43 protein-coding genes and 1 pseudogene are annotated in these 48000 nt (G+C 59.7%); 16 read left to right on the top strand and 28 right to left on the bottom strand.

The window, feature by feature from the left end:
• Window positions 1-123: 123 nt before the first annotated feature.
• Window positions 124-462, top strand: a pseudogene (locus tag PHI64_RS14865) (transposase); the annotation flags it as partial.
• A gap of 94 nt (window positions 463-556) precedes the next feature.
• Here the strand turns inward: PHI64_RS14865 and folP are convergent.
• The 3 genes from folP to PHI64_RS14850 form a co-directional block, all read right to left on the bottom strand.
• Window positions 557-1405 carry a dihydropteroate synthase gene (folP, locus tag PHI64_RS14860; RefSeq protein WP_299884168.1) on the bottom strand — a complete coding sequence of 283 codons (849 nt, stop codon included), beginning with the start codon at window positions 1403-1405 and terminating at the stop codon, window positions 557-559.
• A 220-nt stretch (window positions 1406-1625) separates the two neighbouring features.
• Complete coding sequence (gene ftsH / locus PHI64_RS14855) at window positions 1626-3518, bottom strand: ATP-dependent zinc metalloprotease FtsH (protein ID WP_299884154.1); 1893 nt, start codon at window positions 3516-3518, stop codon at window positions 1626-1628.
• Window positions 3519-3635: 117 nt separating this feature from the next.
• Window positions 3636-4256, bottom strand: a complete 621-nt coding sequence (locus PHI64_RS14850; protein WP_299884152.1) for an RlmE family RNA methyltransferase — start codon at window positions 4254-4256, stop codon at window positions 3636-3638.
• A gap of 38 nt (window positions 4257-4294) precedes the next feature.
• On the opposite strand from PHI64_RS14850, the gene PHI64_RS14845 reads away from it, so the two are divergent.
• A complete protein-coding gene (locus tag PHI64_RS14845) occupies window positions 4295-4744 on the top strand; it encodes a YhbY family RNA-binding protein (protein WP_299884150.1) in 450 nt (149 codons plus the stop codon).
• 10 nt (window positions 4745-4754) lie between these two features.
• Here PHI64_RS14845 and PHI64_RS14840 read toward each other — a convergent pair whose 3' ends face one another.
• From PHI64_RS14840 to PHI64_RS14810, 7 genes are all read right to left on the bottom strand, one after another.
• Window positions 4755-5216, bottom strand: a complete 462-nt coding sequence (locus PHI64_RS14840) for a DUF4149 domain-containing protein (protein WP_299884148.1) — start codon at window positions 5214-5216, stop codon at window positions 4755-4757.
• Between the two features lie 10 nt (window positions 5217-5226).
• Window positions 5227-5703, bottom strand: coding sequence for a transcription elongation factor GreA (gene greA, locus PHI64_RS14835; protein WP_296563719.1), 477 nt, complete (start codon window positions 5701-5703; stop codon window positions 5227-5229).
• A complete protein-coding gene (gene carB / locus PHI64_RS14830) occupies window positions 5700-8924 on the bottom strand; it encodes a carbamoyl-phosphate synthase large subunit (protein WP_299884145.1) in 3225 nt (1074 codons plus the stop codon). The genes greA and carB overlap by 4 nt, the downstream gene beginning before the upstream one ends.
• Window positions 8925-8995: 71 nt before the next feature.
• Window positions 8996-10177 (bottom strand): glutamine-hydrolyzing carbamoyl-phosphate synthase small subunit, encoded by a 1182-nt coding sequence (carA, locus tag PHI64_RS14825; RefSeq protein ID WP_366945196.1) that lies wholly within the window; start codon window positions 10175-10177, stop codon window positions 8996-8998.
• Window positions 10178-10309: 132 nt separating this feature from the next.
• Entirely contained in the window at window positions 10310-12907 is a 2598-nt protein-coding gene (locus PHI64_RS14820) for a response regulator (RefSeq protein WP_299884143.1), read from the bottom strand.
• 132 nt (window positions 12908-13039) lie between these two features.
• Window positions 13040-13846 (bottom strand): 4-hydroxy-tetrahydrodipicolinate reductase, encoded by an 807-nt coding sequence (dapB, locus tag PHI64_RS14815; RefSeq protein WP_299884141.1) that lies wholly within the window; start codon window positions 13844-13846, stop codon window positions 13040-13042.
• Between the two features lie 57 nt (window positions 13847-13903).
• The gene (locus PHI64_RS14810; protein ID WP_299884139.1) at window positions 13904-14248 is read right to left on the bottom strand and encodes an outer membrane protein assembly factor BamE; all 345 of its coding nucleotides are present in this window, start codon (window positions 14246-14248) and stop codon (window positions 13904-13906) included.
• 122 nt (window positions 14249-14370) lie between these two features.
• Here PHI64_RS14810 and fur point away from each other — a divergent pair, with 122 nt between their 5' ends.
• Window positions 14371-14808, top strand: a complete 438-nt coding sequence (gene fur / locus PHI64_RS14805) for a ferric iron uptake transcriptional regulator (RefSeq protein ID WP_299884137.1) — start codon at window positions 14371-14373, stop codon at window positions 14806-14808.
• A 72-nt stretch (window positions 14809-14880) separates the two neighbouring features.
• On the opposite strand, the gene recN is transcribed toward fur, so the two are convergent.
• The gene (recN, locus tag PHI64_RS14800; protein ID WP_299884135.1) at window positions 14881-16542 is read right to left on the bottom strand and encodes a DNA repair protein RecN; all 1662 of its coding nucleotides are present in this window, start codon (window positions 16540-16542) and stop codon (window positions 14881-14883) included.
• 33 nt (window positions 16543-16575) lie between these two features.
• The gene (locus PHI64_RS14795; protein WP_299884164.1) at window positions 16576-17460 is read right to left on the bottom strand and encodes an NAD kinase; all 885 of its coding nucleotides are present in this window, start codon (window positions 17458-17460) and stop codon (window positions 16576-16578) included.
• 132 nt (window positions 17461-17592) lie between these two features.
• Here PHI64_RS14795 and hrcA point away from each other — a divergent pair, with 132 nt between their 5' ends.
• Genes hrcA through PHI64_RS14780 form a run of 3 tightly spaced genes read left to right on the top strand, consistent with a single transcriptional unit; the run spans window position 17593 to window position 20118 of the window.
• Entirely contained in the window at window positions 17593-18624 is a 1032-nt protein-coding gene (gene hrcA / locus PHI64_RS14790; RefSeq protein ID WP_299884162.1) for a heat-inducible transcriptional repressor HrcA, read from the top strand.
• 12 nt (window positions 18625-18636) lie between these two features.
• Window positions 18637-19734, top strand: coding sequence for a ferrochelatase (gene hemH, locus PHI64_RS14785; RefSeq protein WP_299884133.1), 1098 nt, complete (start codon window positions 18637-18639; stop codon window positions 19732-19734).
• 39 nt (window positions 19735-19773) lie between these two features.
• Window positions 19774-20118 (top strand): phage holin family protein, encoded by a 345-nt coding sequence (locus tag PHI64_RS14780; RefSeq protein WP_299884131.1) that lies wholly within the window; start codon window positions 19774-19776, stop codon window positions 20116-20118.
• A gap of 10 nt (window positions 20119-20128) precedes the next feature.
• Here the strand turns inward: PHI64_RS14780 and PHI64_RS14775 are convergent, their stop codons facing one another.
• Window positions 20129-20647 carry an AP2 domain-containing protein gene (locus PHI64_RS14775; RefSeq protein ID WP_299884129.1) on the bottom strand — a complete coding sequence of 173 codons (519 nt, stop codon included), beginning with the start codon at window positions 20645-20647 and terminating at the stop codon, window positions 20129-20131.
• Between the two features lie 176 nt (window positions 20648-20823).
• Here PHI64_RS14775 and trxC point away from each other — a divergent pair, with 176 nt between their 5' ends.
• Window positions 20824-21261 carry a thioredoxin TrxC gene (gene trxC / locus PHI64_RS14770; RefSeq protein ID WP_299884127.1) on the top strand — a complete coding sequence of 146 codons (438 nt, stop codon included), beginning with the start codon at window positions 20824-20826 and terminating at the stop codon, window positions 21259-21261.
• Window positions 21262-21285: 24 nt separating this feature from the next.
• On the opposite strand, the gene PHI64_RS14765 is transcribed toward trxC, so the two are convergent.
• Window positions 21286-22647 carry a serine/threonine-protein kinase gene (locus PHI64_RS14765; protein WP_299884125.1) on the bottom strand — a complete coding sequence of 454 codons (1362 nt, stop codon included), beginning with the start codon at window positions 22645-22647 and terminating at the stop codon, window positions 21286-21288.
• 162 nt (window positions 22648-22809) lie between these two features.
• On the opposite strand from PHI64_RS14765, the gene grpE reads away from it, so the two are divergent.
• The 4 genes from grpE to PHI64_RS14745 all read left to right on the top strand — a co-directional run bounded on the left by grpE (window position 22810) and on the right by PHI64_RS14745 (window position 27973).
• Window positions 22810-23400 (top strand): nucleotide exchange factor GrpE, encoded by a 591-nt coding sequence (gene grpE, locus PHI64_RS14760; protein ID WP_299884123.1) that lies wholly within the window; start codon window positions 22810-22812, stop codon window positions 23398-23400.
• A 92-nt stretch (window positions 23401-23492) separates the two neighbouring features.
• Window positions 23493-25424, top strand: a complete 1932-nt coding sequence (gene dnaK, locus PHI64_RS14755; protein ID WP_299884121.1) for a molecular chaperone DnaK — start codon at window positions 23493-23495, stop codon at window positions 25422-25424.
• 115 nt (window positions 25425-25539) lie between these two features.
• Window positions 25540-26673 carry a molecular chaperone DnaJ gene (gene dnaJ, locus PHI64_RS14750; protein ID WP_299884119.1) on the top strand — a complete coding sequence of 378 codons (1134 nt, stop codon included), beginning with the start codon at window positions 25540-25542 and terminating at the stop codon, window positions 26671-26673.
• A gap of 145 nt (window positions 26674-26818) precedes the next feature.
• A complete protein-coding gene (locus PHI64_RS14745) occupies window positions 26819-27973 on the top strand; it encodes an ABC transporter substrate-binding protein (protein ID WP_299884118.1) in 1155 nt (384 codons plus the stop codon).
• 93 nt (window positions 27974-28066) lie between these two features.
• On the opposite strand, the gene cysS is transcribed toward PHI64_RS14745, so the two are convergent.
• A complete protein-coding gene (cysS, locus tag PHI64_RS14740) occupies window positions 28067-29449 on the bottom strand; it encodes a cysteine--tRNA ligase (protein ID WP_299884116.1) in 1383 nt (460 codons plus the stop codon).
• A 218-nt stretch (window positions 29450-29667) separates the two neighbouring features.
• Here cysS and PHI64_RS14735 point away from each other — a divergent pair, with 218 nt between their 5' ends.
• Genes PHI64_RS14735 through PHI64_RS14715 form a run of 5 tightly spaced genes read left to right on the top strand, consistent with a single transcriptional unit; the run spans window position 29668 to window position 33853 of the window.
• On the top strand, window positions 29668-30768 hold the full coding sequence (locus PHI64_RS14735) for a tetratricopeptide repeat protein (protein WP_299884114.1): 1101 nt from the start codon (window positions 29668-29670) through the stop codon (window positions 30766-30768).
• Complete coding sequence (locus PHI64_RS14730) at window positions 30768-31964, top strand: L,D-transpeptidase family protein (RefSeq protein WP_299884112.1); 1197 nt, start codon at window positions 30768-30770, stop codon at window positions 31962-31964. Before PHI64_RS14735 ends, PHI64_RS14730 begins: the two co-directional genes overlap by 1 nt.
• 32 nt (window positions 31965-31996) lie before the next feature.
• Entirely contained in the window at window positions 31997-32566 is a 570-nt protein-coding gene (locus PHI64_RS14725; protein WP_299884110.1) for a peptidylprolyl isomerase, read from the top strand.
• Between the two features lie 28 nt (window positions 32567-32594).
• Window positions 32595-33089 carry a peptidylprolyl isomerase gene (locus PHI64_RS14720; protein WP_299884108.1) on the top strand — a complete coding sequence of 165 codons (495 nt, stop codon included), beginning with the start codon at window positions 32595-32597 and terminating at the stop codon, window positions 33087-33089.
• A gap of 26 nt (window positions 33090-33115) precedes the next feature.
• Window positions 33116-33853, top strand: a complete 738-nt coding sequence (locus PHI64_RS14715; protein ID WP_299884106.1) for a UDP-2,3-diacylglucosamine diphosphatase — start codon at window positions 33116-33118, stop codon at window positions 33851-33853.
• A 6-nt stretch (window positions 33854-33859) separates the two neighbouring features.
• Here PHI64_RS14715 and PHI64_RS14710 read toward each other — a convergent pair whose 3' ends face one another.
• The 13 genes from PHI64_RS14710 to asd form a co-directional block, all read right to left on the bottom strand.
• The gene (locus tag PHI64_RS14710) at window positions 33860-35035 is read right to left on the bottom strand and encodes an O-succinylhomoserine sulfhydrylase (protein WP_299884160.1); all 1176 of its coding nucleotides are present in this window, start codon (window positions 35033-35035) and stop codon (window positions 33860-33862) included.
• An 11-nt stretch (window positions 35036-35046) separates the two neighbouring features.
• Window positions 35047-36576, bottom strand: a complete 1530-nt coding sequence (gene purF / locus PHI64_RS14705; RefSeq protein ID WP_299884104.1) for an amidophosphoribosyltransferase — start codon at window positions 36574-36576, stop codon at window positions 35047-35049.
• Between the two features lie 10 nt (window positions 36577-36586).
• Window positions 36587-37078 (bottom strand): CvpA family protein, encoded by a 492-nt coding sequence (locus PHI64_RS14700; protein ID WP_299884102.1) that lies wholly within the window; start codon window positions 37076-37078, stop codon window positions 36587-36589.
• Between the two features lie 13 nt (window positions 37079-37091).
• Window positions 37092-37883 carry an SPOR domain-containing protein gene (locus PHI64_RS14695; protein WP_299884100.1) on the bottom strand — a complete coding sequence of 264 codons (792 nt, stop codon included), beginning with the start codon at window positions 37881-37883 and terminating at the stop codon, window positions 37092-37094.
• Between the two features lie 16 nt (window positions 37884-37899).
• On the bottom strand, window positions 37900-39171 hold the full coding sequence (gene folC, locus PHI64_RS14690) for a bifunctional tetrahydrofolate synthase/dihydrofolate synthase (protein WP_299884098.1): 1272 nt from the start codon (window positions 39169-39171) through the stop codon (window positions 37900-37902).
• A 1-nt stretch (window position 39172) separates the two neighbouring features.
• Complete coding sequence (gene accD, locus PHI64_RS14685; RefSeq protein ID WP_299884096.1) at window positions 39173-40048, bottom strand: acetyl-CoA carboxylase, carboxyltransferase subunit beta; 876 nt, start codon at window positions 40046-40048, stop codon at window positions 39173-39175.
• Window positions 40045-40857, bottom strand: coding sequence for a tryptophan synthase subunit alpha (gene trpA / locus PHI64_RS14680; RefSeq protein ID WP_299884094.1), 813 nt, complete (start codon window positions 40855-40857; stop codon window positions 40045-40047). Before trpA ends, accD begins: the two co-directional genes overlap by 4 nt.
• Window positions 40858-40913: 56 nt before the next feature.
• Window positions 40914-42125, bottom strand: a complete 1212-nt coding sequence (trpB, locus tag PHI64_RS14675; protein WP_299884092.1) for a tryptophan synthase subunit beta — start codon at window positions 42123-42125, stop codon at window positions 40914-40916.
• Window positions 42112-42735, bottom strand: a complete 624-nt coding sequence (locus PHI64_RS14670; protein ID WP_299884158.1) for a phosphoribosylanthranilate isomerase — start codon at window positions 42733-42735, stop codon at window positions 42112-42114. Before PHI64_RS14670 ends, trpB begins: the two co-directional genes overlap by 14 nt.
• 5 nt (window positions 42736-42740) lie before the next feature.
• On the bottom strand, window positions 42741-43538 hold the full coding sequence (gene truA / locus PHI64_RS14665; protein WP_299884156.1) for a tRNA pseudouridine(38-40) synthase TruA: 798 nt from the start codon (window positions 43536-43538) through the stop codon (window positions 42741-42743).
• Window positions 43532-44134, bottom strand: coding sequence for a CbiQ family ECF transporter T component (locus PHI64_RS14660; RefSeq protein ID WP_299884090.1), 603 nt, complete (start codon window positions 44132-44134; stop codon window positions 43532-43534). The genes truA and PHI64_RS14660 overlap by 7 nt, the downstream gene beginning before the upstream one ends.
• A 30-nt stretch (window positions 44135-44164) precedes the next feature.
• Window positions 44165-47074: a FimV/HubP family polar landmark protein gene (locus tag PHI64_RS14655; RefSeq protein WP_299884088.1), complete on the bottom strand. Its 2910-nt coding sequence runs from the start codon at window positions 47072-47074 to the stop codon at window positions 44165-44167.
• A gap of 134 nt (window positions 47075-47208) precedes the next feature.
• A partial coding sequence (gene asd, locus PHI64_RS14650) for an aspartate-semialdehyde dehydrogenase (RefSeq protein ID WP_299884086.1) occupies window positions 47209-48000 on the bottom strand: 792 nt, incomplete at its 5' end.

Genomic DNA, 48000 nt, shown 5'->3' with positions numbered 1-48000 from the left:
ATCTCCTACGGCTCAATTCGACGGTCAAGGCCGGAATAAAGAACAAGCGCCTGCTCGCCTCCGCTTCCGATGAGTTCCGGGCGGAGGTGCTCGGGTTTATGACGTAACGGTGCGATTGCCCTGCCTGCCGACACCGCGCTCGAACGTCTGGTGGCCGTGACCAAAATGCGTTGGCGCATTGAACGTGACTATCAGGATCTCAAGCAGGAGTTTGGCTTGGCGCATTATGAAGGTCGGGGCTGGCGTGGTTTCCACCATCACGCGACCTTGTGCATCGCAGCCTATGGCTTTCTGGTAGCCGAACGGCTGCGTCACAAAGACACCAAAAAAAACGCCTTATTCGGCCCGCAACCTGCCTTACCCGGAAATTACATGCCGCGGGGCAGCTCGACGCACCCAGCGGCACGTTCCCAATTCGATCTCGACATTACGGTGGATCATCGCTCAGACGCTGGCCAATAGCCTTCAGCGATGCCCATGCTGCGCACAGAAAAGAGCGGGAAATTGACTTTCTATTTTAGTGACACAGTAAGACTAAGACATATCTAATACACCGTCATCCTGGAGAAACCTCGCCACCCGCAGCCTCAAGGGCCAGCCAGATACGGACTGCATCACGTGTCGCCGCAACATCGTGGGTTCTGACTATTCGCGCACCGTTTTGAATGGCCAGCATGGCAACGAGCGCCCCCGCTACAACACGGTCTGCAATATTCCGCCCGGTAGCTACACCAAGCATGGACTTTCTGGACATTCCGACGAGCATGGGGTAGCCAAGCCCATCAAGTTGGCGCAACCCGCCGAGAAGAGAAAAGTTGTGTTCGACGGTCTTGCCGAAACCAAACCCCGGGTCAACAAGGATTCTGTCTTCAGACACCCCAGCCTCAATGAGTGACTGCACTCTGGCAGCCAAAAAGACCTCCACCTCAGACAGCACCCTATCGTATCGAGGAGCAAGCTGCATTGTCTCCGGGATCCCCTTCATGTGCATGACGCACAAGGCTGCATCGGAATCTTTGACTGCATCCACGGCCCCGTCCGCCTGAAACGCAGCAATATCGTTGATGATATCAGCCCCTACGCCAATCGACTCACGCATCACCGCAGGCTTTACCGTATCGACCGAAAGCGGCACTCCGAACTGGGCGAGCGCTTCAACCACCGGCACAACGCGATCGATTTCCTCCTGCACTCCCACAGCCTGAGCTCCGGGCCTTGAGGACTCACCTCCAATATCCAGTATTTCAGCCCCCTCCGCAATCAAGGACTCCGCCGCCCGTAAAGCCGCATCAAGGCTGGCGCACCCGTCTCCAGAAAATGAGTCTGGCGTTACGTTTATGATCGCCATGATCTTTGGCACAGATAGATCCAGACGAAATCGACCACAACTCAACAAAGGAGGCATCTTTTCAAACTCGAATTGAGAATCACAGAAACCCAAGCCGGAACTCACGTCCAGCACACACCCGACGCCGTTCCGCTCTGGATATGCTCTGAGACAGACAAGTCGGGCCAACAACACTCAACACCGGCAAACAGTCGCTCCATAGGCCGGCACACTTACTCAACCGACATAACAAGAAAGGCCGGTCACAAGGACCGGCCCAAATACAATCATGAGGACATCAAGCTGCAGGAACTGTTGCGGTTGGCTCCGCGCCCGGCGTGTCATCTCCCGAACGTCGCGGCACGATTGAAGACGGCTTTGGGGGCCTAGGGGCCTTGCCTGCCATAATGTCGTTGATCTGATCGGCATCAATAGTCTCAAGCTCAAGGAGTGCCGCGGTCATCGCCTCGACTTTATCCCGATTGTCTTCAAGGAGACGTCGAGCAAGTGCGTACTGCTGATCAAGGATTCTGCGAATTTCCGCATCCACCTTTTGAAGCGTCGCTTCAGACATGTTCTTGTGAGTCGTCACCGACCGCCCCAAAAACACCTCACCCTCTTCCTCGCCGTAAACCATCGGCCCTAAATTGTCTGACATGCCCCACTGAGTCACCATTCGCCGAGCAAGGTCCGTAGCCCTCTGAAAATCATTCGAGGCCCCTGTCGTCATCTGATTCATGAACACCTCCTCAGCGATCCGTCCCCCAAAAAGGACCGCAATCGTTTGAAGGAGACGCTCTCTATCCTGACTATACCTATCCTGCTCAGGCAACTGCATCGTCACCCCAAGCGCCCTGCCCCGAGGAATGATAGTCACTTTGTGAACAGGATCCGTCTTGCTCAGGCATTTAGCCACTACTGCATGACCAGACTCATGGTACGCAGTATTCCGGCGCTCCTCCTCAGGCATGACCATCGAGCGCCGTTCCGCGCCCATCATGATCTTGTCCTTGGCCCGCTCGAAGTCATCCATATCGACCAGTCGCTTGTTGCCGCGCGCCGCAAACAACGCCGCTTCGTTAACCAGGTTGGCCAGATCAGCGCCAGCAAACCCAGGGCAACCACGGGCAAGAATCATTGCGTCAACATCGGGAGCAATCGGCACCTTGCGCATATGCACGCGCAGGATCTGCTCCCGACCACGAATATCAGGCAATGGAACAACGACCTGCCGATCGAACCGGCCAGGGCGCAAGAGCGCGGGATCAAGCACATCGGGCCGGTTAGTGGCCGCAATCACGATAACCCCCGATACCCCCTCGAACCCGTCCATTTCGACAAGCAGTTGGTTGAGGGTTTGCTCACGCTCATCATTCCCCCCCCCAAGACCCGCGCCACGCTGCCGACCAACCGCATCGATTTCGTCGATGAAAATGATGCAGGGCGCCTGCTTCTTCGCTTGCTCGAACATATCCCGAACACGGGCTGCACCGACACCAACGAACATCTCGACAAAATCAGAACCCGAGATAGAGAAGAAAGGCACCTTGGCTTCGCCGGCAATGGCCTTGGCCAGCAAAGTCTTACCGGTACCAGGGGAGCCAACCATCAACACCCCCTTCGGAATGTGTCCGCCCAGCTTTTGAAACTTGGAAGGATCTCTCAGGAACTCCACAAGCTCACTGACCTCTTCCTTCGCCTCATCACAGCCCGCCACGTCTGCGAAGGTGACCGTATTGGCCGACTCGTCGAGCATCTTTGCCTTCGACTTGCCAAAAGAGAACGCACCTCCGCGCCCACCGCCCTGCATCTGCCGCATGAAGAACACCCATACGCCGATCAACAGGATCATCGGGAACCACGACACGAAAATATTCATGAGGAAGGACTGTTCCTCCTCAGGCTTTGCGGCAGTAACCTTCACGCCATAGCGCATCAGGTCGCCAACCATCCAGATATCCTGGACGCCAGGCGTATAAACCGTAACCTGCCGCCCATCCTGCGTGGTCGCACGCACAGTACGCCCGTCCACGATCGCCTTAGCGATCTTGCCCTGTTTCGCGTCCTCCATAAACTGCGAGTACTCAACGGAGTTCTGCGCAGCTTGGCGGTTGTTGAACTGGTTGAAAACGGTCATCAGCACGACGCCGATCACGAGCCAGATCGCGAGATTCTTGAATAGATTGTTCAAAACGATTCCTTGAGGGCCCGACAGGGGCCACAGCCTAGTGGACTGATTCTATGTCTGATCGTTCGCTGGATCAAATTATGATCGCCATACCGAAAAACGATCAGCAACGACAGCAGACTAACCCTTCAACCCCGCACCGATCAGATAGACCTCCGAACTACGCCCTCTTGAGGCCTGCGGCTTGCGAACCAGAACCGACTTGAACGCTGCCTCCATGGCTTTACGAAACTCGTCGAACCCCTGCCCCTGGAACACCTTGACCACGAATTTTCCCGTCGACGCAAGGTGCTGACCGGCAAAATCCAGGGCAAGCTCTGCGAGATAAATCGAACGCGCCTGATCGCTTGTCGGGATTCCGGAGATATTGGGGGCGATATCTGACATTACAAGGTCTACCGACCTGCCTCCAAGCAACACTTCGAATTCGGCCACAAACGCTTCGTCATGAAAGTCCCCCTGCATGAACTCCACACCCTTGATGGGGTCCATAGGCAGAAGATCGAGGGCAAAGACTTGCCCCCCCGCTCCTACCCTTGAGATTGCCACCTGGCTCCATGAGCCGGGCGCCGCCCCCAAATCGACAACAACCATACCTGGGCGGATCAAACGATCCCTGTCATCAATCTCCATGAGCTTGTAAGCGGCGCGGGCGCGGAAACCCTCGGTCTTTGCACGCTGGACGAAGGGATCATTGACATGTTCCGTCATCCAGGATTTGCTAGTCTTGGTGCGCTTCATCGCGGTACAATATCGCCCTTTTTTCAAAGAGTTGTAAAATGATTGAACTCACGCCCACACAGCGGCGAGCGTTTCGTGCGCAAGCCCATCATCTGCACCCCGTGGTGAGCGTGGCCGGCAATGGTCTGACGCCTGCCGTGCTCAAGGAGATCGACAACGCGCTCCAGTCCCATGAACTCATCAAGATCAGGGTTTATGGTGAGGATCGTGCGCAGCGCGAGCAGATTCTGACAACAGTATGCAGCGAACTTGGCGCAGCCTCAGTTCAGCATATCGGGAAAACGCTGATCGTATGGCGGGAAAAAGCTCAACCTGAAACAAACGCCACCGGCACTCCGGCAGAAAGACCGAAGCGGGCTGCAGCAAAGGCAAAATCTGCCAAGTTGCTGTCTGCCCGTCGCGGCATTTCCTCACTGAACAAGGCTGCAGACAAGAAACCTCGCTGGTTTCCTGCCCCACCCAAGCCTTCCCGCGGATCGGACCGCTGACCCACCCAATTCAGCGCAGGCCGCGCCCCTGCAGGGTTACCAGCAGGATGCCAAGGACGCTCTGAATCAGGTAAACCACGCTGGAAACGCCATGCCAGACCATGAAACGGTCACGCAGGGCGCTTTCCATCACTTCACGCGGCAGAGAATCCATCTTCATCTGAGCCAGAATCGGCTGGACACCAAACTGCCCGGCTACCGTTAGCAACAGCATGAAAAAAACCAGCCAGAAGACGCTGCTCTTGAAAGCAGCGCCGTTTTTTCGCAATGCAAGGAAGACTAATAGATAGGCTGCAACTGCGATCCCCAACCACCCCACGTAGGCAAACATCTCACCCGCAACCCGCCCCGCAAGCGTCCGGTCACCCAAGACATGAAACAGGGTGGGTGCGGCAAGATAGCCTATAGCCCAAAGGGCGCCAACCCACAGCGATATAAGAATCGAGTAAAGATGTTCGGCAAAACGATGCATCTGACAGAAATCAAACGTAACGAACGTCAATCAACTCCAACTCGCGCACCCCGCCAGGCGCTTGCACCTCGGCGACGTCACCCGCAAATTTCCCGATGAGGGCACGAGCGATCGGTGAGCTGATTGCAATCTTCCCATCTTTGATATCGGCCTCGTCATCCCCGACGATTTGATACGTCACCGTATCTCCGGTATCCAGATCCTCAAGCTCGACAGTCGCACCAAAAACGCAACGGCCATCGGCATCAAGCAGCTTGGGGTCGATGATCTGACCATTGGACAGCTTGCCTTCAACCTCCCGGATACGCCCCTCGATAAAGCCCTGACGCTCCTTGGCAGCATCGTATTCTGCATTCTCGGAGAGATCTCCGTGGGAGCGGGCCTCAGCAATTGCAGCGATCACATTGGGGCGCTCCACAGTCTTTAGGCGATGAAGCTCCTGCTTCAGCTTTTCGGCGCCAGCGACGGTAAGTGGAACCTTGCTCATGCCTTCACCAGCTCGCCGTGGAGACCCTGCAGGGAATATGCCTCAAGACCAGAAAGATGGCGCATACCCATGCAGGCCGCACGCGCACCTTCGATGGTCGTATAGACAGTCACCTTTGCAGCCAGGGCACTGGTGCGGATAGAGCGCGAGTCGGTCACGGCCTGGCGCTTCTCTTCAACGGTATTGATGACCAGACTGATTTCATTGTTCTTGATCATGTCAACAATGTGAGGACGCCCCTCATTGACCTTATTCACCGCCGAAACCGGCAACCCCGCGGCAGCGATAGCACCCGCAGTACCCCGGGTAGCAACGACCGAAAACCCGAGTTCGACCAACTCGCGGGCCACTTCGATAGCCTTCGGACGATCTGCATGCTTAACGCTGATGAAGGCCTTACCCGAAGTCGGAAGACGAACGCCGGCGCCGAGCTGACTCTTCACGAAGGCTTCGGCAAAAGTGCGCCCAACACCCATCACTTCGCCAGTGGACTTCATCTCGGGCCCGAGGATCGTATCAACACCGGGGAACTTGACGAAGGGGAAGACGGCTTCCTTGACCGAGTAATACGGCGGCACGACTTCACCGGCAACCCCTTGATCGTCAAGGCTGCGACCTGCCATGCAGCGAGCAGCAATCTTTGCCAGCGGCAGGCTGCATGCCTTGGACACGAACGGAACCGTACGCGACGCCCGAGGATTAACCTCGAGCACATAAACCACGGCGTCGTCGCCCTCACCCTGAATGGCAAACTGGACATTCATGAGGCCGCAGACATTGAGTGCTCGCGCCATTGCTTCGGTCTGGCGGCGCAACTCGTCCTGCAGCTTCGGCGACAGGGTGTAAGGAGGCAGGGAACAGGCCGAATCACCGGAGTGCACGCCAGCCTGCTCGATATGCTCCATGATCCCGCCGATCATCACGCGCTTGCCATCCGATAGCGCATCCACATCCACCTCGGTGGCATCGTTGAGGAAACGGTCGAGAAGCACAGGCGAATCGTTGGAAACCTTGACGGCTTCGCGCATGTAGCGCTCGAGATCCTTCTGCTCGTGGACGATTTCCATTGCGCGCCCACCCAACACGTAGCTGGGACGCACAACCAGCGGGTAACCGATTTCGGCGGCCAGTCGAACGGCATCCTCAGGGGTACGTGCCGTGCGGTTGGGCGGCTGCTTCAGGCCCAGTTCGAACAACAACTTCTGGAAACGCTCACGGTCTTCAGCAGCATCGATCATGTCCGGACTGGTGCCAATAATCGGCACGCCGTTGGCTTCCAGCTCCCGCGCCCTTTTCAGCGGGGTCTGCCCGCCAAACTGGACGATGACACCGACAGGCCGCTCTACAGCAACGATCTCGAGGATGTCTTCCAGGGTCAGCGGCTCGAAGTACAAACGATCAGAGGTATCGTAGTCGGTGGAAACGGTCTCAGGATTGCAATTGACCATGATGGTCTCGAAACCGTCTTCACGCAGGGCGAGCGCCGCATGGACACAACAATAATCGAACTCGATACCCTGGCCGATCCGGTTTGGACCACCACCCAACACCATGATCTTCTTGTTACCGGTCGGCAGCGCCTCGCATTCATCCTCGTAGGAAGAATAAAGATAGGCGGTGGAGGTCGCAAATTCCGCCGCACAGGTATCCACGCGCTTGAAGACCGGGCGGACACCCGCCGCATGACGGTGCAGACGAACCGAGGTCTCGTCGGTGTTCAGCAGCTTGGCCAAACGACGATCGGCAAAACCCTTGCGCTTCAACTCCCTTAGCTCGGCGGCAGAGATACCCTTGAGAGAGCGGCCGGTCAGGGACTTCTCGGTCTTGACGATATCCTCGATCTGGATCAGAAACCAGGGATCAATGCGGGTCAGGGCGTGGACCTGATCCAGGCTCATACCTTCACGGAAGGCTTGACCCACATACCAGATTCGCTGCGCACCCGGGTCGCCAAGCTCACGCTCGAGATCATCCTGATCTGCCTCCACCTCATCCAGGCCATAGGCACCGGTTTCAAGCCCGCGCAGCGCCTTCTGGAAAGACTCCTGAAAAGTACGCCCCATGGCCATGACTTCACCCACGGATTTCATCTGGGTGGTCAGACGGTCATTGGCCTGCGGAAACTTCTCGAACGCAAAACGCGGGATCTTGGTTACCACGTAGTCGATCGACGGTTCGAAGGAGGCCGGCGTCGACCCCCCCGTGATGTCGTTCTTCAGCTCATCAAGGGTAAACCCCACGGCCAGCTTGGCTGCAATCTTGGCGATCGGGAAGCCCGTCGCCTTCGACGCCAGCGCAGACGAACGGGACACACGCGGGTTCATCTCGATGACGATCATCCGACCATCCTTCGGATTGATCGCGAACTGTACGTTCGAACCACCGGTATCCACACCAATCTCGCGCAGCACGGCGATCGAGGCATTGCGGAGAATTTGGTATTCCTTGTCGGTCAGGGTCTGGGCCGGAGCGACGGTAATCGAGTCACCCGTGTGCACGCCCATGGGATCGAGGTTCTCGATGGAACACACGATGATGCAGTTGTCGGCCGTATCGCGGACAACCTCCATCTCGTATTCCTTCCAGCCGATCAGCGACTCCTCGATCAGGAGTTCGTTGGTCGGACTGGCTTCGAGACCGCGCTTGCAGATCTCGACAAACTCTTCCGGGTTGTAGGCAATGCCGCCACCCGTTCCGCCCAGCGTGAAGGACGGACGGATGATGACCGGGAAGCCAATCTCGGCCTGGACCTGATGCGCCTCATCAAGGGTGTGCGCAACACCGGAACGCGCCGAACCAAGACCGATCTTGGTCATCGCATCCTTGAACTTCATGCGGTCTTCGGCCTTGTCGATGGCCTCTTCCTTGGCGCCGATCAACTCCACGCCATACTTGGCGAGAACGCCGTGCTTGGCGAGATCCAGGGCGCAGTTGAGGGCCGTCTGACCACCCATGGTCGGCAGCACCGCGTCAGGACGTTCCTTCTCGATGATCCGCTCGACTACCTGCCAGGTGATGGGCTCGATGTAGGTGACATCCGCAGTACCCGGATCCGTCATGATGGTTGCCGGATTGGAGTTCACCAGCACAACCTTGTAACCCTCTTCGCGCAGGGCCTTGCAGGCCTGGGCACCGGAGTAGTCGAATTCACAGGCCTGGCCGATGATGATCGGGCCGGCACCGATGATGAGAATGGTCTTGATATCTGTACGTTTGGGCATGGTTCTTCAGAGACTGGAAAGCTGACGGTTCAGGGGTGGCACCTCGACGGATGCCCTCACAGCTATCGGCTTCAGCCCCTCGCCTCCATCAGCGAAATGAATCGATCGAACAGGTAGGCCACATCGTGGGGACCGGGGCTCGCTTCAGGGTGACCCTGAAAACAGAAGGCCGGGACATCGGTCCGAGCAAGGCCCTGCAGACTGCCATCGAAGAGAGACACATGGGTTGCCCGGAGATTGGCCGGCAAGCTTGCCGCATCGACGGCAAAACCATGATTCTGACTGGTGATCAGGACCTGACCGGAATCGAGATCCTTGACTGGATGGTTGGCACCATGATGACCAAACTTCATCTTCATGGTTTTGGCGCCAGACGCGAGAGCCAGGAGCTGATGCCCCAGACAGATACCGAAAGTCGGAACGCCCTTGGCGAGAATCGCGCGAATCGCTTCAATCGCGTAATCACACGGCTCGGGATCACCAGGGCCATTGGAGAGGAAGACACCATCGGGGTTGAGCGCAAGCACTTCTGCCGCGGGAGTCTGCGCCGGCACCACGGTGAGACGGCACCCACGCTCGGCAAGCATGCGGAGGATGTTGCGTTTAACACCGTAGTCAAAGGCCACCACATGGAAGCGGGCGCTCTGCTGGGGCACATAGCCCTTGTCGAGCTGCCACTCACCTTCGGTCCACGGATAGGCCACCGAAGCAGATACCACCTTGGCCAAATCCATGCCGGCGAGCCCCGGGAATGCGCGGGCCTGGGCAAGCGCAGCCTCCACATTGAGCTCGGCAGCGCTTGCTGCAGTAAGAATACAGCCGCTCTGCGCGCCCTTCTCCCGGAGGATGCGGGTGAGCTTACGGGTATCGATACCTGCAATGGCGACGATGTTCTCGGACTTGAGGTAGGCATCCAGCGTCTGCTCGCAGCGCCAGTTGGACGCCAACATGGGCAGATCGCGAATGACCAGGCCCGCTGCGTAGACCTTGTCGGCCTCACAATCTTCCCGATTGATACCGGTGTTACCGATGTGCGGATAGGTGAGCGTAACGATCTGACGACAGTAGCTGGGGTCGGTGAGGATTTCCTGATAACCGGACATCGAGGTGTTGAACACCACCTCACCGGTTGTCATCCCTATCGCCCCGATGCCTTTACCGTAAAACACCGTCCCGTCGGCAAGAGCAAGAATGGCGGGCGGGAAAGCTGACACGGTGAACTCCTCGAAATCTTGTGATTGGACGACAGACATGGGCAGCCAAGCTACACATGAAAAACGGGATCAGCCTTGAGTGGCCATCCCGCTGAGAAACTTTCTAATTATAGCCCGTGGTGAGATTTCGGGCAAATCCGACTTCAGAAAACTGACAGGGCGCTGACAAGCTCACCGCCCCCCACGCGCCCGACGCAGCACGCCCGCAAGACTCCCAAGCTCGTTGAGCAGTTCCGGCAACTCCCGACGAACCGCAGCACGATCCTGCTCCTTGCCCGCATTTTCGAGCCGCTGGGCTGCAGCCAAGGCACCTGCTGCATTGAAGACACCCGCCGACCCCTTGATAGAGTGGGCCAGACTGCGGATCGACGCAAAATCAGAGTTGCGCTGAGCGAGCTCCAACGCCTTTCGATTACGCTCAAGATCACTGAAGAACAGGCTGATGAGCTGTTGCAGGGCGGCCTCATCGCCATCAAGCAACTCCCGGGTGGCACCGATGTCGGCGATCGCCGCATCCGCCCCCACATCAATACAGCTCGCCGCCCGGGCGCCGCCCACCTGCGGAGCATCGTCGATATCCCCCATCACCCGATCTATCACTCCATGCAGCTCCACAGGCTTGATCGGCTTAGCGATGTAGTCGTCCATGCCCGCCATCAAGCAGCGATCCCTGTCGCCTTGCATCGCGTGGGCGGTCATTGCCACAATCGGAGTTGACTGCCACTTTCCCCCGGCCGCCCAGCTTCGCCGGGCCTCACGGGCACGGATGGCCTGGGTGGCCTCCAACCCGCCCATCACCGGCATCTGCACATCCATCAGAATGAGGTCGAAGCGCTCCTTGTCGAACAAATCAAGCGCCTCCCGGCCATTGGCAGCAACGATGATGGTGTGCCCCACTTTTTCAAGCATCTTCACAGCAACCGTCTGATTGACCGGATTGTCTTCGACCAACAGAATCTTGAGGCGCTGGCCTGTACGCGATGGGGGCGGCGTACAGGCAAATGTCTGCTCGGCCTCAAAAGCCAGAAAGCGCTCTTCCGCCGCCGTAGCCCCATGAAGCGCCAGACCGAGAGCATCAATCAGATCACTGCGCGAAAAAGGCTTGATCAGACGCGCACCAACCTTGAGACGCTCGCACTTGACCGTATCCCCGCGCTGCGTATTGGCATCAAGCATCATGATGACGCGATCAAGGCGCGGCCAGCCCTGGAACAGCTTCTCCGCCAGCGCGTAGCCGCCAGGCGCAGGCATCGCCGTCTCCATGAGAACCCAGTCATAAGGCGTATTGAGCTTGCTCGCCAAAGCCAGCATCTCCTCCAACGCCTCGCCACTATCAGCTTCCCGTACATCCAGCCCCAGAGACCGCAACTGAGCTCCAACACTACGACGCAGGGCCGAATTACGGACACCCAACAAGGCCCGACGGGCACCCAGCACCGGCACCTCACTCCTTCGCGCCAGCCCCACACCCACATGCACAGAGAAACGGAAGGTGCTCCCCTCTCCGGGCCGACTGCTCAAGGTGATAGCCCCCCCCATGAGCTCTACAATCCGCCGACAGATCGCCAGCCCCAGCCCCGTCCCACCGTATTTCCGGGTCGTGGACTCGTCAGCCTGCGAAAACGCACCGAAAACCGCCTCGTGCTTGTCTTCCGGGATACCCACCCCGGAATCCCGCACAGAGAACTCGAGAACACACTCCCCACCCTCAACCTCACGGGCACTTACCGACACCTCCACCTCGCCCCGCTCAGTGAACTTGATGGCATTCCCGACAAGGTTGGTCAACACTTGGCGCAAGCGGGTTGGGTCTCCCAGCAAGAAACTCGGAACCTCCTGAGCGACCGAATAGAAGCACTCAACCCCTTTCTGATACGAGCGCAAAGCCAAGGACTTCATCGTATCGCCAAGAAGATCCGGAAGCGAAAACTCCACCCGCTCAAGGCTGAGATGCCCCGCCTCGATCTTCGAGAAATCAAGCACATCATTGATAATCCGGAGCAGAGAGTCAGCCGAACTCTTGACCGTGTTCAGGTACTCTCGCTGCTCGTCATCCAGCTGCGTATCCAGAACCAGCTCGGTCATTCCAATGATTCCGTTCATCGGCGTGCGGATCTCGTGACTCATATTGGCCAGGAAATCACTCTTGGCGCGATTGGCAGCCTCAGCCTGCTCCTTGGCATGAAGCAGCTCCAGCTCCGCACACTTGGCCTGGGTGACGTCCCAGTAGGTGCCAACCATCCGCGTCCAGCGCCCATCCTCCCCCCGACCGGAAGCCCTGCCTCGAACCAGCATCCAGCGCCAGCCTCCCGCCTTGGGCGCGACACGAAACTGGGTTTCAAAAAAATCCAGCTCGCCCCGGAGATGCGTTACCAACTGATGGCGGGTAATCAACAGATCGTCCGGATGAAGTAGCGGCAACCACGACGAAAAGTCGCTCGAACATTCGGCTTCATCGTAACCGAGAGCCCGCCTCCAGGAATCATCGAACACGATCCCCCCACCAACGAGATCCCAGTCCCACAATCCGCCGTCCGTGTTCTGCAGCGCCAGCTCAAGGCGCTTCCCCGTCTCCACGGCAGTCCGCTCTGCCCGCTCACGTGCAGCCACTAAACCGCGCACCACCGCCATCAACTCGACCGTCGAGGCATGGACTGCACCCTGCCCCTCAACGAGGCCGTCTGTTGCTGACTGCTCCCGCAGAAAGTCTCTCAGGGCACGCCCGAGATCGGCATCAGCGGCGATGGACTCCAACTCAGGACGATTCACGTAGGCTGCCAGGTATCATGAGGGCACGGCAAAAACAAAGAAGGCGCGCCAGACCAGCCGACACGCCTACCCGGGAATACCTCCTATAACGGCACCCCCCTCCCCATCTTGAGCAGCCCATGCGGGCCTCAGCTACTTCAGACCAAGCACATCCTGCATATCGAACAGACCCGCGTTATGAGCGGCGAGGAAACGCGCTGCGCGCAAACTCCCGGTGGCGTACGGCATGCGACTGGCGGACTTGTGAGTAATTTCTATCCGCTCACCGATCCCGGCAAAAAGAACCGTGTGATCGCCGACGATATCGCCCCCACGCACCGTTGCAAAGCCGATAGTGCGCGCATCCCGCTCGCCCGTCACCCCTTCGCGGCCATAGATGGCACATTCATCCAGATCGCGCCCCAGCGCCTTGGCAACCACCTCCCCCATACGCAGGGCAGTACCCGACGGCGCATCCACCTTCAGACGATGGTGCGCCTCGATGACCTCCACATCGTAGTCCTCATTGAGGATACGCGCCGCCATGTCGAGCAGTTTGAACACGGCATTCACCCCCACCGCCATATTGGGAGCAAAGACCACCGGTATGTCACGCGCCGCGTCGGCAATGGCAGCTTTGCCTTCGGCCGAGAACCCGGTAGTGCCGATCACCATGCCGCACCCGGCAGCTTTCGCCAGAGCCAAGTGCTGCAACGTCGCTTCCGGACGGGTGAAATCGATCAGGCAATCAGCGCGGGCCAAACCCTCGGCCACATCGCTGGTGATAGGCACACCGCACTGCACGCCACCGAACTCTCCTGCGTCCCGGCCGATGAAAGGGCTCTCCGGCCGCTCGAACGCGGCCACCAGCACGGCATCCTCAGCCTTGAGCGTGGTCTCGATCAACATACGTCCCATGCGCCCGGACGCGCCGGCGATCGCAATACGAATCTGGTTCATTTTCTTCCCGGAGTAATACAGTAATGGGGCCCAAAAATCAGGCAGCCCGACGGTGAATCACTGAGCCCCGACCTCCTCGGAACGTACGTCGCCGTCAAGCCGGAGGAGCTTGCCATCCTCGAAAATCACAGTCAGGCGCCGCTCCTGAACTTGCCCCTTGCCCGGCTGAAAACGATAGACATAGTCCCAGCGATCGCTGTGGAAGACATCCATCAGCAACGGTGCACCAAGAACAAAACGCACCTGATCACGACTCATGCCGGGCTTGAGCTGAGCCACCATCTCTTGGGACACAAAGTTTCCCTGGCGGACATCAATCCGATATGGCCGCAAGAAATCAGAAGTGGACGAGCAACCCGAAAGGGCCGCGATCAGAAGTGCAGAAGCAAGCAGTGTGCGCATGGCGTCTCGGAAGGCGGGGGAGAGCGTCGGCGTGGAAGCCGCATTCTCAACGAAGGTCGGAAACTATATCATACGGGGCCGGCTAGGTTTCTGGCCGGCCTCTTCAGTTCTTCGGGGTCTCCATGTCCAACAATTCTCAGAACCTCAAAAACATCGGTCTCAAGGCGACCTTCCCGCGCCTCAAGATCCTTGACCTGTTCCAGAAGGCAGAAAACCGTCACCTCACTGCTGAAGACGTCTATCGCCTACTGATCAGCGAAGATATGGACATCGGCCTGGCCACCGTCTATCGGGTTCTCACGCAGTTTGAGCAGGCCGGCCTGCTTGAGCGTCATTACTTTGAGTCCGGCAAGGCGGTGTTCGAGCTCAACGAAGGTCATCACCATGACCATCTGGTGTGCCTGCAATGCGGCAAGGTCGAGGAGTTCTTTGACCCGGAGATCGAAGAGCGTCAGAACCGCATCGCCGCCGAGAGAGGTTTCGCCGTCAAAGAGCATGCCCTCTATCTGTACGCTGACTGTCAGAAAGCGGCCTGCCCCAACAAGCCCGGCAACAACTGAGCGCAAGGCAGTGGCAGGTCCGGCCACCACGCTCCGGGGACGTGCCCCCTGCCGCTGCCAGCCGATCGCTCCTTAGGCTTGCAGGGAGAGCATCTCCGCAGCATGCCTGCGGGTCGTATCCGTAATATTGACCCCACCCAGCATGCGTGCAATTTCCTCTATCCGGCCGGACGCATCAAGCAAGCGCATTCGAGACAGGGTTTCACCGTTCCGGGTTTCTTTGGAGATATTCCACTGCCAGTCCGCCTGGGCCGCCACCTGAGGGAGATGGGTAACACACAAGACCTGACGATCAACACCCAGCTGATGCAATAGACGGCCGACGATCTCAGCCACCCGCCCCCCGATCCCCACATCCACCTCATCAAAAATAAGGGTTGGCGTTGCGGCGTTACGGCTGGTGATGACCTGAATGGCCAGACCAATACGCGAAAGCTCACCACCCGAGGCCACCTTGGCCATCGAGCGCAAGGGCTGGCTGGCATTCGCCGCCACCAGGAACTCGACGTTCTCGAGACCACAGACTGCCCCCTCCTCCACCTGATGGAGGGCAATTTCAAAGCGAGCCCCGGACATGGCAAGTGACTGCATCGCCTCTGTAACCGCCGACGACAACTCGGCAGCCACCTTGCGGCGCGCCTCCGACAAGGCCTGAGCCGGTACCATGTAGGCTTGGCGAGCCAGCGCTTCGTCCCGGGCCAGCGCCACGGGATCGGACTGACGCCTCAGGCGCTCCAGGCGGCTCACGCTCTCCGCCAGAACCTCCGGCAAGTCTTCCGGTGCCACCCGGTATTTTCGAGCCATTCCAGTGATGGCTTGAATGCGCTGATCAATCTCGCTCAGTCGCAGAGGATCCAGATCAAGCCGATCCCGGTAGCGACGCATCGCATGGATGGCTTCGTCGAGCTGGATGCTGGCACTCCCCAGCAGTTCCTGCACATCGGCCAACTGAGCGTCATGCGCCGCCATCTCGGCAACCCGGCCCAGCAACCGGTCGAGTTGGGGAGCGACTGCGTACTCGCCCTCCACAAGCCCTTCCAGCACTTCGGCACCACCCTCGATCAGACTTGCCGCATGGGCCAGACGGGCTTGCTCCTGATTCAGAGCGCGCCAATCATCGAGATCGAACGCCAACTCGTTCAGCTCACTCACTTGCCAGCCCAGCAACTCACGCTCACGCTCGGAGGACGATGCATCCTCCTCCGCCAGCTCACGAGCACGGCGCAAGGCCGACCAGCTCCGATACAGCTCGGATACCTCCCGGGCTTGCGCCTGCAGGCCGCCGTGGGCATCCACCAGTGCAAGCTGGGCATCCCCACGCAGAAGGGCATGATGGGCATGCTGCCCGTGAATGTCAGCCAGCAACTCCCCTGCCACGCGCAGCTGGCTCAAGACCACCGGCGTGCCATTGAGCCAGGCCTTTGACCGGCCACTGCTCTCGACCACCCTGCGCAGCAACACCGCGTCGTCGTCGCCCCCCAAGGCCTCACCCACCAGCCAACGGTGCAGAGGGCCACCAGCCGGCACATCAAACTCGGCAACGATTTCCGCCTTCATGCAACCTGTTCGCACAACCCCTGCCTCAGCCTTGCCTCCGAGGGCAAGCCCTAGCGCATCAAGAAGAATCGACTTGCCAGCGCCAGTTTCGCCGGTCAGCGCCCCGAAACCAGCGCCAAAATCCAGCTCAAGCTGGTCGACGATGACAAAGTCACGAATGGTGAGATGGCGCAGCATGGGGGGGGAGAAAGAAGAACGAAAAACGAAAAATCAGCTGTGGCGAGGAGTTGAACTCCAGTGCAGCTTCTCACGCAACATCGCGAAGTAGCTGTATCCAACAGGATGAAGCAGACGAACCCTATGGGGCGAGCGGGTGATCCGCACTGAATCACCGGCCCGAGTGTCATATCGGGTTTGCCCATCAAAATGGACCCGCGAGTCATGGGGCGGCAGCAGGACTATCTCGATTTGGCAACGATCGGGCAAGGTAATGGGCCGGGCAGTCAGCGTATGCGGACACATGGGCACAAGCGCGATTCCGTCGACACTCGGGTGAAGGATGGGGCCATTTGCCGACAGGGCGTAGGCCGTGGAACCGGTGGGAGTGGAGATGATCATGCCGTCGGAGCGCTGGGTATAGACAAACTCGCCATCGATGCGCAGATCAAACTCGATCATGCGCCCAAGATCACCCTTGTTAACTACAACATCGTTCAGGGCAACGGTGTGAAACACCCGCTGGCCGTTGCGCAAGATCTCGGCATCCAGCAACACCCGGCTTTCCTCAGTGAAGCGGCCCTCCAGAATTTCACCAACTTTCTCGAGTGCTACCTCGCGGGAAATATCGGTCAGGAATCCAAGCCGCCCCTGATTGACGCCAACCAGGGGCACGTTGTATTCGGCTAACCGGCAGGCACTGTTCAACAGGGAACCATCACCTCCCAGAACGACAGCCAAACAAGCACGGGCACCGATTTCCTCATAGCTGGCCACAGCAAAACCCGCCGTCAACCCGGTTGAACTTGCGGTACCCTGTTCGATCAGAACACTGAGCCCGAGGCCCCTCAAATAACTGGCCAGGCGAAGGACTGCTTCCGCCACTTCCGGGCTCTGATATTTGCCTATCAGCGCTATTGTCTTGAACTCGCAGGTCATGGATTTGATTAAACCACATTCTTCCTCGGCGCCGCAGCCCGCCGCGGTAAAACTCGGGCCACGCCTGCTAACGGTGCTTCTCACGGCCGTCGCCCTTCCTTAGAATCGGGGCGTCCTCAAAAACCCATGACCATGACCAGCCTCGATCAACGCTCGCAAGTCCTGCTCAAGACCCTTGTCGAGCATTACATCACCGACGGACAGCCGGTGGGCTCGCGGGCGCTCTCACGGCACTCCGGACTCAAACTGTCGCCCGCCACCGTGCGCAACGTCATGTCCGACCTCGAAGAGCTGGGCTTCATCGCCAGCCCTCACACGTCGGCTGGCCGGATTCCCACAGCGCGGGGCTACCGCTTTTTCGTCGACAGCCTGCTCACCGTCCAACCCCTCGGGATCGGACAACTGCAAGAAATCAAAGGGCATATCCAGCCGGGAGAACCCCAGCGCGTCATCAACGCAGCCTCCCAGATGCTCTCCGGATTGACGCATTTCGCCGGGGTCGTCATCTCCCCCAAGCAGGATGCGATAAAAATTCGTCAGATCGAGTTTGTCAGCCTTTCGGACACCCGGGTTCTGCTCATTCTAGTCACGACCACCGGAGACGTGCAGAACCGCATCCTGTTCACCAAACGCCCCTATTCGCCTTCCGAGTTGGTAAGCGCTGCCAACTACCTGAACCAGCATTTCGCCGGACTAGCCTTCGAAGAAATACGCACCCGCATTCAGGACGAACTCAAGCAGTTGCGCTCCGACATGACGGAACTCATGAGCGCCGCCGTGGAAGCTGGCAGCGAGGCCCTGGAAGAAACCCGGAGCACCTACGTCATCACAGGGGAGACCAATCTCCTGGATGCAGAAGATCTGTCTTCCAACATGGCGCGCCTGCGGGAACTGTTCAAACTCTTCGAGCAAAAAACGGGGCTGATGCAGCTGATGGACATATCCAACAGGGCCAAAGGTGTGCAGATTTTCATCGGGGGAGAAAGTGGCCTCAGCCCGCTGGATGACTGCAGCGTCGTCACAGCCCCCTATCAGGTTGATGGCCAAGTGGTCGGCTCGGTTGGCGTCATCGGCCCAACCAGAATGGCCTATGAGCGCGTGATCCCCATCGTCGATGTCACCGCCCGACTGCTGACCAGCGCCCTCTCAGGCCAGAACAACTAGAAAGCCTCCTCAATGACCCGATTCTGGCAGGAGCCAGCGTACGTCCACGGCAAGCCGTCGCAGACAGGTATATTGCTGGTCAATCTCGGCACCCCTGCCGCCCCGACTGCAGCAGCACTCCGCCCGTATCTCGCGCAGTTTCTCTCCGACCCCCGTGTCGTCGAGATCCCCCGCCTGATCTGGTGGCCAATTCTCCACGGCATCATCCTGCGCACCCGCCCAGCCAAGTCGGCACAGAAATACGCGAGCGTGTGGACGGATGAAGGCTCCCCCCTCAAGGCCCACACAGAAAAACAGGCCAAGCTGCTGGCCGGTTTCCTGACCAACGCAGGGCAGCGCGACCTGATGATCAGTTGGGCCATGCGTTACGGAGCACCGTCGATCCGCAGCCGCCTGGACGAAATGCGCGCAGCAGGCTGCACCCGGATCCTCGTACTTCCGCTCTACCCCCAGTTCGCGGCAAGCACCACAGCGACAGTCATCGACGAGGTATCCGATTGCCTGCGCCACTGGCGCAACCTCCCAGAAGTCAGATACATCCGCAGCTTCGGCGACGATCCGGGATACATCCAGGCCCTCGCCGCCTCGGTGCGGGCGCATTGGCAACGCAACGGTCAGGCCGAAAAACTGGTCTTGAGCTTCCACGGCATACCGCGGCGTGCTCTTGATCTCGGTGACCCCTATCACTGCGAATGCCACAAGACCGCCCGTCTTCTCGGAGAAGCCTTGCAACTGCCCACCGACCGAATGCTGGTGAGCTTTCAATCGCGCTTCGGCAAAGCCGAGTGGCTACAACCTTATACGCAGCCGAGTCTGGAATCTCTGGCAAAAAAAGGCACTCGATCGGTAGATGTGATGTGCCCCGGCTTCGTGTCCGACTGCCTGGAAACGCTCGAAGAAATCAACATGGAATGCCGCGAGGCTTTCCTTCACGCAGGCGGCGAGCGCTTTGGGTACATTCCCTGCCTGAATGAAGACGACGACTGGATCAGTGCATTGATGACTCTCTCGCTAACCCACCTGGGAAACTGGCTCACCGACCCCCACCCCGACGCAGGTACACTGACACTCCAACGCTCTCGGGCCAGTGCGCTCGGCGCCAACCACTGACATCAGCTCTCACGAGCCTACGCCGGAAACATCACCTCCATGAGACTCATCATCCGCTGGATACTCAATGCTGTGGCATTGATGCTGATTCCCGAAGTGCTGACCAGCATCACCGTTGAGAGTTACACCGCGGCCCTTCTGAGTGCCATGCTCCTGGGGTTTGTGAATGCCATCATCCGGCCACTTCTAATCCTGATCACCCTGCCCATCACCATTCTCACCCTCGGCCTGTTTACCCTGGTGATCAATGCCCTGATGTTCTGGTCGGTGTCAGGGCTGGTGAAAGGTTTCGTTGTGCCAGACTTCTGGACTGCGTTTTGGGGTGCGCTGCTCTACAGCGCACTCACCTGGATGGTCAGCCTTGCCCTGAGCGACAAGGACTGACCGGAGGGTCTCAGCTACCGGCCATCACCTGGGGGCTACGACGGCGAGGGGTTCTGCGCCGGACAGCCCCCGGATCAAAGGCACCGACAAGTTTCCCCAAAGCCGCAGAGCGGGCATCCATGGCCATCCGGAAAGCGCCGTCTTCGCCGTATTTCTTTACCGAAAACTTGACCCGCTTGCGTCGCCCATCCGGCAAGGGCCACGAAGCCACCCAGAACCAGCGCTGCTTTTCCTCAGGCAGATCGCGGGTCTCGGACGCGCAATACCGGCACACACCCACTACACCCGAGCGATTGTTCTTCTTGACGATATTGGAATACTCCTGCATCGACAAAGGAGGGTGCTCAGCGATGATCTGATCCCGATACTCCTTGGCGGCAACAAAGGAGCGCTGCTTTCCGCCGAACACACCGTCGCTGAAGTGCTTGCGATAGATCACGCCACGACGCTGGATGGTTACAAGCCATCCGTGCGTCCGGCTGGTCTCGTTGTCGACACGGCTGATTCCATAAGTGCTGCCTCGGCTCACAAGCCACCTCCTGTCCGATCCGCGAAGATATCGCGGCTTCAGAGGGGATTTCGGCCAGTTTCATGGAAACTTTAGAGCCCGGCTCACACCCCGGTTCATGCATCTGTAGAGATTCAGCTCTTGAAACGGGGCTGCCCCCACCCCACATCAACAACTGGATCTCCAGAGGCACGAAAATGACCGACAGTCTGCTCATCCCCTGCCCTCACTGTGCAGCCATCAACCGCATCCCGGCCACGCGCCTGCACGATCACGGCACCTGCGGACGCTGCAAGAAGGCGCTCTTCGAGGGGCACCCGGTGGAACTGACCACTGCGAACTTTGAGGCGCATGCCATACGCAGCGACCTGCCGTTACTCGTGGACTTCTGGGCCCCTTGGTGCGGGCCGTGCAGAACCATGGGGCCAGCATTCTCCGCGGCAGCCGACACCCTGGAGCCGACGCTTCGACTAGGAAAACTCAACACGGAAGAATTCGGAGAGATCGCGGCGAAATTTGCCATCCGCAGCATTCCGACCCTTGTACTGATTCACCGGGGCCGAGAGCTCGCCAGGCAGTCTGGGGCCATGGGAACTGGCGACATAGTCAGATGGGCGCGCGCCCACTCAGCATGAAGGCGCCTTCCGCCGGAACGAAACTCAGTTGTCAATGAGCTGCAGCTCCATCCCAAAACCGCTCACGGTGATCCTCTCTGCTGGCGGACCGTCCTTCGAGAGCTCCCTGTAAGCCTGCCCCAGGCGGCGTGCCACAATGGTCACGAGCCGAGAGCGAAAGGCTTCCTGACACTCGTCTGTTGCCAGGGACAGGGCTGAGGGATTGACTTCGAGATACACCGTCCCGGTCGTTGCTACCGCGGTAGACGTGTGCCGATGGTCCTGCTGATCCAAATAGGCCAGCTCGCCAAACACCTCTCCATAGGCGAGCTCGCAAACCCGATGCCCATCCACCGACATCTCGACCCGCCCTTCGATGATGATTCCAAAGCGCTGGTCCGAATCCCCCTCTCGGATCAGCAGGGTGTTGGCCTCCACCTTGCGCCACCTCGAGATACGCAGAATTTCCCAGATCTCCACATCCTCAAACTCGGTGAAGAAGGGCATCTTGCGCAGTATTGAATACCGGGTACCGTCCACCGGCGCCGAATTGTCATCCAGGATCTTGTATCTGACCGCTGAAAGATCTTTGGCAAAATCGGCACCGTTCTTGTAACGAGAGTACAGATCCTTCTCGAGGGCGCGGCGGATCACGCCGTCAAGCTGCTCCGGCAGCTCGGAATTGATCTGGGAAACCTGTGGCGGCTCCGCGTTGATGATCTTGTAGATGAGCTGGGCCGGATTTTTTGCCCTAAAGGGAAGACGGCCCGTCAGCATATGAAAAAGAACGACGCCAAGGGAAAACAGGTCAGTCTTCTGGTTAAGCGGATAACCCTTGATCTGCTCGGGGCTCATATAAGCCGGTGAGCCCACGCCCATGATGAAGGTGGAGTCGGATGCGCTTTTCTTGCTGATATTCAGTGCGAGACCAAAATCCGTGATCTTCACGTTATCCTGATCATCCACAAGGATGTTTGCAGGCTTGATATCCCGGTGCACTATCCCTTGCCGATAGGCGTAATCAAGTGCCATGGCGCACTTGAAGATCATTCCTATCACACGATGAAGAGGGAGCAGATTCTGAAATGAACAGTACTGTTCGAGGGTTGTCCCTGGAAAGTACTCCATCACGATATAGGCGTAATCCTTCTCAACCGTGGTGTCGAAGATCTTGATGATATTGGGGTGATCGAGGCGAGTCGACACATCACGCTCGGCGCGGAGGAGCTTCATCAGGCGACGATTCCACTTGGCCTCGTCCTTAGCCTTGTCGTCGAAGCGCACCAGCTTGAGGGCCACGGGTTCGGGGTACTGCGGGTGCTCGGCAAGGTAAACCGTAGCTGTAGCACCTCTACCGACCTCTCGGATCAGCTTGTATTTGCCGATTTTATCAGGTGTATTTTCCATACCCATCCTGCACCGCAGAGGTTTCAACGATGACCGGGCAGCGCCGGGACTCCCGGATTTTACACGCCCGACGGGAACTTTCCCGCTTCAATGCACGCCCCCTCTTGAAATCTTATCCTGCGCCCCCAGCTACTGCGAGTCAAAAAATAGGAGCCATTACCCATGCAAGACCAAGACCCCGCGCTGAGCGCAGAAGACAAGATTGCAGACAAGCTCGCTGAAAACATCGCCGACACGGGCGCTGCGGCTGAAACCACCACCGAGGATACGGCGAGCATCGATACCCAACCCTCCCTCGCCGAGCAGCTTCGCGAAGCCGAACTGAAGGCCCTTGAACACCACGACGCCTGGCTGCGGGCTAAGGCCGAGACGGAAAACGTGCGTCGCCGCGCCCAGGAGGACATCGTCAAGGCAGGCAAATTTGCCGCAGACAAGTTTGCCCAGGCCATGCTGCCAGTCAAGGACAGCCTCGAGGCCGCCCTAGCGACCGACAACGCCACCCTGGATAGCTTCAAGGAAGGCGTCGAGCTCACTCTCAAGCAACTGGTGGCCGCATTCCAGAGCGCCAACGTGACTGAAGTGAACCCGGTTGGTGAGAAGTTCGATCCCAACAAACATCAGGCCATCAGTGCCATCGAAGCTGACGGCGAACCGAACACCGTACTCACCGTACTGCAAAAGGGCTACCTGCTGAACGAGCGCACCATGCGCCCGGCACTGGTCGTGGTTTCAAAAGCCAAATCTGCCGCTTGAAACTCGCGCCTGCATCCCCATATTTGTTAGCAGGCCAAGGGGCAGGACACTTCTGCCCTACTGACAAACAGAATTGAACTGAAGGAAAACTCATGGGCAAGATCATCGGTATCGACCTCGGCACCACCAACAGCTGCGTTTCCGTAATGGAAGGCGGCAAGCCCAAGGTCATCGAAAACTCCGAAGGTGCACGTACCACCCCGTCCGTCGTCGCCTACGCCGACGATGGCGAGATCCTGTGCGGCGCGCCGGCCAAGCGCCAGGCCGTAACCAATGCCAAGAACACCCTGTACGCCATCAAGCGCCTGATCGGCCGCCGCTTCGAAGAGAAGGAAGTGCAGAAGGATATCGACCTTATGCCCTTCACCATCGCCAAAGCCGACAACGGCGACGCCTGGGTTGAAGTGCGCGGCAAGAAGATTGCCCCGCCGCAGGTTTCCGCCGAAGTGCTGCGCAAGATGAAAAAGACCGCTGAAGACTACCTCGGCGAAGAAGTCACCGAAGCGGTCATCACCGTACCGGCCTACTTCAACGACAGCCAGCGCCAGGCCACCAAGGACGCCGGCCGCATCGCCGGTCTGGAGGTCAAGCGCATCATCAACGAACCTACCGCCGCGGCTCTGGCCTTCGGCATGGACAAGAAGCCGGGCGACTCCAAGATCGCCGTGTTCGACCTCGGCGGCGGTACCTTCGACGTGTCCATCATCGAAATCGCCGACATCGACGGCGAGCACCAGTTTGAAGTGCTGGCCACCAACGGCGACACCTTCCTGGGCGGTGAAGACTTCGACCAGCGCATCATCGACTACATCGTCACCGAGTTCAAAAAGGAGCAGGGCGTCGACCTCAAGAACGACGTGCTGGCCCTGCAACGCCTGAAGGAAGCCGCAGAGAAGGCCAAGATCGAGCTGTCCTCCGGCCAGCAGACGGAGATCAACCTGCCCTACATCACGGCAGATGCCACTGGCCCGAAGCACCTGGCACTCAAGATCACCCGCGCCAAGTTCGAGTCCCTGGTGGAAGACCTGGTCGAGCGCACCATCGAGCCCTGCCGTGTCGCCCTCAAGGACGCCGGCGTGAAGGTCTCCGACATCGACGACGTGATCCTGGTCGGCGGCCAGACCCGCATGCCCAAGGTGATCGACAAGGTCAAGGAGTTCTTCGGCAAGGATCCCCGCCGCGACGTGAACCCGGATGAAGCCGTGGCTGTCGGCGCCTCCATCCAGGGTGGCGTGCTGCAGGGCGAAGTCAAGGACGTGCTGCTGCTCGACGTATCCCCCCTGTCCCTCGGTATCGAGACCCTGGGCGGCGTGATGACCAAGCTGATCCAGAAGAACACCACGATCCCCACCAAGGCTTCGCAGGTTTTCTCCACCGCCGACGACAACCAGAACGCGGTCACCATCCACGTGCTGCAGGGCGAGCGCGAGATGGCAGCCGGCAACAAGAGCCTGGGCCAGTTCAACCTGTCCGACATTCCGCCGGCGCCCCGCGGCATGCCGCAGATCGAGGTCACCTTCGACATCGACGCCAACGGCATCCTGCACGTGTCCGCCAAGGACAAGGCCACCGGCAAGGAAAACAAGATCACCATCAAGGCCAACTCCGGCCTATCCGATGACGAGATCCAACGTATGGTGCGTGACGCCGAAGCCCATGCCGAAGAGGATAAGAAGGCTCACGAACTGGTTGATGCACGCAACCAACTCGACACTCTGGTCCACTCGGTGAAGAAGGCCCTGGCCGAGCACGGCGACAAGATTGGCGATGACAAGGCGAAGATCGAGGCAGCGATTGCCGAGGCCGAAGAAGCCATCAAGTCCGGCGACAAGGCCGCCATCGACGCCAAGAGCGAAGCCCTTGGTGCTGTTAGCCAGAAACTCGGCGAGCACATCTACGCCCAAGCCCAAGCCGAAGCCGCTGGTGGTGCTGCAGACAGCCCCAGCGCCTCCGCCGGCGGCAGCAAGGCCAACGACCCGGATGTGGTTGACGCCGAGTTCACCGAGGTGAAAGACAAGAAGTAAGCCTGTCTGGCTGAACGAACTGGTCAGCCGACCCGACAGATCCGGCCGAGCCCCTGCCGGTGCGCCTTGCACCGCTCGGCTCGGCCTTTACGCAAGATAGCCAGAGCACCCAAACATGGCGAAACGGGATTTATACGAGATCCTCGGCGTCAATCGTGACGCCTCCGAGGACGAATTGAAAAAGGCCTACCGCAAGCTGGCCATGAAGTACCACCCGGACCGCAATCCGGACAACAAGGACGCTGAAGACAAGTTCAAGGAGGCCAAGGAGGCCTACGAGATCCTGACCGATGCCAACAAGCGCGCCGCCTACGACCGCTACGGCCACGCCGGAGTGGAACAGTCCATGGGGGGCGGTGGAGGTGGAGGTGGCCAGGGCTTCGATGGCTTTGCCGACGCTTTTGGCGACATCTTCGGCGACATCTTCGGCGGTGGCGGTGGCGGGCGCGGCCGCTCCAACGTCTATCGGGGCGCCGACCTCCGCTACAACCTCGAGATCTCGCTGGAAGAAGCCGCCCGCGGCGCAGAAAAGACCATCCGCATTCCGGCCCTGGAAGAGTGCGACAGCTGCCACGGCAGCGGCGCCAAGCCCGGCACGCAACCCAAAACCTGCCCCACCTGCGGTGGCGCGGGTCAGGTCCGCATCCAGCAGGGCTTCTTCTCCATCCAGCAGACCTGCCCCAAGTGCCATGGCAGCGGGCGCATCATCCCCGAGCCATGCACGGCCTGCGGCGGCGCTGGTCGGGTAAAACGGCAGAAGACACTTGAGGTCAAGATCCCTGCCGGCATCGACGATGGCATGCGTCTGCGTCACGGCGGCCATGGTGAACCCGGCGTCAATGGCGGGCCCGCCGGTGATCTCTACGTGGAGATCCACATCAAGCAGCATCCGGTCTTCCAGCGTGACGGTGACGACCTGCATTGCGAGATGCCAATCAGCTTCACCACGGCAGCCCTGGGCGGCGAGATCGAGATCCCGACCCTCGACGGAGCTGCCAACATCCGTATTCCTGCGGAAACCCAAAGCGCCAAGGTCTTCCGCCTGCGCGGCAAGGGGATACGCAATGTGCGCAGCCACGCGCCGGGTGATCTGATGGTTCACGTGATCGTCGAAACCCCTGTCAAGCTGACTGACCGCCAGAAGGAACTGCTGCGGGAGTTCGACGACATTGCCTCGAGCAACGCAGAGCGCCACAATCCCAAAGCCAAATCCTGGATGGATAAGGTGAAGGATTTCTTCAGCGCCTGAAGCCACGCTAAATTGCTGCATTGCGACACAAATAGTGCTGGCCGCCGCTCCTGGAGCGGCGGCCAGCGTCTTTTACGAAACACTTTCCTTTTTAACCTATACTCGCCTCCGCCAGTCTCCCCATCACTCAAGAACCGCGCCAACCATGCTTATTCACTCCATCAAATCGCTGATCGCCACCGTGAGCACCGGGCTGATGTTTGCCGCCGGCGGAATCGTACAGGCCGCCGACCCGGGTGTCGGCGAGGGTACCGTCACCCTGGGTATGTCTGCCCCCTTCTCCGGCCCCAACGGTGCCTACGGCAAGGAGATGAAGGAAGGCGCGATGGCTTACTTCTCCCAACTCAACGCAGCGGGCGGAATCCATGGCAAGAAGGTGGAGCTTGTCGTATTGGATGATGGATACGAGACCGAGAAGACGGTTGCCAACACCCGCAAGCTCATCAATGAGCAGAAAATCTTTGCTCTGATGGCGTACTACGGCTCCTCCCCCACCACGGAGGCCATGAAAGTTTTCTCTGAAGCGCGAGTTCCGCTCCTCGGCACCATCAGTGGCGCGGGCTCCCTGCGCAGTCCAGTGAATCGTTACATGTTTCACCTGCGCGCCAGCTACGCGGATGAAACGGAAGCCATTGTCAATCACCTGGTTGGCCTCGGCATCACCCAGATCGCCGTGTTCTATCAGAACGACGGGTTCGGCAAATCCGGACTCGACGGTGTTGTCGCCACTCTTGCCCGCCATAAGCTGAAGCCCGTTGCCGTAGGCTCGGTGGAGCGCAACTCCCTTGACGTTGGGGCCGCCGTCACCCAGATCGCAAAGGAAAGCCCCCAGGCAGTCATCATGGCCACGCTCTACAAGCCTACTGTCGAATTTGTCCGCCAGATGCGCAAGGCCGGCCATACCCCCCAGTTCTCCACGCTGTCCCCGATCGGCGCAGACCTGCTCGTCGCGGAGATGGGCGCAAAGGAAGCACATGGGATAGGCATTTCCCAAGTGATGCCCTACCCCTGGAACGACACCACCCCGGTGGTCAAGGAATACCACAAGGCCATTCAGGCCTATGCCAAGCACAGCAATTACAGCTACTACGGCATAGAGGGCTTTCTGAATGCAAAGCTGATGGCCGAAGCCTTGAAAAAGGTGGGTAGAGAGCCCACCCGGGAAAAACTCGTCAACACCCTGGAAGGTAGCAATTTCGATCTTGGCGGCTACCGGGTCGGCTACTCCCCCGCCAGCCACAACGGTTCACGCTTCGTAGACCTGACAGTGCTGGGTCGGGATGGACGCGTACTTCGCTAGCCCAGACGAGGCCCACCGCTGAACGTAAATAAGGCCACACTGGGTGGCCTTATTTACGTTCAGCGGACATGAAGCGCACGCGCTTCGCGAAGATCAGGCGCGGCGCCAGATCGTCCCCTGGGCAGTATCCTCAAGGGCAATCCCCTCAGCGAGCAATTCAGCTCTAATCCGGTCAGCCTCGGCAAAATCACGTGCCTTCTTGGCGGCAATCCGCGCCTCGATCCGGGCTTCAATCGCCGCAGCATCATCACCCGAACTGTCAACGCCGCCCTGCAGAAACGCCGTAGGCACCTGCTCCAGCAAGCCCAACACCTTGCCCAAAGCCTTGAGCAGACCCGCCGCTTCAGCGGACTGGCTCCGATTCACTTCGGCAGCCAGATCAAAAAGAACAGCCAGTGCCTCCGCGGTGTTGAAATCGTCATCCATTGCCAGCTTAAAGCGGGCCGCCATGGGGTCCGACCAATCCACTTCGGACATCGCTGCCGGCGGTACGTTGCGCAAGGCAGTGTAAAGACGGGAAAGCGCATTTCGCGCGTCAACGAGATGAGCATCAGAGTAATTAAGCGGACTTCTGTAGTGCGCGCGCAAAATGAAGAAACGCACAACCTCCGGCGCATACTCCTTGAGCACGTCGCGGATAGTGAAGAAATTGCCCAAACTCTTGGACATCTTCTCATCGTCCACCCGCACAAACCCGTTGTGCATCCAGTAATTGACGAATGAGCATTGGTGAGCACCCTCGCTCTGGGCAATCTCATTTTCATGATGGGGGAACTGCAGATCTGCGCCGCCACCATGAATATCGAACTGCGCTCCGAGCAACTCTGAGCTCATGGCCGAGCATTCGATATGCCAGCCAGGCCTTCCAGTGCCCCACGGTGAAGCCCATTTAACCTCTTCGGGCTCTTCCGCCCGGGCATGTTTCCAGAGCACGAAATCCAGGGGGTCTTGTTTTCCGCCGGCCACTTCAACCCGCTCTCCCGCCCGCAGCTCGTCCAGCGACTTGCCCGACAACTTGCCATAGCCGTCAAACTTGCGCACCGCAAAACAGACATCCTCATTGTCTGCCTTGTAAGCGAGGCCATGACGGACGAGCTCCGAGATCAGCTTCTGCATCGGCTCGACGTATTCAGTAGCACGGGGCTCATGATCGGGGCGCTGAACACCGAGTGCGTCCGCATCCTCGTGCATCGCGGCGATGAAGCGATCCGTCAGGGCACGGATGCTCTCTCCGTTCTCACCAGCGCGCTTGATGATTTTGTCATCGATATCAGTGATATTACGGACATAAGTCACCGTATAGTCGCTCGACCGCAGCCAGCGCACCACCATGTCGAACACAACCATGACCCGTGCGTGCCCGAGATGGCAGTAATCGTAGACCGTCATCCCGCAGACATACAGGCGGACCTTACCGGGCTCGATGGGAGTGAACTGCTCCTTCTTGCGTGAAAGGGAGTTATGAATTTTCAACATGAGAGGGACCGCATTGAAACCGTAGGATGGAGAATTCGACTGCACGGCCACACTGATGTGGCTGCCTTGCAGACATCGCGCGATTCACGGAACCGTGATCGAAGAAACCGGGAAGCGCTCATGGTAGGCAGCGGAGCTTCTTGATAAAATACGCAGCTGGCAATTAACCTGAAAACAACAGCCAGCGCGTTGCCGCGCGCGCCGGCGAATCATATCACATGTCAAAACGAGCCCTGGCCGCCTCCCTGCTACTCGCAAGTCTGATCTGCAGCCCCGTCCGGGCCGACCCCACCCAGGATCTGCAGGCCCTGGTAAAACAGGGACAATTCTCCCAGGCACTCGAACGCGCCGACAGCATTCTTGCCTCCAAGCCACGGGACGCCCAGGTCCGCTTTCTGAAGGGCGTCGTCCTCTCCGAGCTCAACCGCGGCACGGAGGCCATCGTCGTATTCCAGAAACTGACTGAAGACTATCCCGAGCTCCCCGAGCCCTATAACAACCTCGCCGTCCTGTACGCCCAGCAGCGCCAGTACGACAAGGCCCGCAATGCGCTCGAGATGGCCATCCGGACCCACCCAAGCTACGCTACGGCCCACGAGAACCTCGGCGACATCTACGCCCGTCTGGCCAGCCAGGCCTATGACAAGGCCTTGGCGCTGGACTCCTCCAATGTGGCGGCGCAGAACAAGCTCGCTCTCATTCGCGAAATGATCAGCGTCTCCGGTAGCAAAGCCGGTCGTCCAGCAGCCCCGAACGTTGCGGCTGCACCCACCCAGGCGCCCAAGCCTGCCGCACAAGCTCCGGCCATCGTGCCGTCAGTTCCGGCAGCGGCCAAGCCCGCGCCAGCTCCGGTGACGGCCGCTCCGGCCCCTGCCGTGGCACCCCTGACGAAACCAGCGCCCACACCGGCTCCCAGCATTACCCAGGCACCCACGCCTGTCGCCAAGCGCCCGGAACCCAAGGACGAAGCCCCGCCCCAGGCCGCCGCCATATCCAAGTCCGTACAGAGTTGGGCCAGTGCCTGGGCACGCAAAGACGTTAAGTCTTATCTTGGACACTACGCCCGTGACTTCGAACCTCCCAAAGGCCTGAACCGCAAGGCCTGGGAAGAAGAACGCACTCAGCGCCTCACCAAGCCCGGTACCATCGAGGTAGACCTGGAAAACGTCAAAGTCGTTTCCGTCAACGGTGATCGCGCCACCGTCAAACTTCGTCAGCACTATCGCTCCGCGAACCTGTCCACCTCTTCCAACAAGACGCTCAATCTCATCAATCAGGACGGCAAGTGGGTGATCAAGCAGGAGCGGGTCGGCGGTTGATGCACCATTTGTGGGCCGCCTTGCGCTCGGGGCTGGCTCCAGCCCTTGTATGCGTTCCTCTCGCAGCCTTCGGCTCGGGAGGAGCAAGCGCGTCCGTCGCCGATGCAGACGTCGCTCTGGGCGAGGTAATCCGTGCCATCGAACAACGCAAGACCGACGAAGCCCTTAAGAAGGTGGATGCGCTACTGGTGCGCTACCCCAACTTTCGCCTTGCACACCTGATCCGCGGCGACCTCCTCCTCGCCCGTACGCGCCCTCTTAGTACCTTCGGCGGCTCCCCGGATGCGCCTGCTGAAAAGCTCGCCGATCTTCGCGAAGAAGCGGTTGCTCGGCTCAAGGCATACCGCAATCGTCCGCCCAGCAATTACGTTCCGCGCTATCTGCTGCAGATGGAGCCCGATCAGAAGTACGCGATCGTGGTGGACACCCAACGCTCCCGGCTCTACATCTACCAGAACGATGCCGGACGCCCGCGCTTCGTGGCGGATTACTACATTGCCCACGGCAAGCTCGGTGCAGAAAAGACCCGTGAGGGCGACAAGCGCACGCCCGTGGGCGTGTATCACGTTACTGCCAACCTGCCCCGCCAGAAACTCTCCGATTTCTATGGTAGCGGCGCGTTTCCGATCAATTACCCCAACGAGTGGGATCGGCAGCAAGGGCGTAACGGGCACGGCATCTGGCTGCACGGCACACCCAGCGACACCTATTCCCGCCCCCCTCGCGCATCCGATGGCTGCGTAGTGCTGACCAATCAGGACCTGGAAGCCCTTTCCCCTTACCTTCAGATCGGTCTTACCCCCGTCATCATCAGCAACACTATCGAGTGGCTGAGCCTTGACGACTGGTCAAGCGAACGCACCGCCCTTAATCGCGAGATCGAGGCCTGGCGCAAAGACTGGGAAAGTCGTGATGTGAATCGCTACCTTTCCCACTACTCCCGCTCCTTTCGCAACAATGAAGGTGACTTCGCCCTGTGGTCCAAGCAGAAGCACTTGGTGGCCGCAAGCAAGTCCTGGGTCAAGGTTGAGCTGAGCAAGCTCAGCGTCTTCCGCAACCCGGGCAAGGAAGACATGATCGTCGTCACCTTTGAGCAGGATTACCGCAGCAACAACCTCTCCAATATCCTGAAGAAGCGCCAGTACTGGATCAAGGAAGGTGGTCGCTGGAAGATCATCTACGAAGGCTTTGCCTGACCTCTTAGCTCGCCAAACAACACGGGACACCCATGAAGAAACTTCTCATCGCCGCCGCACTGGCTGGCCACGCCCTCCTTGCCGCAGCCGCCAATCCGCTGGTCGAACTGAAGACCAGCGCCGGCAACGTCGTACTCGAACTCTATCCCGAGAAGGCACCCAAGACCGTCAGCAATTTTCTCGAGTATGTGAAGAGCGGCCATTACAACGGTCTGACCTTTCACCGTGTTATCAACGGTTTCATGATTCAGGGCGGCGGCATGAACAGCGCCATGGAAGAGAAGGCAACCCGTGCCCCGGTCGAGAACGAAGGCAAGAACGGCCTCAAGAACGACGCCGGAACCATCGCCATGGCCCGCACCCAGAATCCGCACTCGGCCACAGCCCAGTTTTTCATCAACCTCGAAGATAACCGGTCCCTCAACTATCCGTCTCCTGACGGCTGGGGTTACACGGTTTTCGGCAAGGTAACGGAAGGCATGGACGTGGTGCGCAAGATCGGCAAGGAGCCGACGACCACCCGAGGCTTCCATCGGGACGTACCTGCGACTCCGATTGTCATCGAATCGGCCCGCCAGTTGCCCGAAAAAGCTGCTAAGTAACGACCCCCCTTTCCAACAGGAGCACTTCATGGCTGTCAAACTCACCACCAACCACGGCGACATCGTTCTCGAACTGGACGCCGAAAAGGCCCCCGAAACGGTCAAGAACTTTCTGGCCTACGTAGAAGCTGGTCACTACAACAACACGGTTTTCCATCGGGTGATCAACGGCTTCATGATCCAGGGTGGCGGCTTCGAACCCGGCATGAAGCAGAAGCCCTGCGGCGAGCCCATCCAGAACGAAGCCAACAACGGCCTCAAAAACGATGCGGGCACCATTGCCATGGCCCGCACCAACGCCCCGCACTCGGCCACCGCCCAGTTTTTCATCAACGTTGCCGACAACGACTTCCTCAACCATCGCTCCCCCGACATGCAGGGCTGGGGCTACTGTGTCTTCGGCAAGGTCAGCGAAGGCATGGATGTGGTGGAGAAGATCAAGGGCGTAAAGACCGGCAGCAGTGGCTTCCATCAGGATGTCCCCAAGGATGACGTGATCATCCAGAGCGCAGAGATCATCTAAACAGGCTGACCAGGGGCGCGAGGCGCATGCAAGTTCATTTCATTTCCGACCTGCATCTCACGGTCGACCGCCCCGCATTGACTGCGGTCTTCGAGCGCTATCTCGTCGGCCCGGCCCGAAATGCCGAATCGCTCTATATCCTGGGTGATCTCTACGAGTACTGGGCGGGGGACGACGATCAGGACGACCCACTCAACAGTAGCCTGGCACAACAGTTGGCTGCGCTTGCCGAAGGCGGCACTCGTATCTACTTCATGCCCGGCAACCGGGATTTTCTGATCGGTGCTGATTTTGCACGCCGGGCCAGGCTCGAAATCCTGCCGGAGCCGTCACTGATCCATCTGGGGGCTCAGCCTGTGCTCCTGTGTCATGGTGACAGCCTATGTACCGACGACGTGGCCTATCAGGCCTTTCGCGCACAGGTCCGTATGCCCGCCTATCAAGCCCAGTTCCTCAGCCAACCCCTGGTCGCCCGTAAGCACTTCATCGCTGGAATACGTGAAAAAAGCGAAGCCGCCAAGGCCGGCAAGAGCGCCGAGATCATGGATGCAAATGATGGGGCTATTGCAGCCCTACTCCGCGAGTACGGCTACCCATGCCTGATTCATGGCCATACTCATCGGCCCGCTCACCATCAAGTCGAGGTAGACGGCCATACCTGCGAACGCTGGGTATTGGCAGACTGGCGGGAAGAAGCAGGAAAAGCGAACGGAGAAGTGCTCGTATGGGCTGACGGAACCCTGTCCCGCCAGCCCCTTGAATGATTGCGTTCAGGCGATAAGTGCCAGACCGCGGGCCAGATCGGCCTTGAGGTCATCCACCGATTCCAGGCCCACCGCAACGCGCAGCAGGCTTTCAAGAATCCCTGAAGCTTCACGCGCCTCGGCCGAGATGCGGCCATGGGTGGTAGACGCGGGATGGGTCAAGGTGGTCTTGGTATCTCCCAGATTGGCGGTAATCGACACGATACGTGTCGCATCCACCACCTTCCAGGCCTCCTCCCGCCCCCCACGCACCTCAAAGCTGACGATTGCACCACCGCTGCGCTGCTGTCGGCATGCCAGTTCGTACTGCGGATGGGACGGCAAACCCGGGTAATACACACGGGCCACCTGGGGCTGGGCCTCAAGCCAGCGTGCCAGCTCAAGGGCAGCAGCAGACTGAGCCGCCATGCGAATACGCAAAGTTTCCAACCCCTTGAGAATCACCCAGGCATTGAAGGGCGAAATGCACGGCCCCGCCGTACGGAGAAACTTGAACACTTCGTCCACCAGCGCCTTACTACCACATACCGCACCACCCAGCACGCGCCCCTGACCGTCCAGATACTTGGTGGCGGAGTGGATGACCAGATCTGCACCCAGCTTGAGGGGTTGCTGCAGGGCTGGCGAGCAGAAGCAATTGTCCACCGCCAGCAGCACGCCGGCCTCATGGGCAATCGCAGCCACGGCCGGAATATCCACCAGCTCGGTGAGTGGATTGGACGGTGACTCGACAAAGAAAAGACGCGTCTTCGGCGTTACCGCAGCCCGGTAAGCACTCAGGTCGGTTGCCGGTACGAAGGTCGTTTCGATGCCGAAGCGGGAAAGGATATTGCCGAACAGCTGTTGTGTCGCACCAAACAGGCCGCGCGACGCAACGATGTGATCCCCAGCACTCAGCAGCGCCATCACCGTCGACATGATCGCCGCCATTCCCGACGCCGTGGCCACACAGGCCTCGGCCCCTTCGAGGGCCGCCAGGCGCTGCTGCATCGCCGTCACCGTGGGATTGGTGAAGCGGGCGTAAACATTTCCCTCCTCCTCACCCGAGAAGCGCGCCGCCGCCTGGGCAGCGCTATCGAAGACGAAGCTGGAGGTCAGGTACAGGGCTTCGGAATGCTCATTGAACTGACTACGTTCAACTCCCGACCGCACGGCCAGGGTATCGAGATCCAGCCCTTCCATGGAATGCTCGCTCAACTTTCACTCCGGGACACAAGATTGAGATCCATCTGACCACCGCCATCCTCATTGACTGGCTTGCCCGCAGCATCGTTACGCTGGGATTCAACCCCGGTGAGGTACTCCTGCGTAACGTCGCCGGTCACGTAGAACCCATCGAAGCAGGAGGTCTCGAACACAGAAATTGCGGGATTGATCGCTTGGACAGCCAGCTTCAGATCCCCCAAATCCTGGTAGATCAGGGCATCGGCACCGATTTCGGCGCAGATTTCTTCCTCCGTACGGTCGCTCGCAATCAGCTCACCCTTGGTCGGCATGTCGATACCGTACACATTGGCATAACGCACCGGAGGGGCTGCCGAGGCCATGAACACCTTGCTCGCACCCGCATCCCGGGCCATCTGGACGATCTCGCGGCTGGTCGTGCCCCGAACGATCGAGTCGTCCACCAGCAGCACATTCTTGCCTTTGAATTCCTGATGGATCGTGTTCAACTTCTGGCGCACCGATTTCCGCCGAATGGCCTGCCCCGGCATGATGAAAGTGCGACCGATGTAGCGGTTCTTGACGAAACCCTCACGGTAGGGGACGTTCAACTGATGCGCCATTTCCATGGCCGACGGGCGGCTGGAGTCGGGGATGGGAATCACCACATCCACCTTCAAGTGCGGCATAGTTGAGCGCAGCTTGCGTGCCAGGAATTCACCCATCTTGATCCGCGCGTCGTAGACCGAGATCCCGTCGATCAGCGAATCCGGGCGGGCAAGATACACAAACTCGAACATGCAAGGCGCATGCACCGTATGGCTGGCGCACTGACGGCTGTGGAAACGACCTTCCGTATCGATCAGGATGGCCTCACCCGGAGCAACATCACGAACGAGCTTGAAGCCCATCACATCAAGGGCCACGCTCTCGGACGCCACCAGCCACTCGGTACCCTTGGGCGTGTCATTGCGTCCGATGACCAGCGGACGGATGCCATAGGGGTCACGGAAGGCCAACAAGCCGGTGCCGGAGATCATGGCGACCGTGGCGTAGGCGCCACGGCAACGGCGATGCACACCTGCCACTGCCGTGAATACGGTTTCCTCGTCCAGACGGAAGCTCTTAGCTGCGGCCTGAAGTTCATGCGCCAGCACGTTGAGCAGCACTTCCGAATCCGAATTGGTATTGATGTGCCGCAGGTCGGAGAGGAACATCTCCCGCTTGAGCTCTTCGGAGTTGGTGAGGTTGCCGTTATGGGCCAACATCAGCCCAAAGGGCGAATTCACATAAAAGGGCTGCGCCTCCGCGGCGGCGGAAGCCGAGCCTGCCGTAGGGTAGCGGACATGCGCAATCCCCCAGTTTCCCGGCAAATCACGCATATTGCGCGTGCGGAACACATCGCGGACAAGACCGGAGGCCTTGTGCATGTGGAACTTTCCGCCCTCGGCAGTGGCAATGCCAGCCGCATCCTGCCCCCGGTGCTGAAGCACCTGAAGACCGTCATAAAGAAGCTGATTGACGGGTGTCGTCGCTACTACGCCCAGAATCCCACACATTTCAAACCACCTATCGGTATCTAAGTCTATTTGCCAGAAGCTCGGGGAGCCATGGTCTGGAAGCCATCACGGCGGTTTCTAGCGGGGCCGACAACTGGGCCGCCTGCCACCACGCCTCCTTGGCAAAGCCGCCGATGCCGACGAGCAAGGCCACTGCAAAAACGATTATGCCGCCACGCAGCAAGCCGAAACAGGCACCCAGAAAACGGTCCGCGATACCCAGCCCGGCAGCTCGAATCAACTCACTTAACAACCAGCGCACCAGCGCCACCACAATCAGAATGGTGACGAACACCAGCAGAAAAGCTGCAGCCCCCTGGAGCATGGGTTCCTTGACCCAGGGGGACGTGTACGGCTGAATATCGGCCATGAACGCCTTCGCCGCGAAAAACGCCGCTATCCAAGCCCCCAGCGCCACAACCTCGGACAACAGGCCACGCCAGAACCCTAGCGCAGCCGACAATCCGAGCAGGCCCAGAAGGGCGTAATCAAGACCGTTCAAGTTTCAGACGCTGTCAAGGTTTGGCCGTCACGGACGCAGATACGCCCAGAATCTTGCTGATCCGCGCGGCCGCCTTTTCGGCAGCGGCCTTGTTGGGAAAGGGGCCAGCCCGAACCCGCACCTTGTCACCCAGCGGTTCCACGTAGGAAGAATAGCCTTCGGCCTTCAACTTGGCACGGAGTCCGGAAACGTTGGCTGCCTCACGATAAGCCCCGAGGGAGACCACGTGCGGGCTGTCCGGCCCACCGGCCTTGGGAGGGGCGCCTGCAAGCAGGGCCTTCGCCCGCGCGGCTTCCGCCTGCGCTCTCTCCTTCTCTCGCTCCCTTTCCCGCTCTTTCTCTCTTTCCCGCTCCTTCTCCCGCTCGCGCTCCTTCTCTTTCTGCTTTGCGGCTTCTAGCTTGGGATCAGGCTTTGGCGGCGCCTCGGCGCGGGCCTCCGCCTTCGGCTGATCCGCCTTGCGGGGAGGAGGAATAAGCTCTTCACCAGGCTTGAACACCGGGCTGTCCGCGTCAAGCTCCGACTTGCGACGCACAGAGTCATCCATTTCGGGAGGGGCGGTTTCCTCTGCCACCGCACCCGCAACAGGCTGACTCGGCATAGGCCCTTTGCCGGTGATCACACGGGAAGTGAAGTTGCTGCCCTCCTGGCCTGGGATGCGAATCTGCACATCCTGCAGGGGCGTGCGAGGCTCATGATCCATCACCATCGGAAGCACGATGGCTGCCGCGAGGGCGAGCGCAGCGGATCCGACTAGGCGCCTGCGGGCGCGCTTCTTGAGGTCGACCTGGGAATCGTTGTCCGCCATCTTGCTGCTATACCAATTACTGGGTCTTCCGGGTGGCGAGCACATCTGCCACGGTCAGGAAAGAGCCAAAGACCACGATTCTATCACCCTCGGCCGCCCGCCCATGCGCCAGCGCGTAGGCTTCCTGAGGCGAGCCACACTCCAAAATGTCAGTGGCAACACCACACTCGCGGAGAATCGCGGCAAGCCCTTGTGCGTCCAGCCCCCGGGGGCCAGGCAGGCTCGCGACAACCCAATGATCAACCCGATCCCGCAGCAAACGAACGGAGCCGGCCACATCCTTGTCGGAGAGCATACCGACGACCGCCCAGGTTTCGGGAAAGAAACCCATGCTGGCAAGGTTCTCGCTAAGCACGCCAGCCGCTTGAGGGTTATGGGCAACGTCGAGCACCACCGTGGGCCTCCCCGGCAATACCTGAAAGCGCCCAGGCAGATCTACCAGCATGAACCCTTGGCGCACAGCCTGCATGGGCACAGGAAGCAAGTCGCGCACGGCCTCACAGGCCGCCATCACCGCTGCCGCATTGAGCAATTGATTGATGCCCCGCAGCGACGGATACGCCAACCCACCCCGCCGACTGCCACCTGCGATCCAGAACGCCCACTGGTTCTGGTCACCGGAAAACCCGAAATCACGGCCACTGACCCACAGCTTTGCACCAATCGCTTCCGCATGCTCGACCAGCGAGGCCGGCGGCATGGGATCACTGCAGATTGCCGGACGGCCAGCGCGGAAAATCCCGGCCTTCTCAAAACCAATCGCCTCGCGGGTGTCTCCGAGGTAATCCATGTGATCCATGGCCACACTGGTGACAATGGCGCAATCGGGCTCGAAGACATTGACAGCATCAAGGCGCCCGCCCAGCCCCACCTCGAGAATCACCGCGTCCAGCCCGGCGTGACTGAACGCAGCCCAGGCTGCCAGGGTTCCATGCTCGAAATAGGTCAGAGGGATGTCACCCCGAGCCCGCTCGACTTCCGCAAAGGCATCAATGAGCACACGGTCGGAGGCATCACGCCCATTGATCCGCACCCGTTCGTTATAGACCAGCAAATGCGGGGAGGAATACACGCCGACGCGATACCCTGCAGCGAGCAGCACCGCTTCGAGCAGCGCGCAGGTTGACCCCTTGCCATTGGTGCCGCCCACTGTGAACACTGGGCAAGTCTGCGGAAGCTGGAGGGCGTTCCGCACCGCACGTACCCGATCGAGACCTAGCTGTATGGATTGGCCGTGACGGGCCTCCAGCAGGCCCAACCAGCCATCAAGAGTTTCAGGCAACTGCATGTCAGGACGCAGTCGCAACGGACGCCTGCCGGGTCAACAAGGTGATGAGCTCTGACAGCCTGTCCCGCAACTCACGACGATCGATGATCATGTCCAGCGCACCCTTCTCAAGCAGAAACTCCGAACGCTGAAAACCGGCGGGAAGCGTTTCACGCACGGTTTGCTCAATCACCCGGGGCCCGGCAAAGCCGATCAGCGCACCTGGCTCACCAATGACCAGATCGCCCATGAAGGCAAAGCTGGCAGATACACCACCCATGGTGGGATCGGTCAGCAACGTGATGAAGGGCAGCCGGCGCTCTGCGAGCCGAGTGATGGCTGCCGTCGTCTTGGCCATCTGCATCAGCGAGAACAGGCCTTCCTGCATCCGTGCGCCACCCGTTGCGGTAACGCAGATGAAGGGCAGGCGCTGCTCAAGAGCAGCCTTGACACCACGCACGAAACGCTCGCCAACTACCGACCCCATCGAGCCGCCCAGGAATTCAAACTCGAAGCAGGCGACGATGACCGGAACGGTCTTGATCGCCCCCTGCACCACCACCAGCGCATCCGCCTCCCCGGTGTCCTCGTTGGCAGCAGCCAGGCGGTCCGGGTAGCGCTTGGAATCCTTGAATTTCAGGGGGTCGACCGGCACCACTTCGGCACCAATTTCGAAACGCCCCTCCGGATCCAGCAGAAAATCAATACGCTGACGTGCCCGGATGCGTTGATGATGACCGCACTTTGGACAGACATTGAGATTGCTCTCCAGGTCGGAGCGGTACAGCACCGCCTCACAGGCAGGGCACTTGCTCCACAGGCCTTCTGGTATGGACTTCCGGGCGGATGGAGTCTCGCGTTTGATCTTCGGAGGCAACAGTTTCTTCAGCCAGCTCATGCCTGCACTCCCACCGCATCCATGGCCGTCCGAACGCCACGCAGAAAGGCTTCAACCTTGGCCGGAGCCTGTTCACGCGTGCTGCTCTCAATCTCTTCAATGATCCTGCTGCCGATCACCACAGCGTCAGCCAGAACGGCAATTTTTGCCGCCGTCGCACCGTCTCGGATACCGAACCCGACCCCGACGGGCATGCCGACCCGCTGGCGGATCGCCGGGATCCGCCGGGCTACCTCATCCAGATCAAGAGTGGCCGAACCGGTGACACCCTTGAGGGAGACGTAATAGATGTAACCGCTTCCCACCGCAGCCACGTCATCAAAGCGCTGCTCGGTGGAAGTAGGCGCCAGCAGGAAGACCGGATCCAGGCCAAAGGTCTTGCAGATATCGGCGAAACCTCGACACTCCTCGGGCGGATAGTCCACTACCAGCACGCCATCAACCCCTGCCTCGGCAGCAGCCTTGGCGAAGCGCTCGGCGCCCATGGCTTCGATGGGGTTCGCGTAGCCCATCAGCACGATCGGGGTTTCGTCGCCCGTAGCCCGGAAACTGCGCACGATATCGAGCAGCTTGCGCATGCTCATGCCCGCGGCCAGGGCACGCTCGGAAGCGCGCTGGATGGTGGGGCCGTCGGCCATTGGATCGGAAAACGGCACACCGAGCTCAATGATGTCTGCGCCACCCGAAACCAGCGCCTGCATCAGCGGCAGGGTCATTTCAGGGGCAGGATCGCCAGCAGTGATGAAAGGAATGAGCGCCTTGCGCCCCTCACCTTCCAGCCGCTTGAAAGTCTGTTGAATTCTGGACATGGATGGATATCAATGGTCAGTGGCCCTGCCCGGAAACCCGGCCAGGGCCACGAAAATCAGAATTGGATGCCGGACTTCTCGGCAACGGTATGCATGTCCTTGTCGCCACGACCGGACAGATTCACCAGCAGGACCTTATCCTTCGGGAGGGTTGGTGCAAGCTTGGCAGCATAGGCCAGCGCATGGGATGACTCCAGCGCTGGAATGATGCCCTCGAAGCGGCACAGGTTATGGAAGGCCTGGAGCGCCTCGGCGTCGGTGATCCCCACGTATTCGGCACGCTGGATATCCTTAAGCCACGCATGCTCCGGGCCCACGCCCGGATAATCGAGACCTGCCGAAATAGAGTGGGTTTCGATGATCTGACCGTCCTCGTCCTGAAGCAGGTAAGTACGGTTGCCATGCAGGACACCGGGCCGACCGGCTGACAGGGAAGCCGCATGCTGCCCCGTCTCGATGCCGCTGCCCGCCGCTTCGACACCAACCAGACGCACATCGCCATGGCCGATGTAGGGGTGAAAGATCCCCATCGCGTTGGAGCCACCACCCACACAGGCAATTACATAGTCCGGCTGACGACCGGCCATGTCGGGCATCTGCTCGATGCACTCTCTGCCGATCACCGCCTGAAAATCCCGAACCATCATGGGATACGGGTGAGGGCCGGCCACCGTACCAATGATGTAGAAGGTGTTATTAATGTTGGTAACCCAGTCGCGCATGGCCTCGTTGAGGGCATCCTTGAGGGTCTTCGAGCCACTCTCGACCGGCACGACAGTCGCGCCGAGCAGCTTCATGCGGTAAACGTTGGCTGCCTGACGACGGACGTCTTCGGACCCCATGTAAACCACACATTCCATCCCGTAGCGAGCCGCCACGGTGGCAGTGGCCACACCGTGCTGACCTGCGCCCGTCTCGGCGATCACCCGCGGCTTGCCCATGCGGCGCGCCAGCATGGCCTGACCGATGCAGTTGTTAACCTTGTGGGCACCCGTGTGATTCAGATCTTCACGCTTCAGGTAGATCTGGGCACCGCCCAGGAGCTCGGACCAGCGCTTGGCATGATAAATGGGGCTGGGACGCCCCACATAGTGCTTGAGTTCGTACTCGAACTCGGCCAGAAAAGCCGGGTCGCGCTGGGCTTCTTCGTAAGCTTCGCGCAGCTCGGTCAATGCCGGGATCAGGGTCTCCGCGACGAAGATACCGCCGTAGGGACCAAAGTGACCACGTGCGTCGGGAAGATCATAAGGGGCATCAGCCATGTGCATTTCGAACTCCGGCAACAAACTCGGTGATACGGGCGGCATCCTTGATTCCCTTGGCGGCTTCCACACCACTGGATACGTCCACCGCCCACGGTCCGACTCGCCTGACGGCCTCGGCAACATTGCCTGCATTCAGACCACCAGACAGAATCAAGGGCATAGGCAAACCGGAAGGAATCAGCGACCAGTCAAAGGTCTCGCCACCACCACCATAGCCTTCGACAAAGGCGTCGAGGAGCAATCCCTGAGCGCCCGCAAAGGAGGCAGCGTATTTTAACAGATCGAGCCCCGGTCGCATCCGCGCCGCCTTGATGTAGGGAAGCCCGTGCCCAAGACAATCGGACTCGATCTCGTCTCCATGAAACTGCAACAGTTGCAGAGGCACCTTAGCCCGCACCTCTGCCACATCATCCCGTGATGGATTGACAAACAGACCAACCGCAGTGACGAAGGGCGGCAACAGGCGCGCAAGCTCCGCGGCCCTCGCCGGGCTTACATAGCGCGGACTGGGAGGATAAAAGACGAAGCCGATGGCGTCTGCTCCGGCGCTCACGGCAGCGAGAACATCACTCTCTCGGGTCAGACCGCAGATCTTGATTCGGGTGCGATGCACGGCGATCACGGAATAAGGAGTTGCGGAGGCGCGATGATACGCCCCCCACCGGGCAGCGGCCACCGCTCCGGATACTCCACCCCACAAAGATAGAGGCCGTCGGGAGCAAAGGTCGGAGCGGCAAGGCTGCGCTTACGGACCTCGAGAAGCTCCGCCATCCAGTCTACCGGGCGCTTTCCCTTACCGACATATACAAGGGAGCCCACAAGATTGCGGATCATGTGATGAAGAAAGGCATTGGCGTGAAAATCAAAGACAAACACATCCCCCCAACGTTTCACTGACACGGAGTGCATGAGGCGCACGGGGGATTTGGCCTGACACTGGGCGGCCCGAAATGACGTGAAGTCATGCTCGCCCAAGAGACACTGGGCTGCCTCATTCATCGCCATCTCGTCCAGCAGACCGTGCATCCAGCCAACCCGGCCGTTCAGCAGTCCAGGCCTTACCCGCCGGTTGAGCAGCACATAGCGATAGCGCCGGGAGCCGGCGCTGAAACGAGCGTGAAACTCATCATCCACATGGACGGCCCAGAGAACCCCGACACTCGCCGGCACATGACTATTGACGCCACGCACCCAAGCTTCGAGGGGACGCTCGACAGTCGTGTCAAAGTGGGCGACCTGAGCTGTAGCATGCACTCCGGTATCGGTCCGCCCTGCACAGACAAGCTTGATAGGCTCCTGAGCAATGGTGGCTAACGCCCGCTCAAGCGCATCCTGGACAGTACGTCCATGGGGCTGGGTTTGCCAACCCTCGAACGCATTGCCTGCGTACTCGACGCCAATCGCCACCCTCACCAGAACATTCCTCCAAGCCCCAAGAGCACCACCATACCAATTACCACCCTATCCCCCCAATGCAAAGCCACAGATCGAAAGGCCAGCCCTCCTCCGTCCGCCTCTACGCTTGCGGCAAGCAAACCTCTCCAGCCCTCAGCAGGGGGGTTCTCTACATATCGAAAGACCAGCAACAGGCGCACTGCCAGTCGCCTGGACGGCATGCCCAGCAGGGACAGAGGGCTCGTCAGAGTCAGCATTCCGGAAACCAGCGCACGTTCATCCGTGAATTCTAGAAGCAGCGCCACAAGCAGGACGACCGCAACCAACCTCAGCCCCTGGGTCAGTGCAAGCGCTAGACCCTCACGGCTCGGGCTAACCGGCCCCAGCCAGGGGAGTGCGAGTTCGCCAGGCGTAAAGAAGGCAAACAGCACCACCGACACGAGAAGCAGATAGCGGATCCGTAGGAGCAAGGACCACGAACGCAGCGCCGCAAACATCAGTGCCGCGCCCCCAATGAAAAGCCCGAAGCCCCCTAGCAAGGGGCCTCGGGCCAGTTGTACCAGCACGACCAGCGCCGCCCAGACAACGAGGCGGGTGGCCGGATGAAACGCAGGCATCTATCGTCGCTGGTAGCTTCCTTCAGGACATCAGGACAAGCGGGCCAAAATGGCCTGAGCTTCGTTCCTCTGCAGAGCAGAGCCCTCACGCAAGACCTCTTCAACCAGCTCGCGCGCACCATCCTTGTCGCCCATCTCTTCATAAGCCCGGGCCAACTCAAGCTTGGTCGCCACTTCCTGCTGGAGATCGAGATCCAGCGGGGGCTCCGTCGGCGGACCAGCATCCGGCAACTCGATCTGAGTAGTCGCCTGAGTGTTGAGCTCAAGGTCAATGGTGCCGAGATCCGCAGCAGGTGCAAAGGACTTGACGGGAGCCGGGCTTGCATCGGACTTCTCGTCCAACTCAAAGTCGAAATCCAGCAGGCTGCTGTCGAAGCTCGTCTTCTCTAGATCTACCGTCGCCGTATCGAGGGGCAACCGAAGCCCATCATCGGAGAGGGTGGCAGTCAGATCGACATCCACCGTGGCATCCGTGCGCGGAGCCACCTGTCGTTCGCCAAACTCCGAACTGATCTCGAAATCGAGATCACTGGGATCCGGAAGGTTGAAATCTTCCGTCACACGTTGAGGACGGGTGGAGGTCTCCTCGAAGCTTCGTGCGATTGCATCGCCCGCCACCAACGTTGCCCCCGCCCCTGCCGGAACAGCAGAGGTGGTGTCCATGTCGAGCCCGAGATCAAAGTCGAGCTCGCCACCCCCTGGCGAAGCCGTCACCGTGGAAGCTGGAACGTTCGCATCCGCATTGAGATCGAGATCGAAATCAAGCACAGAGGTATCAGGAATGTTCGGCGTGAGTGTCGTCGTCGGAGACGGGGAGGCTGCCCGCTCGATATCCTCAAGACTTGCATACTGATTGAGCTCACCCGGCAAAGCCCAAGTATCTTTCAGCTGGGACGGGGACTCGAGGGGGTCGGAAGCCGTGGCAGCAGTCATGAAATCGGCCTGACTCGGCACCGGCTCGCGCACGACAGGGCGCATCTGCCCTGCCTGCACAAAACCTGTCTCACCCACAACAGCAGCTGCTGCTGCGGCAGCAACAGCCGGCTTGACCTGAGGCGGCGCAGCCGGAGCTGCACCGGGCGCAGGAATACGGTAGAGGGGGCTATCAGGGTCAAACTTTCGCCCCATGGACGCAGCCTTCTCCCAGTCGGGGCCATTGCCACCGGTCAGGGAGTAAAGCTCGGTCGCGGTTGTTTCAAACTGCTTGAGGTTTTTCCTCTGCGCATAGATCTCAAGCAGCTTGAGATGAACACCCGTGCGCCCCGGATCGGTCTTGAGCGCGTCGAGGAGGATCTCCTCGGCTTGGGCATCCCGTCCGTAAGCCATATATACATCAGCTTCGGCAACTGGATCGACGCCCTCGTCCGTATCGATTGACGACAACCCCGACTGGCTGAAATCCGTCTGGATCTGACTCGTGCTGCCGGTATCGACGCTTTGACCGCCAGCACTACCAAACACGGAATTAGAGCCGTCGCCAAACTCGGAGAGTGCTGGCGTCGTGGTCGGCGCCCCTCCACCATTACGACGCTGATAGATCTTGTAACCACCCCAGCCAAGCAGCAGGGCCAGAATTCCGCCACCACCCAACAGCAGGGACATGTCTTCGGGAGCACTGGCCTGAACCTGGGGCGCCTTCGGGGGCTCCTGTGGCACGGGCTTGGTTTCGGGCTGTAGAGCCGGCTTGACCTCAGCAACGGGTTCGGGCGCCTTAGGTGCTTCTGCGGCGGAAGGTGCCGGGGGAGCTGCTTCAGCGACAGGCTGCGGAGCCACAGATGGCTCGACCCGCGACGCCTCAGGCTGAGCCTGGGCCAGGCCTTGGCTCTTCAGCTCCACCAGACGCTGCAGCTCTTTGATGCTCTTTTCAAGTTCGGCCAGACGGGTGTTGGCTTCACGCAGGGCCTTGTCCCTGGAGACGAGATCTTCTTCCAGCGCCTGCAGGCGAGCCACGGATTTCTCCCCTCCCTGCGCCGAACCGGATTTGAGCCCCTCATCACTCTTGGAGACCTTCAACTGATCAGTTGCTCCTGACGCAGCAGGAGCGCGATCTTCCACCTTGGCACCGATCCGTCCGCCACTACCCTGCTGGGCAGGCGCGTCCTTGGCCGGCATGGCGGCAGCCTGCTCCGCGAGCTTCTGGCGATAGCGACTGAAATCAGACGAGTGGGCAACAACCTGCTGCCGTGAAGGATCGCCGGCTAGCTGGCGTGCGCTCTCGGCATCAGGGATTCGGAGGATCTTGCCTGCCTGCAAGCGGTTCATGCTATCCGCGTCGAAGGCAGAACGATTCCCCTGAAAAAGGGCCAGGAGCATCTGCTCCATGGACACGCCATCGGGGCGATTCTCGGCAGCAATGCGATTCAGCGTATCGCCCGGCTGCACCATGTAGGTTCGCCCTGCCCCCGCAGCGGAAGCCGCCGCCGGCCGAGCCACCCTAGCATTGGCCTGCCGCTTGGGCGAGGCGGCAAAATTGCCTGCAACGCCAGGGCGCATCTCTGGAGAGGCTACGGGTGCAGCAGCACGGCTAGAGCCAAGATCGGGCGGATCAAGCAAGAAAGTGTATTCACGGATCAGCCGGCCAGCCGACCAGTTAAGCTCCACAAGCATATCGACGAAAGGCTCGTTGATCGGTCGATCGCTGCTTACCCTGACCACTGCCCCACTGCCCCGCCGCTCGATGGACATGCGCAGGCCACCGACTGATGGCGCAAAATCGATGCCCGCCTGCCTGAAGGCTTCGGCAGAGGCAAGCCGCGCTGTCATGTTCTGGAGTTCTTCAGGCGTTGCGGCAATATCCACTTCAGCGCGAAGAGGCTGTCCGAGGCCGCTGAGAACGGTGATGCGTCCTAGGCCAGCGGCATTGGCGCCCAGAGACAGGGCGCCAATGGCTGCCGCGATCAGGGTGCGTTTGAGCCGGCTTTTCACAAGGTTCTTATGCACGAAAGCTTATCGTCGAAATCGAGTTGCTGATGAACATAACATCATGGGTTTGGTGAGGCAAGTTCAAGCCATGTTTGAAGTTGCCTCACCCTTCCTGCATCAAGAAAAAAGGCGGCCATGGCCGCCTTTTTTGATCAGTCCTCCAGCAACACCCGCAGCATGCGCCGCAGGGGCTCCGCTGCCCCCCACAGAAGCTGGTCTCCCACGGTGAAGGCCGACAGGTACTCTCCCCCCATGGCAAGCTTGCGCAGGCGACCAACGGGAACCGTCAAGGTACCGGTCACGGCAGTCGGGGTCAGGTCACGTACGGTCACTTCACGCTGATTCGGCACCACCTTGACCCAATCGTTGGCGGAAGCCAGCATGCCTTCGATTTCATCGATCGGGATATCCTTGCGCAGCTTCAGGGTCAACGCCTGACTGTGACAACGCATGGCGCCGATCCGCACACAAAGGCCATCGATGGGCACCACCGGGGAGCCGAAGCCCTCGCCACGGCCAAGGATCTTGTTGGTTTCAACACCGCCCTTCCACTCCTCCTTGGATTGACCGTTGCCCAGATCCTTGTCGATCCACGGAATCAGGGAGCCCGCCAGGGGTACACCGAAGTTGGAGGCCGGGAAGGCATCATCGCGCATGGTACCGGCCACTTCGCGGTCAATGTCGAGGATGGCGGAAGCCGGGTCGTCGAGCAACTCCTTGACCGAGCGGTTCAGCTCACCCATCTGGGACAGCAACTCACGCATGTTCTGGGCGCCAGCCCCCGAAGCCGCCTGGTAGGTCATGGAAGTGGCCCACTCGACCAGATCACGCTGGAACAGACCACCCAGGGCCATCAGCATCAGGGACACGGTGCAGTTGCCGCCGATCCAGTCACGACCGCCCTTGGCCAGGGAGTCCTTGATGACGTTGAGGTTGACCGGATC

Origin of the sequence: Zoogloea sp., assembly GCF_028689785.1 — a bacterium.
In the GTDB taxonomy this organism is placed as follows: domain Bacteria; phylum Pseudomonadota; class Gammaproteobacteria; order Burkholderiales; family Rhodocyclaceae; genus Zoogloea.
The sequence above is the reverse complement of the archived record's forward strand: the minus strand, read 5'-3'. Positions and strand labels throughout refer to the sequence as shown.

What these genes read in the sequence shown, in the direction of transcription:
- folP (WP_299884168.1), bottom strand. Translation starts at nt 1,405, where the DNA reads ATGCCTCCTTTGTTGAGTTGTGGTCGATTTCGTCTGGATCTATCTGTG.
- PHI64_RS14850 (WP_299884152.1), bottom strand. Translation starts at nt 4,256, where the DNA reads ATGAAGCGCACCAAGACTAGCAAATCCTGGATGACGGAACATGTCAAT.
- PHI64_RS14845 (WP_299884150.1), top strand. Translation starts at nt 4,295, where the DNA reads ATGATTGAACTCACGCCCACACAGCGGCGAGCGTTTCGTGCGCAAGCC.
- PHI64_RS14840 (WP_299884148.1), bottom strand. Translation starts at nt 5,216, where the DNA reads ATGCATCGTTTTGCCGAACATCTTTACTCGATTCTTATATCGCTGTGG.
- greA (WP_296563719.1), bottom strand. Translation starts at nt 5,703, where the DNA reads ATGAGCAAGGTTCCACTTACCGTCGCTGGCGCCGAAAAGCTGAAGCAG.
- carB (WP_299884145.1), bottom strand. Translation starts at nt 8,924, where the DNA reads ATGCCCAAACGTACAGATATCAAGACCATTCTCATCATCGGTGCCGGC.
- carA (WP_366945196.1), bottom strand. Translation starts at nt 10,177, where the DNA reads ATGTCTGTCGTCCAATCACAAGATTTCGAGGAGTTCACCGTGTCAGCT.
- dapB (WP_299884141.1), bottom strand. Translation starts at nt 13,846, where the DNA reads ATGAACCAGATTCGTATTGCGATCGCCGGCGCGTCCGGGCGCATGGGA.
- PHI64_RS14810 (WP_299884139.1), bottom strand. Translation starts at nt 14,248, where the DNA reads ATGCGCACACTGCTTGCTTCTGCACTTCTGATCGCGGCCCTTTCGGGT.
- fur (WP_299884137.1), top strand. Translation starts at nt 14,371, where the DNA reads ATGTCCAACAATTCTCAGAACCTCAAAAACATCGGTCTCAAGGCGACC.
- recN (WP_299884135.1), bottom strand. Translation starts at nt 16,542, where the DNA reads ATGCTGCGCCATCTCACCATTCGTGACTTTGTCATCGTCGACCAGCTT.
- PHI64_RS14795 (WP_299884164.1), bottom strand. Translation starts at nt 17,460, where the DNA reads ATGACCTGCGAGTTCAAGACAATAGCGCTGATAGGCAAATATCAGAGC.
- hrcA (WP_299884162.1), top strand. Translation starts at nt 17,593, where the DNA reads ATGACCAGCCTCGATCAACGCTCGCAAGTCCTGCTCAAGACCCTTGTC.
- hemH (WP_299884133.1), top strand. Translation starts at nt 18,637, where the DNA reads ATGACCCGATTCTGGCAGGAGCCAGCGTACGTCCACGGCAAGCCGTCG.
- PHI64_RS14780 (WP_299884131.1), top strand. Translation starts at nt 19,774, where the DNA reads ATGAGACTCATCATCCGCTGGATACTCAATGCTGTGGCATTGATGCTG.
- trxC (WP_299884127.1), top strand. Translation starts at nt 20,824, where the DNA reads ATGACCGACAGTCTGCTCATCCCCTGCCCTCACTGTGCAGCCATCAAC.
- PHI64_RS14765 (WP_299884125.1), bottom strand. Translation starts at nt 22,647, where the DNA reads ATGGAAAATACACCTGATAAAATCGGCAAATACAAGCTGATCCGAGAG.
- grpE (WP_299884123.1), top strand. Translation starts at nt 22,810, where the DNA reads ATGCAAGACCAAGACCCCGCGCTGAGCGCAGAAGACAAGATTGCAGAC.
- dnaK (WP_299884121.1), top strand. Translation starts at nt 23,493, where the DNA reads ATGGGCAAGATCATCGGTATCGACCTCGGCACCACCAACAGCTGCGTT.
- dnaJ (WP_299884119.1), top strand. Translation starts at nt 25,540, where the DNA reads ATGGCGAAACGGGATTTATACGAGATCCTCGGCGTCAATCGTGACGCC.
- PHI64_RS14745 (WP_299884118.1), top strand. Translation starts at nt 26,819, where the DNA reads ATGCTTATTCACTCCATCAAATCGCTGATCGCCACCGTGAGCACCGGG.
- cysS (WP_299884116.1), bottom strand. Translation starts at nt 29,449, where the DNA reads ATGTTGAAAATTCATAACTCCCTTTCACGCAAGAAGGAGCAGTTCACT.
- PHI64_RS14735 (WP_299884114.1), top strand. Translation starts at nt 29,668, where the DNA reads ATGTCAAAACGAGCCCTGGCCGCCTCCCTGCTACTCGCAAGTCTGATC.
- PHI64_RS14730 (WP_299884112.1), top strand. Translation starts at nt 30,768, where the DNA reads ATGCACCATTTGTGGGCCGCCTTGCGCTCGGGGCTGGCTCCAGCCCTT.
- PHI64_RS14725 (WP_299884110.1), top strand. Translation starts at nt 31,997, where the DNA reads ATGAAGAAACTTCTCATCGCCGCCGCACTGGCTGGCCACGCCCTCCTT.
- PHI64_RS14720 (WP_299884108.1), top strand. Translation starts at nt 32,595, where the DNA reads ATGGCTGTCAAACTCACCACCAACCACGGCGACATCGTTCTCGAACTG.
- PHI64_RS14715 (WP_299884106.1), top strand. Translation starts at nt 33,116, where the DNA reads ATGCAAGTTCATTTCATTTCCGACCTGCATCTCACGGTCGACCGCCCC.
- PHI64_RS14710 (WP_299884160.1), bottom strand. Translation starts at nt 35,035, where the DNA reads ATGGAAGGGCTGGATCTCGATACCCTGGCCGTGCGGTCGGGAGTTGAA.
- purF (WP_299884104.1), bottom strand. Translation starts at nt 36,576, where the DNA reads ATGTGTGGGATTCTGGGCGTAGTAGCGACGACACCCGTCAATCAGCTT.
- PHI64_RS14695 (WP_299884100.1), bottom strand. Translation starts at nt 37,883, where the DNA reads ATGGCGGACAACGATTCCCAGGTCGACCTCAAGAAGCGCGCCCGCAGG.
- folC (WP_299884098.1), bottom strand. Translation starts at nt 39,171, where the DNA reads ATGCAGTTGCCTGAAACTCTTGATGGCTGGTTGGGCCTGCTGGAGGCC.
- accD (WP_299884096.1), bottom strand. Translation starts at nt 40,048, where the DNA reads ATGAGCTGGCTGAAGAAACTGTTGCCTCCGAAGATCAAACGCGAGACT.
- trpA (WP_299884094.1), bottom strand. Translation starts at nt 40,857, where the DNA reads ATGTCCAGAATTCAACAGACTTTCAAGCGGCTGGAAGGTGAGGGGCGC.
- trpB (WP_299884092.1), bottom strand. Translation starts at nt 42,125, where the DNA reads ATGCACATGGCTGATGCCCCTTATGATCTTCCCGACGCACGTGGTCAC.
- PHI64_RS14660 (WP_299884090.1), bottom strand. Translation starts at nt 44,134, where the DNA reads ATGCCTGCGTTTCATCCGGCCACCCGCCTCGTTGTCTGGGCGGCGCTG.